Origin of the sequence: Dyadobacter sp. BHUBP1 (assembly GCF_050587785.1) — a bacterium.
Classification (GTDB): domain Bacteria; phylum Bacteroidota; class Bacteroidia; order Cytophagales; family Spirosomataceae; genus Dyadobacter.
In genome coordinates this window covers 1,036,897-1,093,913 of record NZ_JBOBIH010000001.1, presented here as the reverse complement: position 1 = coordinate 1,093,913, position 57,017 = coordinate 1,036,897, and the positions used below count along the sequence as shown (strand labels likewise).

Genomic DNA, 57,017 nt, shown 5'->3' with positions numbered 1-57,017 from the left:
CCGCGGCACCATTGCTGGTCGCCTATTCGAAGCACCGGCAGCAACCGGAACTGCTCGACAAGGCCATTTACTGGCTTTCGGAGATACCTGCGGAAGATAACCGGATCACGCGCCAGTGGGCATCGCTGGGTATGCGCGTGAAAACCGCGGCGGACTCGCAGGCATTGATCGAATGGTTTAACAACTACTGCACGCCAAAACAATGCCTGGAATGCATGGTGGGCGCAGCACTCGTAAGGGACGCCTAGCCAGGGGCGCTCAGCCAGGGGCGCTCAGCCGAGGGCGCCTAGCCTTTCACCAGGTTTACGCCCGTTAGTAGAAATACCGTTCCTACCAAAAACGGCACAATCGACTCCCATTTGGATACTGTGAGCCCCAGTACGGGCTTGTCTGACAAAAATGCGACGCACGCAAATAACAATACCGCAATACCCAGAATAGTGAGCAAAGAGCCGAAAAAACGTTTGAACTGAGCGTTTTCCATGAAATGTGTCTATGAGGAGATTAAAAGTTCGCAAAAATATCAAATATGCGCTGGCATTGGCGTGGTTAATATAAAAAATGTGCCTCACACACGGGTGAGGCCCATTTTTTCACCCTCCGCAATCATAAATGCGAAAGCGGGCTCGTACTCATTGGGAACGATACCTTCCAGGATAGCCTCACGCACGGCTTCTTTGATAATGCCCACTTCCCGCGCCGGCTTCAATCCGAACGCCTCCATAATCATTTCACCGGTAATCACCGGCTGGAAATTGCGGAGTTTGTCGCGTTCTTCGAGGTCTTTGAGTTTCTGTTCCACTAAGTCGAAGTTGCTAATGAAACGCCGCACCTTTTCCGGGTTTTTGGAGGTAATATCCGCCCGGCACAGGTTCATCAACGCCTCGATGTCCTCACCGGCTTCCACCAGTAAACGCCGCATCGCCGAATCGGTGATTTCGTCTTTGGAAAGCACTATCGGACGCAAATGCAGTCTTACCAGCTTTTTCACAAACCGCATTTTCTCGTTCAGCGGCAGTTTCATGCGACGGAAAATCACCGGTACCATCCGCGCGCCTACTTCCTCGTGGTTGTGGAACGACCAGCCGTGGCGCTTGTCGAACTTCTTGGTAGCCGGCTTGGCAATATCGTGCAAGATAGCCGCCCAGCGTAGCCAGAGGTCGTCGGACACCTGGCAGACGTTGTCGAGCACCTGTAATGTGTGGTAAAAGTTATCCTTATGCCCTTTGCCTTCAATGTGCTCCACGCCCTGTAACTCCACCAATTCAGGGAAAATAATGGCCAGCAGCCCGGCGTGGTAAAGGAGTTTGAAACCGTAGGAAGGGGTTTTGGAAAGAATGATCTTGTTCAGCTCATCAGAAATTCGTTCCATCGACACAATGCTGATGCGCTCCTTCATTTTCACGATCGCATCGAAAGTATCGGGCTCGATATCGAAGTTGAGCTGGCTTGCGAACCGGATCGCGCGCATCATGCGCAGCGGATCGTCGGAGAAAGTGATTTCGGGACCGAGCGGGGTACGGATGATCTTTTTACGGAGATCGCTCATCCCGTCGAATGGGTCGATCAACTCGCCGAATGTGCCCGCATTGAGGCTGATACCCATTGCGTTGATAGTGAAATCGCGGCGGTTCTGGTCGTCGGCCAGGGTACCGTCCTCTACCGCAGGCTTGCGGGACTCGAAACGGTAGGATTCTTTTCGAGCGCCTACAAATTCTATTTCGAGGTCGCCCTGGCGGATCTGAGCAGTACCAAAATTTTTAAAAACACTCACAAAAACATCCGGCCCCAGCCTACTGGCGACCATCTCGGCGAGCTCGATGCCGCTGCCGATGGAAACAATGTCGATGTCCTTGCTGTTCCTTTTGAGTATCAGGTCCCTGACGAACCCGCCGATTATATATGCTTCCACACCCAGCTCCTTCGCGGCGCCGGCAACTTTTTCCAGAACGGGGTATGGTGTCAATTGCTCTTTGAAATTCATGCCGCAAAGGTAGGGAATTCTTGGTCGACATGAAGCGCACCGCGATTACTGTACCAGTTGATAATCGCGAATAAGCGTATTTACTGATAGGTGGAGCCGCTTGGAGAGGTTTCTGATCATTTCAAGACTGAGTTTTCTCTTTCTACCCAATACTTCCGAAACTCGGCTTTTACTACCAATTGCATCAACCAAATCCACCTGCTTGAGCTGCATTTGCTCCATTCTTATCTTGATCGCATCGATCGGGTCCGGAGGTTCAATTGGATAGTGTTTGTCTTCATAGGCGCCTACCAATAGTGTAAGCACATCGCACTCATCGCCTTCTGGTGTACCCACGGGCGCGCCGAAGACTTCTCCTAGTCGCTTCAATGCAACCCTATACTCATCTTCCGTCTTGATTAATTTCATAGTCAAATTGAATTTGCGTCAATTTTGTCATATTCTTTATGAGAGCCGATGAAGCGGATGTAAACCATTTGCCTTTCAAAGTCAAAGTGGGCTACCAGCCTGAACGAATTACCTCGAATATTGAAAACGATCCTCCCGTTCTTCAATATACTGGCTGTTGCATATTGCCGCTTCACATCCGACGGGGATTTCCAGTCTGCTGCTAACACATCGTCGTACCAAACTTTTAACGGCTGCTCCATTTCCGGGTGGTTCTCCCAAAAATCACGAAGCGTTCCTCTCGAAAATATTCTTTTCATCTGAATGGACATGCAAAAGTACAATGTTCCCAAATATGGAACACCATTTAGACGTCAGAATATCAAAAGGTAACGTGTTGTAGAATAGACTTTTACTAAGTATTCACCATAAAAAACGCCGTCCTTGGAAACCGGTCGAACAGCTCATCCTTCAATTCCTTGCTCAGTGGAAGCGACTCCACGGCGGAGGCCATGCATTGCAGCCAGGCGACGGCATCGTCTTCGGTGATGGTGTGGGGCATATGGCGTGCGCGCATCATCGGGTGGCCGTATACTTCGGAATAGAGTTGCGGGCCACCTAGGAATTGGGTGAGGAAAAGACGCTGCTTTTCTTTGATGAGGTCTTTATCGGTCTTGAAAAGCCGGGAAATGAGCTCGTGGCTGAATACGAGGTCGTAAAATTTATCGGTAAGTTGCCGGAGCGCGGCATCACCGCCAATACGCTCGTATAAGGTCTGATGTTCCATAAATAATCAGCGGAAAACTGCTGGCCGCCGAAGGTTAAACCTCCAACGAGCCTCGACAGGTTCCCGCCGCTATTATGACAGTTATCAGTTCTCGAAACGCAAATGCTTCACGGACTCGCCTGAGCGCGCGAGTTCCGTCAATGCGTCGATACCAATTTCCAGATGATGTTTTACGTAGCTTGCCGTCACTTTCTTGTCGCTTTCCTCCGTTTTTACTCCTTCGGGTACGAGCGGGTTATCCGACACAAGCAGCAATGCACCGTGCGGAATGGAGTTTGCGAAGCCTACGATGAATATGGTTGCGGTTTCCATGTCAATCGCCATGGCGCGGACGGCCTGCAAGTATTCTTTAAAACTGGCGTCGTGCTCCCAAATGCGGCGGTTGGTGGTGTAAACGGTGCCGGTCCAGTAGTCAAGTTTGTGTTTTTTGATGGCAGCCGAAACGGTGCTTTGCAGCCGGAATGACGGTAATGCTGGAATTTCGGGTGGCATATAGTCGTCGCTGGTACCTTCGCCGCGGATAGCAGCGATCGGCAGGATCAGGTCTCCTACCTGCGTCTTCTTTAATCCGCCGCATTTGCCTAAAAACAAAACAGCCTTGGGATTAATGGCTGAAAGCAGGTCCATTACAGTTGCCGCCATAGGGCTTCCCATCCCGAAATTGATAATGGTAATGTCCTTGGCGGTCGCGGTTTGCATGGCACGGCCGGCACCCTTTACTTCCACCCCGAACTTCTCGGCAAACATGGTTACATAGTTTCCGAAGTTGGTCAGGAGAATGTAACTTCCAAACTCTTCCACAGGCGTACCCGTATAGCGCGGCAGCCAGTTTTCGACGATCTGTTCTTTGGTGGTCATGAATTCAGCAGGTTTGTTGGCGAGGCAACCCGGGGTTCATTATCTTCGTTCATGGAATCATTGAATCTTCCCGGATTTGCTTACAAAGTTAAGCAGGTTAACGGGAAACCGCATATTTTCGACATTATCCGCAGGAAATTCGTCATGCTCACCCCCGAGGAATGGGTGCGCCAGCACTTCATCCATTTGCTCATCACGCATTATGGTTATCCCAAGTCGCTGTTCGCGGTAGAGACTGGTTTACAATACAATACCCTTTCCAAACGCGCCGATATCATGGTGCTTTCCAACAATGCGCTGCCGTTCCTCCTCGTCGAATGCAAAGCACCGTTCGTAAGCGTAAACGACGCTACTTTCGCGCAGATCAGCCGTTATAATTTCACATTACAACCTCAATATCTGGCAGTTACCAACGGCATGGCGCACTATTGCTTCCAGGCCGTGAACGGGCAAATCCACTTCATGGACGATTTCCCCAAATACCGCGATTTCAATCCGTAACAACAAAAAAAACCTGCCCAAACCGGACAGGTCCTTTTAACATTCAGGTCATACAATTGCAGACGGCTGATACCAGGCAACCGCCCGCGGGTAATTATTTTGCAGCAACCAATTTCACGTCGATAGAGAAATCGTCGTGGATCATTTTGTCGCCCAGGTTATCGAAGAATGACTTCGAGTTGTATTTGATGTCGTATTTCGAACGGTCAACAACCAATTTACCAGTAGCTTCCGCACCAGTAGCAGTAGTTTTCACGGTTACAGGGAAAGTAACAGGTTTGGTAATGCCTTTGATAGTCAGGTCACCAGTTACATCGTAAACGCCGGTTGCCTTTGGAGTAGCTTTGGTTACTACGAAAGTGGCAGTGGGATATTTTTCAACGCCGAAGAAATCGTCTGACTTCAAGTGCCCGATCAGTTTGCCGTTGTATTCTTTATCAGTAAGATCTGTACAAGTGATGCTATTCAGGTCGGCAACAAATTTACCGCCAGTCAGTTTAGCGCCGTCCAACACGATTGTTCCTTCTTTCAAAGTGACTTTTCCTGTGTGTTCGCCGGTAACTTTTTTACCCAACCAGGTCAGTTCGCTTTTAGCAGGATTTACTTTCAGGCTTGTAGCCTTTTTACCATTATCTGCTGAAACAGAAGAAGATACAAACAATGCTACTGCAAGAGATGCGACAAAAAATTTAACTGATTTCATTGTAGTTTTGATTAAAAATTAAATTGATTTATGGATTTGTGTTAATTGTGTTTTAAGCTTGATTTTCATTTTCCCGCAGCTTATCGAGCAATGCACTGATCTGCTCGGCTTCTTCTTCGGAAATAATATTGAACCGGTTTTCCCAATCCTCGATAAACGGATCGAGCTCTTTGAGTAACGCCAAACCTTCCTCGGTTATCACGACATCCACAGCGCGGCGGTCGCTTTCACATGACGTCCGCTTTGCCAGATTCTTCGCCAGCAGCTTGTCAACGAGCCTGGATGTGTTGGAACTCTTGTCGAGCATGCGCTCGGTAATGTCGCTCACCTTGATCGGATTGCCTTGCTGTCCCCTCAGAATCCTTAGCACATTATATTGCTGCGGCGTAATGTCGTACTCCTTGAAAGATTCAAGCTGCTTATATTCGAGCCACTTGGTGGTATACATCAAGTTTAATGCCAACTTTTGGAAGGGGCTCCGAAATTTTTTCTGCTTTATATCAGTTTCAATAGACATAGCCAATCGCGTTAAATGCAATAATGATGTATATACATTTAATGTAGGAACATCTATTGACAAAGAAATAGTTCAGTGAGGCGAAAAATATTTAAAAAAAATTTCCGTAGCCCGCCCAAAAAGACAACAAGCAACTGATTACAAGCACATTAAATCTTATCACAACAATACCTGACGATTAATGACCATAACTTGACCACACCTGACAATCAACGACCATCACCTGAGCACACCTGACAATCAATGACCTTAACCTGACCACACGCGACCATTGATAATCACCCAACATGATCGACCTTAAGAAATCCCTGATCCTCGCCTCGAACTCCCCCAGAAGAAAACAATTACTCCACGATGCAGGCTTCGCATTCACTGTCGAAGTCCTTCCAACCGACGAAAGTTACCCAGCGGACCTTCCTGCGGAGGAGGTAGCCGGCTATATTTCACGGGAGAAGGCCGAGCAGTTCCGTGGCATTCGCCCTGGTTCGCTCGTAGTGACTGCCGATACAGTGGTAATCGCCGATCATTACATTTTAGGCAAGCCGACAGACGCCGCCGATGCCTTCCGGATGATCAAAATCCTCTCAGGCAGAAGCCATAAGGTCGTAACGGCGGTGAGTTTGTTATCGGATGGCATCATCGAAACTATATCCGACGTGGCAGAAGTTTACTTCCGCGACTTGGAAGATTGGGAAATCAACCACTATATTGAGCAATGCAAGCCCTTCGATAAGGCCGGCTCCTATGGCATTCAGGAATGGATCGGGATGGTCGGGATAGAGAAAATCGAAGGGTCGTTCTACACGATCATGGGCCTGCCGGTCCAGGTTGTTTACCGGTTATTGAAACCGCATTTTCAATAATGTCCCGCTATGTTCGCAGACAAGTCAGCCAGTATTCCGAAAGTTTGTTATGAGATATTCGTCCGTTCTTTCTGCGACTCCAATGGTGACGGCATCGGCGATTTAAACGGCATTATTTCCAAACTCGATTACCTGGCCGACCTCGGCATTGAGGCGATCTGGCTCACGCCTATCCACCCTTCGCCAAGCTACCATAAATACGATGTTATCGACTATTACGCGATCGAGCCCGAATATGGGACACTGGCCGATTTCAAGCGCCTGCTCGCGAGTGCGCATGAGCGCGGGATTGCCGTTTATCTCGACCTGATCATCAACCACACCAGCACATTGCATCCGTGGTTCAAGGAGGCACGTAAAAGCAAGGATAGTCCCTACCGCCAGTTTTACTGGTGGATGACCCAAGATCAGATCGACCATCTGGGCATTTCCGAGCGGGAAACTTCCGATGACTCCCAGGTCGTATACCCCTGGCACGAAAATCCGGGCGACGACGAAAAGTATTACGGTCTTTTCTACAAAGGCATGCCCGATCTCAATTTTCATTCGGAAGCATTGCGGGAAGAGATCGCCAAAATCGTCCGGTTCTGGCTGAACGATATCGGTGTGGACGGATTCCGTCTCGATGCTGCGCGGCACATTTACCCTGTGTGGGACAGCGAAGATAGCATCACCTTCTGGCAGTTTTTTTCGAAAATTATTGGCGAGGCCAAGCCAAACGCATTTACGGTGGGCGAAGTATGGGCCGACACGGAAGAAGTAGCCCCCTATTTCCGTAATCTGAATGCTACTTTCCATTTTGACCTCAGCTTTGCGCTTCAACGTATGCTCATAGCCCAGCGGGACGAACAGATCATCGACAAGTTACAGGCCAGCTTCAAACTATTCCAACAGTATAATCCGCTATTCGTGAATGCGATCATGCTCACCAACCACGACCAGGAGCGGATTGGTAGCGTTGTGGACCGAAACATCAAAAAGATCAAACTCGCGGCCAGCATTCTGCTCACCCTTCCGGGGCAACCGTATCTATATTATGGCGAAGAAATCGGAATGCTGGGCAAGAAACCGGATCCGTATATCCGCGAGCCATTCCTCTGGACCGATGATCCCGACGATCCCCAGCTTACCAGCTGGATCGAGCCGGAATTTACTACCCTGAAAACAGTGGCGCCCCTTTCGGAACAGACAGGCGATCCCACTTCTGTTTTCAATCATTACAAAAATCTCATACACCTGCGCAGGACCGAGCCCGCGCTGCACCAGATCCTGGCGCCTAACCTGCAACCAGTGCACTTCCACGATGAGCAGTTGCTCGGCTATTTCCGCCCGCACGTCGACCGTTCGCTCATTGTTATTCATAATCTAGGGGACGATGAAAGGGAATTTCAACTGCCGGATGACAAGTCACTGTTTACCGAAGTGCTGTTTTCGACGGACCTTTTACATGAAACTACATTGACTACGAACCGCCTGGCCCCACATTCCAGCATTATTCTGGCACCGGCGCGGAATGTCGGCCCGTTCGATAAGCAGTAGGGAAACACCGCTTCGGTTCTTTATTGCTAAATCGATGTCGGTACTGCTAATGCATTCCCTATGAAATCCGGTATTATTTCCGCTTGTCTGATCGTCCTTCTGACCTGTACTGTTATGGCGCAAAAGTCCTACCCTACCATGGGCAAGATTGTTTATGAAGATCCCGCATTCGAAAAACTGCTGTCCAAAGACGCCAAAATTGAAGTTTTGGCATCGGGATTCGATTGGTCGGAAGGGCCGGTTTGGGTAAAGGAAGGCGGTTACCTGCTGTTTTCGGATGTGCCCAGGAACAAGGTTTACAAATGGGATGAAAAAGAAGGGCTTTCGGTGTTCCTCGAACCGTCGGGCTATACCGGAAGGGGCGTTTACAGCGATGAACCTGGAAGTAACGGGCTCATCATCGACCACAAAGGTCGCCTCGTTTCCTGCGAGCACGGCGACCGCCGCATTTCCGCGATGCCGCTCAATGTGGGCGGAAAAATCACATTGGCCGATAACTTCGAAGGCAAGCGTTTCAACAGCCCGAATGATATCGTACAGCACAGCAATGGCGATTACTATTTCACCGATCCGCCATATGGCCTTATGAAGAAACACGAAGATCCGACCCGCGAGATCCCGCAATTCGGCGTGTACCGCATTAACAAGGATGGCAAAGTGACAATGCAGGTCAGCGATCTCAGTCGCCCGAATGGCCTCGCATTCTCTCCGGATGGCAAGACATTATATGTCGCGCAATCCGACCCTGAAAAGTCGATCTGGATGGCCTATCCGCTCGATGCGAACGGCAATGCAGGCAAGGGAAAACTCATTTACGACGCTACGCCTATGGGCAGGCGCGGTATGGCAGGCCTGCCCGACGGTCTCAAAATCGACAAAGATGGCAACCTGTGGTCGTCGGGACCGGGCGGAATGCTCATTATCAGTCCCGCCGGAAAGCTGCTCGGCCGCATAGAAATGGGCGAACTGACCTCCAATTGCGCCTGGGGCAACGATGGTTCTACATTATATATGACCGTCGACAGCTACGTTTGCCGCATTAAAACCAATACAAAAGGCGCAGGCTGGTAATCAGTTTTTCTTCCGGTATTCGCGAAGCGTGTTATCTACATCGCGTTTTACATTCGCCCAGTCGGATTTGCCGTTACGGTAAATGTTCGTATAGGCTTTGTACAGCATTAGTCGGTCGTCGCTGATCTTGTCGAGCTCCATAGCCATGACCTGCCGTGACGACGACTTTGCATTCCTGTATTCGTTAAGCAGGTTGTTGTACCTGTTTTCGAGGTTGTCCAACTCATACAAAACCACTTCCGCGAGCTTGTCCATATCGGCATATTGGTTCAGCAACCGCTGGTTGTAATCCGCATTGCCGCTCGCGGGTGTGGTTACGCTTCCTGCCGAACTGTTGCCGTCCACTACCCGATCATAATCCTTCCGGTAACCCGGATCCCCTGCCTGATCATTTCTTTCACCCGCGGGATCGCGGGAAGAGCGGTCCGTCGAGGTCGAGGCTGACGAAGTGCCGTGCATGCGGTCGTAGCGTCGCTGCAATGCGGCTGAGCATGAGAAAGCCAGTGCGGCAAATGCTGCCATTACCGACCATATGTAAAGTTTTTTCACCGATAATCCTGTTAGAAGTTATACCTCAGGCAGACGCTGAGATGGCGATTAAAGTAAAAGAATTTGGGAATAAATTCAAGGCTGGCACCACTGTCAGCGTAAAATGGACACATAGCCCCGGCTCTCCCATTTACTCAAAATCGAAGGCCCTGTTTTGTTTCCAGACCATTTTCTTTCTAATATTGGGGCCTCATTCAGGTTCGCCGTTCCAAACAAACTAACACACCAGTGACCCAAATCAAGCAGAACAAGATCTTCAATCCTAAAGATATCATTGCCTATTTTCTTGTCGCGGGTACCGGTGCCTTGATCCAGTTAGTTTCCAGCAGTCTCATTCAGGACTGGTTCAATATCTCCTGGAGCGACTCCATTGTCCCTTCGTACATTATCGGTTTTTTCTGGGGTTTTACACTTACCAAACTGTTCGCATTCGATGCGCGACGCAGTAATCAGACACGCCGCGAGATGGTGAAATTCCTGATGGTTTCGATGGTTTCGCTTTTCATTACCTGGGCATTCACCATCGGGTCCTCGAAACTGCTCATCGACTACCTGGGTATGGAAGTCTATAAAGTGAAGTTTTCCTTCGCCAAAAAAGAGGTGAATGTAACCGAAATGGTTTGCTACGTGATCGGGATGGGTTTCAGCTTTGTGAGCAACTACATTCTGCACAAAACCTTCACTTTCAAAAGCACCGGTTTCTACAATCGCCTGAAAATCCTGATCCGCTGATCATCACAATCTTTCCACGATTATAGCGGAAGCCCCTCCCCCGCCGTTACAAATGGCGGCGAGGCCATATTTGCCGTTATTTCTCTTCAAAACAGACAGTAATGTGGTGATAATGCGCGCACCCGACGCACCCAGCGGATGCCCGAGCGATACGGCCCCTCCGAAGACATTCACCTTCTCAATATCGAGGTCCAATGCCTGAATGTAAGCCAATGCTACCACGGCAAATGCCTCGTTTACTTCGAAATAGTCGATGTCTGAAATTTTCAAGCCCGCCTTTTTCAACACTTTTTCCGTCGCTAGCACGGGTGTGGTCGTAAACCAGGCTGGCTCCTGCTCCGCGTCGGCGTAAGCAACAATGCGGGCAATAGGTTTGAAGTTCTCCGCATTCACCACACCACTACCGGCTAGCACCAATGCCGCTCCACCGTCATTGATCGTCGAAGCATTAGCGGCCGTTACTGTTCCGTCTTTCGAAAACACTGGCTTTAAAGTAGAAATTTTGTCAAATTTGACACGTTTGTATTCTTCGTCTTCGCCCACAACTGTTGTCTCGCCTTTGGGGGATACGGTTTCAACCGGCACGATTTCATCGGCAAACGACCCATTAGCCGTAGCCTCCGCCGAACGTTGATATGAACGGATCGCGAACTCGTCCTGAGCCTCCCGCGAAATGTTGTATTTCAATGCCGTTTTATCGCCACAAACACCCATCCCGATCTGGTCGTACACGTCGGTAAGCCCGTCTTTCAGGAGCCCATCAATAATTTCGCCGTGCCCGTAACCATAGCCGTTCCGGCCTTTGGATAAATAATAAGGGATTTGGGACATATTCTCCATTCCGCCGGCCACCACAATGCGCGCATCACCCAGCTGAATGGCCTGCGCACCGAGCGACGTTGCTTTCATCCCGGAAGCACAAACTTTGTTGACCGTCGTGCAAATCACCGAAACCGGTAGTCCGGCGTAAATAGCAGCTTGCCGGGCTGGCGCCTGCCCGAGATTGGCAGAAACTACATTGCCCATCAGCACCTCATCGACCGAAGCCGGCTCGATTCCGGATTTCGCAAGCGCGCCCTGAATAGCAGTCGCACCCAATTTTGCGGCATGTACGGAAGAAAGAATACCCCCGAAACTGCCAATGGGTGTGCGGGCGGCGGAGAGAATGAAGGTGTCGGTTTGCATGATGAATGATTGAATGATTGAATGATTGAATGAGTGAATATTTTAGATAATTTGGCCAACCCTCGACCCCCAATATATAAATTATCTCACTATTCAAAACAAAACTATTCAATCATTCAGTCATTCAGTCATTCAGTCATTCAGTCATTCAGTCATTCAATCATTCAGTCATTCAGTCATTCAGTCATTCAATCATTCAAAAATCATTCAAAGCTCCTCCGAACTCTCCGGCAGGTGATCGTACTCGCCCTTCCAGGCATAATAACCGAAGATCACCAAACCGGTGCAAATGGGGATAAAAATCAGGATAATAATCGCCCACTGCAGGGTGGTGTTCGTGCGGGCGATGCCTTCGGTTGCCGCGGCGATTTTATCGGCTGCCTGCATGAAGAGGAACAGGATAATAACAGGACCCAGTGCGATCCAGAGAAGACCTAGTATTTTTTTTAAACCACTCATTTTCTATTGGTTATTTAAATGTCAAATGCTATTCTCAAATACTCAATCCATGACATTATCGTCGCGGCGATTGTCGATGTAAACGGCCCCGATGATAAATGACAATGCGGCGATGCCAATGGGATACCAAAGCCCCGAAAGCGGCGTCGAGCCCTGGAATGAGGCGATGAGCGTCGCAATGAAGGGTACCAGCCCGCCGAAAACGCCGTTCCCGATATGGTAAGGCAGCGACATCGAAGTGTACCGGATTTGAGTCGGGAAAAGCTCCACGAGGAATGCCGCTATCGGGCCGTAAACCATCGTCACGAGCACCACCTGAAAGAAAACCAGCAAGATGATAACGATATAAGAGCTCTGCGATAAAGTCACGTCTTTAATTACCGTTTGCACCGCAGGAACCTCGGCCAATACATCTTGTGTGATCACTTCGATCTTCGATTCTTTGAAAGTCATGCCGTTTGTCAGCGTTTTGGTAACGGTAGTCGTAATCAGGGAATCGGCCTTATCCGGCACCAGCCCACGCTCTACAACCGGTTCCGATTCACTCAGGAGCATGGTTTTCTGCATTTCCTTCACATTCGTGGCATCGAGGAAATATTGATAAATAGGACGGTAGCAAATCACTCCGAGCAACATCCCCGCCAGCATGATCCATTTTCGGCCTACTTTATCGCTCCAGGAACCGAAAATCACAAAAAACGGCGTCGCAAAAACGATCGCCCACAGCAAGATATACCGCGATTCGTTGAAGTCGAGTTTGCAGGTATTTTCCAAAAAAGATTGCGCATAAAACTGTCCGGTGTACCAAACGACACCCTGTCCCATAGTAGCTCCAAATAATGCTACAAGAACCATTTTGAAATTCGCTTTCTTCTGAAAACTTTCTTTCAAAGGGTTAGCGGAGACTTTTCCTTCGGCTTTAAGTTTCGAGAACACCGGCGACTCATGCATTTTCATCCGGATGTAAATCGACACCACTACGAGCAGGATCGATACCAGGAAGGGAATGCGCCAGCCCCAGTCGGCGAAGTTTTTGGCACCAAGGATATTTTTGGTCAGAACGATTACACCCAGGGAAAGAAATAGCCCTAATGTAGCGGTAGTCTGGATCCAGCTTGTAAAAAAGCCGCGTCTGCCCGCCGGCGCATGCTCGGCCACGTACGTAGCCGCGCCTCCGTACTCGCCCCCGAGCGCGAGTCCCTGCACGAGGCGGAGGATCAAAACGAGAATAGGCGCCGCATAACCTATGCTCGAATAGGAAGGAATAAGGCCAATGAGAAACGTGGAACCGCCCATCAGCACGAGCGTCAGCAGGAACGTGTATTTACGTCCAATTAAGTCGCCCAGGCGACCGAACACTAATGCGCCAAAGGGGCGAACAATAAATCCTGCGGCGAAGATTGCCAGCGTGTTGATGAGCGCCGAGGCACCGGCGTCGCTCGGAAAAAGCTGCTGGCCGATGATAACCGCCAGGCTCCCGAAAATGTAGAAATCATACCACTCAATTAAAGTACCTAATGAAGAAGCAGCGATTACCTGTGTAATGCTTTGGGTAACATTGGATTCGGTTGAACGCATGAGTTTAGGAAAGGTGAGGAATTGAACAATTTAGGTGAATAAGGCACAACCATCGTTTCAATACTCATAACGCATGCATAAAAAAGCCCCTGGAAATGATCCAGAGGCGCGTCTTAATTCGCTAACGATTATCAGAAATCGTCGTCGTCATCATCGAAGTCGTCCAGTCTTCTGAGGAGTTCGTCTCCGTCCTCGATAACTACTTCGCGATCTTCTATATCTTCATCATATTCGTCAATGACTTTTTCATCATCGATATCCTCATCAAAGTCCTCATCTTCGTCGTCATCATCTCCGTAGGGATCTTGCGCTACCGGACGGGTCTTTTTTGTGCTCCCTTGGTAGTCAGGGAAAACAGCTGGTTCTAAAATCGCCTCGCTGATATCAGCAAAGGCCAGTTCTCCACTTTCGCGTATCATGACAGTGTTCTGTTGTTAAATGGTTTCAATTTTAAACGTACGACCTAAATTATTAAAATATTCCGCTACCCTATTCTCTTTCCTGTCGAAAGATTTCATCAATAATTGACACTACAAAAATAATGATTTGGTAAAATGTAAAAACCTCTTGAAATTGCCAGAGTGAAAAAAAAATCGTCGCGTGCTGCACCGGAATGCCTGCATCGCCAGATAACGATCTGCCCATCTGACTGCAAATGAACGCACTTGACCGTACCTGAACCAGTTTCCCAATCCTAACCCTTTTTATTGAATGTTGAAAAAAATTGTTCTCATGGGACTGCTCGCCTGCGGCCTCATGTGCCGGGGACAGGCAGCCAACGCTGTTCCCGACTCTTCCCTGACGGTCAGGAAAACGACCGACTTCAAAGTAAACGGCGAAGGTACCGCCTCCAACTGGTCAGCCGCGCAATGGTTTAACCTCACCGTTCAGAAAGGCCCCAACCAGTCCACGCCCGGCAAACAGTTTCCTACCCGCGTCAAAATCCTCTATTCCGACAAGGGCATGTACTTCCTGTTCGACTGTACCGACCAGAAACTAACCTCCACCATCATGGAAGATTTCGGCACGTTGTTCAAAGAGGATGTGGTGGAAGTGTTTCTCTGGCCTGACACCTCGGTACCCATTTACCTCGAATATGAAGTTTCGCCATTGAATTATGAGCTCGCGATCCTCGTCCCGAACATCAAGGGCCGCGCACAAGGCTGGAAACCCTGGCATTATAACGAGCGCAACCGCGTACAGCACGAAACCAGTGCCCAGGGTGGACAGAAGAAGAGTATGGCAGCCGTAGAAGGCTGGAAAGCCGAGTTCTTCATTCCGTTCGCTTTGATGAACCCCATTGCCAATGCGGCACCTAAGCCGGGCGACAAATGGCGCGGCAATTTCTACCGCATCGACTACGACAGCGAAACAGCCTATTATTCCTGGCAAAAAACCGGCGGCAGCTTCCACGAATTCAACAAATTCGGCACGTTAGTGTTTGAATAACAGCATTATAATCTATCTCAATCTTTTCCTGAATCATGAAACGAACCATTCTTTCATTCATCCTTTTATTGTCGGCTATGGCAGCTTTTGCGCAGAAACCCAAAAAGGAAATACTGTACCTCGGTACCTATACGCAGAAGGGCGAGGGTATTTATGTATATGAATTCGACCGCAGCAACTATTCCTTCAAGGAGTTGCAGGTATTGACGAGCAAAACAAGCCCCTCATTCCTCGAATTCCATCCCAACAAAAAGTATCTCTACGCGGCCAATGAAGGGAATAGCACGGTATCTGCCTATGCCATTGACCAGGCTTCCGGCAAACTGACCGCATTGAATACCCAGCCTGCACAAGGCCGCGGTCCGTGCCACGTCAGCGTTGATCCAAAGGGCCGTTTCATTTACCTGTCGAACTACGGAAGCGGCGACCTGGCGGTATACAAACTGAACCCGGATGGCAGTATTGGTGCATTGGCCGATACCATTCAGGATAAAGGCCGTGCTGATCAGAAGCCGCATATGCACTCGATTATCCCTTCGACGGACGGCAAATACATTTATGCTTCCGACCTCGGCATCGACAAGATTATGGTGTATGCCGTTGATCCGAAGACCGGTAAACTTACTCCTGGCGCCGTACCTTATGCGGAGGTGAAAGCTGGCGACGGTCCACGGCACTTCGCGATCCATCCCAACGGCAACTTCGGCTATTCTGCATGCGAGCTGGCCTCTGTCGTGAATTCTTTTAAGATCGTGAAGGGTAGCGGTGCATTGGTGCCCTTCGAGCGCGTGACCATGCTGCCTTCGGATTTCACGGGTAAAAGCTACGCTGCGGATATTCATTTCTCGCCCGATGGCAAGTTTCTATACGCGTCCAACCGCGGCCACGAAAGCCTGGCCATTTACGCCGTAGACGCCAAAACCGGCAAGCTGACGATAGCGGGCCACGCGGATACCCACGGCAAGCACCCACGCAATTTCCTGATCGACGCGAAGGGTGAATTTGCGATTGTAACCAACCGCGACAACGACAATGCCGTGTTCTTCAAGCGCGACGTGGCAACCGGTCAATTGACTTATACCGGGAAAGAGATCAGCACGCCTACGCCCGTATGCGTGAAGCAACTGTTCCTCAACTAGTTCCCGAACCGACATCGCCTCTTTGAGAAATAGGCGCCAGTAGCTGAAAAAACAATATCGAATAAATTTTTCAGCGATTGGCGCTTATTTTCTAGCAACTTTTTTAATTTTAGAAATCCTAATGCTATTCTTCGTTATTATTTAAAATACACCAAAGAAAATATTATTATTTTGATGTCTGGCACAAAAATTGACTTGTACAGATTCTAAATAAGCTGACATTAGCCGATCACTCCGGACGCCCCGACAAGGTCATTGAATAAAGTTTTGGAATTACCTGATACCCAATTTAGCCACAGTTTATGATGAACGGCCAGGATGATTTGCTTCTTATTTCCCTGATCAAGCAAGGAGATAACCGGGCGCTGGATTGCCTCTTCCGGAAATACTATTACTCACTATGCCGTTTTGCCACTTACCTGAACAATCGTAAGGACCTCGCAGAAGAAATCGTAGCCGATGTGTTTTTCCGGATCTGGGAAAAACGCGACAGCCTGACGGTCGAAAAGAATGTCCGTTCCTACCTCTTCACCGCCACGCGGCACACCTGCATCAACTACATGAAGCAGGAAAAACACATTATGGAAGAGCTCAGCGACGATATTATCGAAGAAACGCCCGGTCCGGACGATGAACTGATGTATCACGAGCTCGAAACCCGCATTACCGACCTCATTAATTATCTCCCGCAAAAAAGAAAAGCGATCTTCCAGCTCAACCGCTTCGAAGGATTTACCTACAACGAAATCGCCGAAATCCTCTCCCTTTCCGCCAAAACAGTAGAAAACCAAATGGGTAAGGCTATCAAACAGCTGAAACTTCTGCAAAAAACCTATCACATTTAAAAAAAATTCTGGAAGGATGGGGGTGCCCCCATTTTTTATTTGTCCTAACGTTAGAAAGCTCTGAATTTGATGTCCGATCACACACCATGGCCCCTTATCGCCAAGTATCTGGCTGGCGAATGCAGCCCGGAAGAAAAACTGGCTATGGAATGGTGGCTTGAAGAATATGATAACCTGCTGTTGTTCCGACAGATAGAAGCAGCGTGGAAGCATGAAAAAGGACCGGAAAACGATCCGGCATTCAGCCTGGACAACGGGCTTGCGAAGCTGCACGCAAAGATGGGGGAGCAGGAAAGCCGGCCCGAAGAAGAAATTCAGGAGCGACCTCGGTATTTCAAGCTGAGCTCGTGGATGGCCGCCGCAGGGGTTTTACTTGCAACAGGGCTAGGGTATTTCCTGGTAAGCAGGCAGCATGATTCGCGAAACATCGCCCGCGCGCCCATGGAAACCCGCACCAGCGGCGCCAAAGACATTGTGAGCATAGAACTGCCCGACGGGACCCAGGTATGGCTCAACAAAAACAGTAAACTCGAATACCCTGAGGCATTCGACGGGGATGAAAGGCTGGTTTACCTGCAAGGAGAAGCGTTTTTCGAGGTAGTACCTAATCCGGAGAAACCGTTTATCGTGAAGAGTGAGAAGGTATCGACGAGGGTTTTGGGGACGTCATTCGATGTAAAAGCCTATAATGGGGACGAGACTGCATCGGTGTCGGTTGCGACCGGGAAAGTCGAGGTTAGCAAAGAAATCGATGAAGGCGAGCCGGTCCGGATTACGCAACTGACGCCCGAGCAGGAGCTCGTGATCAATACAGAAAAAGACGAAACGTATATCAATATCGTTAGCGTTGCAAACATTGCGCCATGGCATTTGGGCCAGCTTGTTTTCAGGGACAATACTTACGATGAAGTAATGCAGGCATTGCAGGAGCGTTTCGGTAAAAAGATTGTATTTAAGAGCAACATCGGCAAATGCCGTGTAATGGCTAGTTTCAATTCCAATGCATCGTTGAACGATGTGCTAAAATTGCTGAGTATGTCAAATTCTTTTGATTATGTGGTTGGTAGAGACGTCGTTACCATCACAGGCGGCACATGCCATTAGGCGTCCCGTTCCATCCTACTTTTCGAGCATCCCTGACAGAGTCCTTGAAGCCGCTGGCCGCACGCTGCGTCGTATACAAGGTGTTTTGACTATGAATTATTATGAAGTTGCTATAATAATTAAATCCCTCAAATCCTTTTAACCTCAATCTACTCAAAACAGTATGCAAAAAAAGTTACCAGACACCTACCTGAACACAGGAACGGCGCTCAGGCGAGGCTTGGCCTTGATGATGGCATGTTTGATGTTCGTACAACCGCTCTTTGCTTCCATATCACGATCCATTCAAGGAATCGAGGAAGTAAAAATCTCGCTTGACCTGAAAGACGTGACGCTCCAGAGCGCCTTTATTGCCATTGAAAAAAAGAGTGATTTTAAATTTATCACCAGTATCGAGCGGATCGACAAGAAGCGAAAGGTTTCGATCCATGCGGAGAAAAAGCCGGTAAAGGAAGTGCTGGAAACGATCCTGAATGGTACCGGACTCGGTTTCACCCAGGTCGAGAACAACATCGTGATCAGCAACAAACCGGAAAAAGTAACCGGACAGGTAATCCAGCCTGCGGCGGCAGTGAATCTCGCGAAGGAAATCAAGGGGACTGTGAAGGATAATGCAGGTTCCGGAATTCCGGGCACGAACATTCTCGTGAAAGGCACTAACCAAGGGACTACAACCGGTACGGACGGTACTTATACAATCAGCGTTCCCGACGAAAATGCCGTGCTGGTATTTTCATCGATCGGCTATGTATCACAAGAAATCACCGTAGGCAGCAAAACAACCATCGACGTCACCCTTGCGGAGGACGTAAAACAATTGGGCGAGGTGGTAGTAACGGCATTAGGTATCGAACGTAATGCAAAAACGCTTACCTATGCGACTCAGCAAATCGATGGTAAAAAGCTCACAGACGTGCGCGATGCGAACTTTGTGAACACGCTCTCCGGTAAAGTAGCCGGTGCGGTGATCACACAAGGTTCGTCGGGGCCGGGCTCCGCTACTCGCGTAGTACTTCGCGGTAACCGCTCTATTGCCGGTAACAACAATGCCCTGTTCGTGGTAGACGGCGTCCCCATCGACAATACTGCCCGCAACCAGGTAACGAGCGATTTTGGCGGAATCAACGGCAGCGATGGTGCAGCGAACATTAACCCGGACGATATCGAGTCCATGAACATCCTAAAAGGCGCCGCGGCCTCCGCATTGTACGGAAGCCGCGCGGCAAACGGGGTTATCATGATCACTACCAAAAAAGGAAAAGCGGGCAAGGTATCTGCCGATATTAATTCCGGTGTAGTAGTCGAATCCCCGTTTCTCCTTCCCAAACTTCAAAATACTTACGGGCAAGGAAGCGGCGGAAAGGAAAGTACCAATTCGAGTCAGAGCTGGGGACCTGCGATGCAGACATTTCCAGACAATATCAAGGATTTTTACCGTAAAGCCGTTTCGACCAACAACTCTATCGGTGTTTCAGCTGGTTCAGAAAAGATCCAGACCTATTTATCCTATACCAATAATTACAACCAAGGTATCCTACCGAACAACAAGCTCATGCGGCATACCTTTAACCTTCGTCTGAATACGCAGATTACCAAGCGTCTCTCCGCCGATGCCAAAATCACTTATATCAACTCCGATATCCAGAACAAACCACGTTCGGGTGAAGAGAGCTCTGTAACTATGAACTTGTACAAAGTCCCGCGCAGCGTGGATTTGAACCAATACAAAACTTTCGAGGATGCGGCGGGCAAGCCTACCTATTGGGCAAGTTCCGGTATTTATATGAACCCTTACTGGACGATCAACCGGACGTTTGATTCGGAAAAACGTAATCGCGTGATTTCATTGGGCTCGGTCAAATATGAACTGACGGACTGGCTGAATGTCCAGGGCCGTATCAGCTATGACTGGTATGCTGATCGCGTAAATCGTGGATTCTACAACAACACATTGCTTTTTGCAGGATCAGGTGGTTCGTATGCCGACTGGACAGCCGAAACTACCGAACGCAACATGGACGTGATCGTTTCGGGTAACAACAATTTGGGTAAAGACCTGCATTTAACCTACAACTTCGGTGCCGGCCAGACTTACCAGAAATACTCCCAGATAGGCGGAACGACAACGGGCCTTACAGTTCCTAACTTCTTCGACTTGTCGTTTGCTGCCGCATTAACCCAGGTAACTGCATTCAGTCAGAAAGAATTGCAATATGTATTCGGAACAGCGTCATTGTCGTACCGCGACTTCATTACCATCGACGGTTCTGTCCGCAACGACTGGTCTTCGACATTGCCTAAACCTTACTCTTACGCTTACTTCTCTTTTGGCGGTAACGTAATTCTTTCCGAAGCGTTGAAGTTACCGGAAGTGATCAGTTTCGCGAAACTACGTGGATCTTGGGCACAGGTAGGTAACGATACCGATCCTTACCGGTTGCTGCAAACCTACACATTCGCGCAAGGTGGTAACGGCGGTGGCTACATCAGCCGCAACACGACACGTCCGGCCGCGAATCTGAAACCGGAGATTTCGTCTTCGACAGAGTTAGGTCTTGATTTGCGCCTGTTCTCTGGAAAATTGGGATTGGATTTTACTTATTACAATACAAACACCGTGAACCAGTTGCTCACATTGCCGCAAGCAACACCAACCGGCTTCCAGAACCAGTTTATCAATGCGGGTAAGATCAATAATAAAGGTTTCGAGATTTCTTTGACTGCTTCTCCATTGAAAGGCAAGGCATTGACCTGGGACGCGACGCTGAACTTCGCTCGCAACGTGAACAAGATCGTGAAGCTTCACGAGACGATCAAAACAGCCAATCTGGGCGGAAACACCCGTACCACCACGGCCATTGTGCGTGAAGGCGGCTCATATGGCGATTTGCAGGCATTCGGCTGGAAAAAAGATGCAAACGGCAACTACATCGTGAATGCGAAAGGGCTTCCTGTGGCAACAGCATTCGACAATATTGTAGGTAACTTCAACCCTAAATTCACCATCGGCCTGAACAACTCGTTCTCATACAAAAACTTCGTACTGAGCTTCCTGGTAGACGGCCGTGTGGGTGGTGTAATGACTTCCGGAACCGATGGCAACCTGGCATACGACGGTACTGCGGATTATACCGAAGCGCACCGTCAGGGTGGATGGGTATTGCCAGCGGTAACCGAAACCGGCGAGCAGAACAATGTAGCAATCGACGCGCAGACTTTCTGGCAAACCGTTTCGCAAGGCCGCTACACATGGGGAGAGTTCTTTACCTACTCTACCACAAACTTCCGCCTGAGAGAAGCTACGCTTGGCTACAACATCCCAACCCCTCCAGGCATGTTCATCAAGTCACTACGTCTTTCGCTTACCGCTCGCAACCTGTTCTTCATCTATCGCGGTTATGCCAAAATGGATATTCCGGGCCTTGCAAAACGTAAACTTCCATTCGATCCGGATGTAAACCTGGGCGCAGGTAACTTTCAGGGATCAGAATACGGAGCCCTCCCTTCAACACGTACTGTTGGTTTGAATTTGAAAGTTGGATTCTAATTAAACAGCCTCTTAAAATACTGTAACATGAAATTAGCATTGAATAAATATATCAGAGCAACCACATTGAGCGTACTCACCGGCTCAGCGATGGTCGTGGCCGGCTGTACGGGCGACTTCGACGAACTGAATACCAGCCGCACAGCGCTCACCGCCATCACCGATGCGGAAATTCCTTACCTGTTCTCCCGGGCACAGCAGCAGTCGTCTTATTCCGCAGGTACATACCAGACGGCTCAGAACCTGTTCGCGGATTTGTACGCGCAATATTTTGCAACTACCACACCGAACTTCCAGTCGGACCGCTATTTCATGCACCCGACCTGGATCGACAACCACTGGAACCCGGTTTATACCCAGGTGGTACCGCAGCTGCAAATCCTGTTTGAAAAACTGGACAAATCCACATCGCAATATGCACTGGCCAACATCTGGTGGGTGTTTGCATTTCACAGGGTAACCGACTACTATGGTCCTATCCCCTATTCGGAAGCCGGCAAGGACGCTACGCCGATCAAATATGATCCGCAGGAAGAAATCTACAACGATTTTTTCAAACGTTTGACCGAGGCAACTGCATTGCTCAAAGGCAAAACAACCGACAAGCCCTACGGCACCTACGATATTGTCTATGGTGGTGATGTGAATAAATGGATCAAATTCGCGAATACGTTGCGCCTGCGTCTGGCACTTCGCATCTCGAAAGTAAATCCTGCCAAAGCAAAGACAGAAGCAGAAGCCGCAATAGCGGGAGGTCTCCTCACCGACGTTGCAGACAACGCCTACATGGCGAAAAGCTTGCTTGGTGGAGACAATAATGGCCTTGCGACCATCTCCGGATGGGGCGAGTTCCGGATGAGCGCGGCTATGGAGTCAGTACTGAAAGGTTATGACGACCCTCGCATCGGCATCTACTTTCAGCCTGCATTTCTTACCAAAACCTACGAAGGTATACGTAATGGACTGGGTCCCACAGAACTTGCCATTGCCGCGAACAGCAACGACAACAATTCCAACATTGGCGAGCGCTGGATCCGCAACACCGGCGGCGGCTCGGCGTGGGACCGCCAGCTGGCTGTAAAGCAAGATGTAATGCATACTGCTGAAGCCTACTTCCTGCTAGCGGAAGCGGCATTGAATGGCTGGAATGTAGGCAGCGGAACCGCTCAGTCATTTTATGAAAAAGGTATCCAGGCTTCGATGGAAGGCTGGGGCATTACTGGAGCGGCAGTTACTACTTATATTAACAGCACCAAAACACCTGTGGCCCCCGGCGACCAGCAACAATCCGCAGCACTTTCCAACATTCCGGTAAAATGGGGCGCCACAGAAGCTATCCAGAGAGAGCAGATTGCTACGCAGAAATGGCTGGCACTGTACCCCGACGGTATCGAAGCATGGGCGGAATTCCGCCGCACAAGAATGCCTAAGCTCTATCCGGTGGTCAACTCGGTCAACACCGACGTTCCTACCACCGCGGTAGTAAGGCGGATCCCATTCCTGTTGCAGGAGAAACAAAACAACGGAGCTGCGGTAGAGGCGGCGACTAAATTGCTCGGCGGGCCCGACAATGCGGCGACTCCGCTCTGGTGGGACAAAAACTAGCAATTCTGATGGAAAACGAGTGCCTTCCGGAATATTTTCATCGGAAGGCACTTTCAAAAAACACTCAATCGGAATAAAAAGGCATCGAAACAGGTATTGACCAAAGTTTATTTTTAAATTTTTTAATTATTAAAAAAATAATCCTACAAAACAGAGTATCGGGCCCTATAAAACGCATCCTTGCTCTGCATACTGTCTGAACCTCTTTGTCAAGCCTTTAACCAATCTATTCAGTCCCTTAACCATTATGATAAACCGCAGAGATTTAATCAAGCATCTGTCCACAGTTCCCCTCCTGGGCGGATTCCTGGGCAATGGCACCGCCGAAGCAGCCGGCTTGCTGGCCAAGGCTCCCATTCGTAACCTCGCCAAAGAACTCGGCATTCGTACTTTTATTAATGCAGCGGGTACCTACACAATGATGACTGGTTCCCTTATGCAGGACGATGTGGTGGCGACGATCCAGGGCGCGGCGAAGGAGTTTATGATGCTCGATGAGGTCCAGACCAAGGTAGGCGAGAAAATCGCCGCTATTACGCATGCCGAATCGGCTGTGGTTACTGCCGGCTGCTTCTCGGCACTGACGCTCGGCCTCGCGGGCGTGCTCACCGGCATGGATCAAAAGAAAGTGGAGGCGCTTCCGCATCTGGAAGGTACCGGAATGAAGTCCGAGGTGATCATTCAGAAGGGGCATAACATCGGGTATTCGCATGCATTGACTAACACCGGATGTAAAATCGTACAGGTTGAAACTGTGGAAGAGTTACAGAAAGCCATTAATGAAAAGACCGCGTTGATGTGGTTTCTTCATATTCAATCCGATAAAGGGCTGATCAAACACGAACAGTGGATCGAAATCGCCAAAAAGAACGGCATTCCTACCATGATCGACATGGCTGCCGATGTACCGCCAGTTGAGAACCTCTGGCGTTTCAACGACCTGGGCTTCGACCTCGTGTGTGTATCAGGCGGCAAAGCGATGCGCGGGCCGCAAAGCGCGGGTATCCTTATGGGTAAAAAGCAATATATCGATGCAGCCCGCCTCAGCATGCCGCCGCGCGGCTCAACCATCGGACGCGGCATGAAAGTGAATAAAGAAGAGATCCTCGGCATGTACGTCGCGCTCGACAATTTCGTGAAGATGGATCACAAAAAAGAATGGAAAATATGGGAGGACCGCGTCGCGACCATTGAGAACGCTGTAAAAGGCGTGAAAGGTGTCGTTACCGAAGTAACCGTCCCTGAATTAGGTAACCATACCCCCACATTGAAAGTGTCGTGGGATGCCGCCAAAGTGAGCCTGCCTGTGAAAGCATTACAGGAGAGCTTGCGCAAAGGCAACCCGTCGATTGAGGTAATGCCCGGCGAAAACAATTCGCTGACCATTACCACCTGGATGCTCAAACCGGGCGAGGAGAAGATCGTGGCATCCAGACTGAAAGAAGAACTGTCGAAAGCAGTTGTTTAAATATGTACAGTACCATTTAACTCTTCCTAAACCCAAACCTTTTTCAAGAAGTAAAATGCAACACAGGTCCATCCTTTTCACTCTTCTGGCATGTCTGCTTGGTGTGGCTTCTCATGCCCAGACGTACAGCATACTGATCAAAGGCGGCACGGTGATCGACCCGAAGAACAATATCAATCAGGTGATGGATGTCGGTATTTTCGAAGGAAAGATCAAAAAAGTGGCGAAGGATATCGATCCCAAGGAGGCCCGCCAGGTGGTGGATGCCAAAGGGATGTATGTTACACCCGGATTGATCGATATCCATGGACACGTGTTTTTCGGTACCGAGCCAAACCATTACCTCAGTAATGGTTTGGTGGCGTTACCACCCGACGGCTTCACTTTCCGCGTTGGCGTGACAACGATCGTCGACGCGGGCGGTGCCGGCTGGGATTCATTTTCCGAGTTTAAGAATAATGTAATTTTCAATTCTAAAACCCGCGTACTTTCGTTCCTGAACATCGTGGGACAAGGCATGCGCGGCGGTGCATGGGAGCAGGACACCGCCGATATGGACCCGAACCTGGCCGCTGGCGTCGCCATCAGAAACCGAAACGACATAGTCGGTTTCAAGGTGGCCCATTTCCAAGGTAAGGATTGGAAACCGGTGGATAATGCGGTGAAAGCCGGTAAATTAGCCAATATGCCCGTCATGGTGGATTTCGGAGGCAGCACTCCTCCCCTTCCCCTCGAAGAGCTGTTTATGAAGCATCTTCGCCCGGGCGACATTTATACACACGCATACACATTGCTCGAGGGCAATATCAGAGAAACCATTGTGGACGAAGCGACGCAAAAAGTGAAACCGTTCGCAATCGAAGCCCGAAAGAAAGGCATTGTATTCGATGTAGGCTATGGCGGCGCAAGCTTCAACTATTCACAGGCGATCCCGGCCATGAAAGCCGGTTTTTATCCTACTACCATTAGTACCGACCTTCATACCGGTAGCATGAACGGCTCGATGAAGGACATGCTGAGCATTATGTCGAAATTCTATAATATGGGCATGGATTTGCCGGCGATCATCAAAGCCAGCACCTGGGAGCCCGCGAAAGTGATCCACCGCGAACAGCTCGGCCACATTTCCGAAGGCGCCATCGCCGACGTAGCCGTTTTTTCAATGCGAAAAGGGAATTTCGGCTTTTATGACAAAACCGGCTACAAAGTAGAAGGCAAGGAAAAGCTGGAATGCGAACTCACTGTCATGGGCGGAAAAATAGTTTATGATTTGAATGGCATTACGACGCCGATATATTTGAAGTAGTACTTCGGCAGTCGGCTGTCGGCTATCAAACCAAAAAGCCGACTGTCAATAGCCGAAGTTCATAAACTCTCTTAGTTGAACTTTGTTTTTGAAATAGTTCTTCGGCTGCCAACCAACGAACAAAAAAAGCCGATTGCCGACAGCCGATCGCCGAAGTCCCTAAACCCCTCTTAATTGACCTATGTTTAAGAAACGCTTGAAACTGTCTGCTTCCCTCCTGATGCTGCTGGCGCTCGGGTTTACGCAGCATTCCGACCGGGATTTGCCGGTGGTTAATACCAAAAATGGTGGCTTGTTTTTGCCGGACGGATTTGAGGCTACGGTGGTAGTCGACAGCCTTCCGGGCCGCGCAAGGCACATTGCCGTGAATGATAATGGGGATATTTATGTGAAAGCACGGTTTGCGGACAAAGGCGAATCCGTTATCGCGCTCCGCGACACCAACAACGACGGACGGGCTGACGTTATCAAACGGTTCGGCGGCGCTGCGAGAGAGCGTGCCTATGGTACCGCGATGCGTATTTATAAGGGCTACCTGTATTTCAGCTCCGAACTGGTTGTGTACCGCTACAAACTCACTCCCGGCAAGCTGGTTCCCGAAAGCCCGGAAGAAGTGATATTGACCGACGATCACCCCCACGGAATGCATGAGCACATTGCGAAGCCGATCACCTTTGACGACAAGGGTTTTATGTACGTGCCTTTCGGTGCGAATTCCAATGCCTGCCAGGAGCAAAACCGTACGCCCGGCTCCAAAGGTATGGACCCGTGCCCGATCCTGGAAGACCACGGCGGCATCTGGAAATTTGATGCGAACAAAACGGGTCAGTTGCAGAAAGACGGTATCAAATTCGCTACCGGCCTGAGAAGTGTCGTGGCATTGGACTGGAATTTCCAGGACAACAATTTATATGCAGTGCAACACGGCCGCGATGACCTTTTGCGCCTTTGGCCGCAGCTCTATAATGGCTGGCAGAGTGCTATGCTGCCGTCCGAGGAGTTTTTAAGAATTAAAGAAGGTACCCACGCGGGCTGGCCCTATTGCTACTGGGACCAGATGCAAGCCAAAAAAGTACTGAACCCGGAATATGGCGGTGACGGTAAAATTGTAGGTCAATGCGACCAGTACGAGAAACCTTTGATCGGTTTTCCCGGCCACTGGGCGCCTAACGACATTCTTTTCTACCAGGGCAATCAGTTTCCTGAGCATTATAAAAATGGGTCGTTCATTGCATTCCACGGTTCTACCAACCGGGCTCCGTATCCGCAGTCGAGCTACTTTATTGGGTTTGTGCCTTTTAAGAATGGTCAGGTAGCAGGCGAATATGAGATTTTTGCAGACGGTTTTGCCGGCCTTGATCCCATCGTGAACGTAAGCGATGCGGTTTATCGCCCGATGGGTATCGCCATGGGTCCCGATGGCTCGATCTACCTCGCCGAAACCGAGAAAGGCAAGATCTGGAAAGTGACCTACAAGGGCAACAAAAAGAAATTCACGAAAACGGCGTTGGCAAAAATGGAGCAACGCAAGACAATGACCCATATCCGCACACCCGATTTTGTGAACGACAACCTGGACAAAGACAAACCCGTTGCAGGCGGAAAAGTTTACAGTGTGTATTGCAGCGCTTGCCACCAACGCAACGGTATGGGCGACTCGCAGCGTTTTCCACCGCTGGGAGGTGCCGAATGGGTTACCGGTGACAAAGAGCGGCTGATTAAGGTGTTGTTGAATGGTTTGGAAGGCCCTATCGAGGTAAAAGGACAAGCCTACAACAACGTAATGCCCCAGCACAGCTTTTTGAAAGACGAGGAAATTTCAGAGGTATTGACCCACATCCGGAGCAATTTCGGAAACAATGCAAGCCCGGTCACAACCGAAGAAGTGGCCAAAGTACGGGCGTCGATCAAGTAAAGAGATATTACGCCATTCATCTTCCAACCCCGTTTAAGCGGATATTACTCTCCGGCAATTGAGTGTTCCTTTGAAGGGGTTGGAGGAAGAATGGCGAAAGTAACTAATTCACCATTTCTGTATATTCATGTTGAAAAACAACATTATAGCCGCAAGCTTTATCATGCTTTCCGGAATAGGCCTCGCGGGGTTTTCTTCCGAGAAGAACACTTTCACACGCAACTCCCAGGAGCCCTGGAAGGCGCCGGCCTGGGCTGACACGCTGAAAAACCCCTACCACGAAGAGCCGCTCACGCTCGCACAAGGCGAAGAATTATTTACCTTATACTGCTCTTCCTGCCACGGCGAAGGCGGTTACGGCGACGGCGCGGCAGGCGGCGCATTGGGCCAGAAACCAGCCAACTTTCACGATACGCTGGTAAAAGCGCAAAGCGATGGCTCACTGTTTTGGAAGATGTCCAACGGCCGCGGTAACATGCCGCCATTCCAGGATGTGTTCACGGCCGAGCAGCGCTGGCAGCTTGTAGCGTACATCCGGCACTTGGGCAAACAAGAGTGATGTAGTACGTCGGCTTTCGGCAGTCGGCTATCAAACCTAAAAAAAAGCCGATAGCCGACAGCCGACAGCCAAGTCAAAGTCCCCTAAACCCCATAAAAAACACTATGTTACATTACAGCCGCATTATCAAATCCGGATTCACGTCGGCGCTCGCCCTGGGCATGACGTTCCATGTTTTCGGACAACAGCGGGAGGTCACAACCTCCGTCCCCAAAGCACTTCGCGACGACATTACCATTGAAGAGTACATGAAAGTAGAACCGGAAGCGGTGCGCCTGATTCAGCACCCTATAACCGGCGAAATGTATTACACCACGTTTTTCGGTGATGTGGTTAAAATCGTCATCGAGGATGGCAAACCCGTGAGCAAAAAGCTGCTATCCGTCGAAGATCACGGTATTCCACGTCTGCAAGGAGCGGCTTTCCACGGCAATACCCTCTTTCTCGCCGGAAATGTGAGCGTCAACAACAACAAAGGCAACAAAGGCCGGATGGTCCGCTACGAAATGACGAAGGGTGCCGACAAACCGGAAATGACGGTAGTTTTCAATACAGTCGAATACGGCGCTAACAAAACCACCTTCGACCACGGCTGGAACGCGTTGGAAATCAGTCCGGACGGCAAATACATTTACGTCAATACAGGCGCCCGCACCGACCACGGCGAGGTACAGGACAATGGTGGCGAATATCCCAATGCGCGTGACAACGCGCTCACTGCGAATATTTTCCGTTTCCCGATCAACTCCAAAGATCTGTTGCTGTCCACGGATCTCGCCAAGCTGAAAGCCGACGGCTACATCTTTGCGGAAGGCATCAGAAATGCCTACGACATGGCTTTCGACGCAAAAGGCAATCTTTTTGCCGTCTCCAACTCCGGCGACTACGACCATCCCGAGGACATGTTCTGGGTACGAAAGGGCCACCACTACGGTTTCCCCTGGGTAATGGGAGGTATTGAAAATCCACAGCAATTCCCTGATTTCAATCCCGACCCTGAAAAAGACCCTTTCCTGAGCAAGTTTGCATTTGCATTCCTCATGAAATATTTCCACAACGATCCCGACTTTCCGAAACGGCCTGCCGGCGTGAAGTTCTCGCCTTCGGTACAGAACATGGGCCCGGATGCCAACGAGTACCGCGACCGTAAAACCGGTGTGGTCATGGACGGCGACACCACCGGCGTTACGGTGGGCACATTCAACGCGCACTCGTCGCCACTTGGCCTTTTCTTTGATACACATAATGCATTGGGCAAAGAGTTCACCGGTGACGGCTTCGTGATCCGCTATACCGGCGGTCCGCGTAATGGTGTCGTCAACCCGAACCCGCTGCGCCGGTATGGTAAAGACCTGCTGCACCTGGAAATGGTTTATGACAAAAAGACCGACAATTACAAAACCAGAACCACCAGCATTATCAACAACTTCACAGCCCCGACTGATGCCCTCCTGGTTGGTAACACACTGTATGTCATCGAGTACGGAGGCAAGCAAGGAGGTAACAAAGCCGGCGGAAGTCTTTGGAAGATAACATTGCCTGCCAATGACAAACTGGTGAAAAAAGCCAAAAAGAAAAACTCGTAATACATCTCGTTCTACATATAACTTTAATTAATCTGTTATGAAATCTGAAAGAAGATCTCTTATCAAAAAACTTTTTGCATCGGTTGCCGGCATCGCGGGCATCGGCGCTGTATCGAAAGTGCAGGCAGCTGTACCAGCGCCGGCCCCTGAAAAAGAAGTGGGCGATGTGGAAATGTATCAGGACGTGCCTCTCTTCTCGGGCCATACCAAGTTCAATAACCTCGTTTTCGTGGCCGGTAAGGGTGCACATTTCGACGGCGATATTACTGCTCACACCAAGCACGTACTCGATGAATTGGAAAAAGAGCTGATCAAAGCAGGTTCTTCGATGGAAAAAGTACTGAAATGCTCCGTATTTCTCCATGACCTGAACGACTACAAAGCCATGAACGAAGCTTACAAAGGCCGTTTCGGCAGCAAACCACCATGCCGCACCACCGTAGCAGTATACGGCGGTGTTCCAGGCGACTCGCTCGTTGAAATCGATTGTATCGCTTACGTCTAGAATGGGGAGAATGGGAGGAGGGAGAAAGGAGGAAAGGGAGAAAGTCATCGTCCTATTTTCTTCCCTTCATCCTCCATTCTCTGTCCTCCCCTTCCTCCTTTTCCTCCCCTTCCTCCTTTCCTCCTACTTCTTAAAGTAACTATTTCACTCCTATCAATTACTTACTGCATTTTTGACAAACTTTTATTTTGGAATAATACAATTAACCAGGATTAAATTCGCTCACAAAAAATAAAGTCGGACTTATATTTTAGATTATGACGATTTAACGGTTAATTTGTTTAACTGACCCAATGAGAATTGAACAAGAAACAACGCATCGCTGAGGAGAATGAAATTCTTTTAAATCTCTGGCACCAAAGCCAGACCGGGGACAGTCTGGCGTTTTGCCAGCTAGCCGACAAACAATACCGCACACTTTTCAATTACGCCTGCAATTTCACCACTGACAGGGAGTTCATTAAAGACGCGATCCAAGACTTGATGATTCACATCTGGGAAAGGAGACAGAACATCCAAATCCAGTTCGTTACCATTTACTTCCTGCGTGCTTTGCGCAACCAGCTCATGCAGGAATTCCGGCGCCACAATGGCTCTCATCCCTTCCTCGACATCGACGAAGCTCACCAGGTTTCCGACTATCAGACAGTCGAAACCGAAATTGAAAGAAAAGAACTGCTGAACGAAAGCCAGGTCAAAGTGCGGTGCGCCATCGAAGAGCTTCCCCGTCGCCAAAAGGAGGCCGTTTTTCTCAAATATTTCGAAGGAATGGACAACGAGCAGATCGCCGACCTCATGCAGGTAAATCGGCAATCGGTCGCCAACCTTCTTTTTAAAGCGATCACCGCGCTCAAACAGCACATTCATCCGATCAGTAATCTGCTGTTCCTTTGCTTCGCGCTGCAATTCTAGCCGAATTCCCTTCGCTACTCCCGAATCCATCACCAAATTTTTGCGCGATGTTGCGCCTGCATGCAACCGGGCGTTCGTTTAATGCATCCTTCCGGTAACAACCCCTAGCCCATGCAACAAACCTCCGGCCGAACCCTCTGGATCGATTACCTCCGCTCATTTCTGACCGTCCTGGTGGTTGCTCACCACTCCTCTCTTGCCTATACCACCTTTGCGAGCTTTGACAAGGCTGCATACATCCGGTCTACTCACCCGGTGGTCGACACACAGCGCTGGATTGGACTGGACATTTTTGAAAACTTCAACGATGTGTTCTTCATGTCGCTGATGTTCCTCATTGCGGGATTATTCGTCATCAAGAGCATTCAGCGTAAAGGCCCAGGCGCATTTGTCCGCGACAGGTTCTACCGGTTATTTATTCCATTCCTGATCGGTGGTACCATTCTGAACCTTATCGCTCATTACCCTTCCTACATGCTCGCTCACGGGCGCTTGAGCCTGCTCGCATACGTGAAAGATTTCTTCATCGTCGAGCAATGGCCTGTCGGGCCACCGTGGTTTATATGGGTACTGTTCGTGTTCAATATCATATTCGCGTTTATTTACATGGCTTGCAGATCAAAATTCGGAATCACCAAAAACACGGAACCACGAAGCTACCAACCAGCCTCTCTGGTCCTTTGCGCGTTCCTGCTCACGTTTGCATTGTACGTTCCATTCGCATTCTGGCTGGGGCCTTACACATGGACCGGTTTCGGACCGTTCGATTTCCAAGTCAGCCGTGCTGCTTTGTATTTCGGCTACTTCCTGATAGGAACCTGGCTTGGGCATGTGCATTTCAACGAAACGATGTTCGGCCCTTCTGCTCCGCTCGTCCGTCGCTGGCCGCTCTGGCTTGTCGCGTGCGGACTAGTCTATACGTTACTCACCATCGCGTCGCCATACCTGACCACGCTCGTCAAAACCGGAGTATTCACTGAATTCCAGGGATACCTCATTTATTTCACGATTTACGTTTTGTCCTGCATATTCAGCTGCATTGCCTTCATGACCACATTCCGCGCGTTGGTCAAAAGGCATCACAGAGCCTGGGACTCCCTTTCCGAACATGCCTATCTCATCTACCTGCTGCACTACCCGTTTGTGCTCTGGACGCAGTATGCATTGCTTGACGCACCCTTTTCTGCGTTCGGCAAGTTTCTGATTACATTGCTTGTCGCATTTTTTGGAAGTTGGGCCGTCAGCATCCCTCTGAGGAAAATTACATGGATAGCAAAATACATTTAGAGTCCTGAAAGAAAATCACTGCTTTCTGGAACCAAGGGCACCTCGTCCAAACAAATATCCCAATGAAGTACCCGCAAATGCCAGCGCCTTCAAACCAGCATCGGACCAGAAATGTGCGTCGGCGGGCTTTTTGTATGCGGCAGCCAAACAAGTTCCAAAAATTGCAAGGCCTGAGAGGACGCCAATCAATGCGACGAATGTCTGTGTATTTCGCCCATCGCCGAAGAACCAACCCAGAAAGCCAAGGTCTGTACTTCGCATATCCTTTTCATGCCGATTTTGCTCTTTGGCAATTTCGAATTCCATCTGTCGAGCAGCAAGTTGCTTCTCCCCTAGCTCCACGTCTGTCTGCTCGGCCTTTACAATTCCCCTTTTAGCCTGAATCCTTTTAGACTCCATATTCGAAAGAGATCCGGTTCCTGATCACCGGCACAGATACCACGAACAATTCCGAAAGTTGGGTGGCAGAAAACTCTTCCCAATATTTATTGAGCATAAACCGTGGCACCAACAGATTCGCGGCAAACGTGTTAGCTTCTGCCTCCTTCGGATCGTCCGTACGGACATCACCTCGCATAAGCACTTTATAATCAGAGGATTTCGCCCATTCAGCGTGCAATATTCTATGGCCCAGCTCATGCGCGATCGTGAAAGTCTTCCTCAGGGGATATTCGTCCTTGTTCACGAATATGGTATCCTCCTCGAAATCGTAAAAACCCGATATGTTGTTAAGATCTTTCTCAAATTCGACAAAGGAGACCTTTACACCAAGAGCCTTCGCAATGTCCATCGGATTGACGGGCGGCTTCTCCAATCCAAACTGTTGTAATAGACGAATGGCCTCTCCTTTCGCTCTTTGATAGTCCGGCGTCATATAATATCTCATATCAGTTCCTCTACGTAGGTTAACAATTTATTTTCCAGATTTATCTTCGATTTGTTTCATAAAAATACAAGTAGGTCCCAGGATTATCAAATTTATGATACCCAAAAAATCAATCAATGAATATTCGGTAGATATCTGTAAACCAACGGCCAGTTGCCAAGATTTTCATCAGCCGCTCCGCATTTTTATTCGCCCTTCCCAAATTTTTCAAAAATTAATTTCCGAAAAGAGAGTATCGGCCCAATGTTCGTGCATCCTTATTAAAATTAGCCATATTATTATTTGCCCAATATGCTTCATTACCGCAATTTTCTTCCGGAGGAACTGGCCGCCGATCCATCTTTCAGACGCTGGGTGTTGTTCAATAACCCTGCCGATGGAGCCCTGTGGACCGAATGGCTCGAAGACAATCCGGACAAACAGGACCTGGTCAATCACGCCCGGAATTTCCTGGTGTCGACGGAAGCGGCATTCGATCGTATTTCGGATGAGGAAGTGGCTAATGAAATTTACAGGCTCTCGCACGCCATTGGGGAGAACCATGCCAAAAAATCATCGATATGGCTGCGTTTCAGACCCAACTGGTACCATATGGCGGCTTCGGTACTGATCCTGATGTTCGCAGGATGGTGGTACAACAAGCAAACCCTTTCCCAAAAGCAGTCCGATCAGTATAAGGTGATTCTGAGCCAGATCAAGGAGCCCTTGATCGAGACGGTGAATTCCGGGAAAGAGGCCAGGCTGGTCATCCTGGAAGACGGCAGCTCGGTGCTCCTGCAACCCGACAGCCGCATTACCTACCCGCGCCGGTTCGAGGGCCGCAAACGGGAAGTGTTCCTGAGAGGGGAAGCGTTCTTTGAAGTGGCTAAGAATCCCGACAAACCTTTCTACGTGTATGCACATACGCTTGCCACGAAAGTACTGGGAACGAGCTTCAAAGTGAGCGCATTCGACGACCAGGAGGTGAAAGTGGTTGTAAAAACGGGCAAAGTATCGGTATTCCCGATGACAAAAGAAGCGATTGCAAGCCAGCATGCCGATGACAAGCTCGGTGGAATGGTGCTGACCCCCAACCAGCAGATCACATTCGCACCCAATGAGTTACGACTCACCAGAAGCCTGATCCCAGACCCCAAGCTCCTGGAATTACCGATACAGAGACAGTCATTCGAATTCAAGGGAACGCCAATCGCCGAAGTGTTTGCGGCCTTGGAAAAATCATACGGTGTGAAGATCGTATTCGATGCGGAAGTGATGCAGAACTGTTACCTCACCGCCTCGCTCTCCGATGAGCCGCTGTTCGAGAAGATCAATCTGATTTGCAGGACGATCGGCGCACAGTATGAACAGCTCGACGCAAGTATCATCATCAACAGCAAAGGATGTTATTGAAAATACCTTTCTCTCAATACTTTATGACAAATTCACCCGTGCCTATGACCCAAAAACACTACTAATTGCTATTCTACCAAAAAGGTCGATGATGCTGCAACACCACCGACCCGATTAATCCCCCGCTTGTGTACGCTTAACAGCATCTGAATGAGGCTGCTGTGGGAATCATTATGCCGAATTTCAACCCGACAAAAATCAAAATTATGTCAAAAAGAGTACAATTTCACCATGCTTTACAGAAAATCATGCGCATTACTCTGTATCAAGCCCTGCTCTCCATCGCGTTCAGCACTTTCGTCCATGCGAACGACGTGCGTGGACAGCGTGTGCTGGAACAAAAAGTGACTTTGCGTTTAGCCAATTCCGAGATTGACAAGGCATTGGAAAAGATCGAGAATGTGACAAAGGTTAAGTTCATGTACAACCCTCAGATCTTCAACAATCAGAAAGTATCCTATAAATTTCAGGACGAATCGTTATCCGAAGTTCTCAGTAAAATTCTGACTCCGTATAAAGTCATTTACGAAGTGGTTCAGGACCGTATTATCCTGCGCCGCGAACAGGCACCTGTTGAAGAAAATACCATTAAGGCATCGCCGAAACGCAACGTTACGGGAACCGTGAAGGATGAAACCGGCGCAGGCCTCCCGGGCGTAAGCGTGCTCGTAAAAGGTACACAAAGAGGAACGTCCAGTGATGCGGAAGGTAAATTTTTCCTGGATATTCCCGACGGCGAGGTTGCAACTGCCGTTCTGGTTTTCAGTTTTGTAGGTTATACTACGCAGGAAGTTACGGTGGGCAGTCAAACCAGCGTGGACGTACAGCTGGCGCCCGAGGCCAAAGCGTTGAACGAGGTAGTTGTAACGGCTTTGGGTATTTCCAAAGAGAAAAAGGCACTTGCCTATGCAGTGACCGAGGTGAAAGGAAGCGAGTTCACACAAGCCCGTGAAAATAACGTTGCGAATGCCTTGACCGGTAAGATTGCGGGCGTTAACGCCACCGGTATGTCGACAGGCCCCGGCGGTTCCAGCCGCATTATCATCCGTGGTAACGGATCTTTGAGCGGTAACAACCAACCTTTGTATGTAATCAATGGTATGCCTATGGACAATAGCGTTCCGGGTGGTGGCAATGCTTCGGATGGTAATGGTAACAACACCGACCGCGGTGATGGTATCGGCGGTATCAACCCCGACGACATCGAGTCGATCAGCGTTTTGAAAGGCGGTCCTGCGGCTGCGCTTTACGGTGCCCGTGCTTCCAACGGTGTGATTTTGATTACCACCAAAAAAGGCCGTGCACAAAAAGGCATCGGCGTGGAATACAATGGCAACTTCTCGGTGGACAACCTTTCGATCATTCCCGACTGGCAATATGAATACGGCCAGGGTGTGGATGGTGTAAAACCGGCAGACAAGGATAAGGCGAAGAGCTCAGGCCGCTTGTCGTACGGTGCGAAAATGGATGGTACGCCGGTAATCCAGTTCGATGGTGTGGAACGTCCCTATTCGCCTCAGAAAAACAACCTGAAAAACTTCTACCGCACGGGAACCAACTACATCAACTCCCTTTCGTTTACGGGAGGTAACGAACACGTGAATTTCCGTTTCGGTCTGAACAACACCAGCTCGAACAGCATTGTCCCCAATTCTTCCTTTACCAGAAGAATCGCGAACCTGAACCTGAATGCATTTCTGGGAAAAAAGTTGAGCATTGAGACGGTTGTTCAGTACAATATCGAGAACGGCCACAACCGTCCGAAAGTTGGTTATGCTGATTACAATCCGCACTGGGCCACTTACCTGGTTGCAAACACCGTGGATATCAGAAGCCTCGCCCCGGGCTACGACGCGGTTACCGGCAAAGAGGTTGAATGGAACCCCGTACCGGCCGCACCGAATCCTTATTTCGTGATCAACAAGTTTGTCAATGAAGATCAGAAAAACCGTTTCCTCGGTCAGGCCAACATTAAATATGACATCCTCGACAACCTGTTCATTAAAGGAAGCGTAAGCCGCGATTACTACAACTTCAACTATGAGTTCGTAGTACCTACCAACAACGCCTACCAGCCGCTGGGGACCTACGAAGCGAAGAAAGTAACCTCGTCGGAAACCAACGGAATGCTGACGCTGAATTACTCCAAGGACTTCTCCGAAGACCTGAACTTCTCCGCATTGGTGGGTGGCAATATGCAAAGAAGCATTTATGACCAGACCGCCTTCAACGGTTCGGAATTCACGATTCCTGGATTTTACAGCTTCACGAACCTCGCAACATCGACCGTGGTGCCTACTTACAACAAAAGCGCCATCAACTCTATCTTCGGATCCGCCGATTTGGGTTACAAAGGCTTTGCGTACCTGACTTTGTCGGGCCGTCAGGACTGGTTCTCGGTGTTGAACAGCAAAAGCAATAGCATTTTCTACCCTGCCGTTGGTGGTTCACTGATCCTCTCCGAAGCTTTCAACCTGCCAACAGTGGTAAGCTTCGCGAAACTACGTGGTTCGTGGGCACAAGTGGGCGGCGCGAATGTACTTCCCTACCAGATCTACCAAAGCTATGCGATGGCAGTAGGTGGCCACAACGGACGTCCGGTTCAGCAGCTATCTTCGGCGGTGGTACCAAACCCCGATCTGAAACCACTTACTTCCACTACCTATGAAGCAGGTATCGAAGCGAAATTCCTGCAAAACCGTCTGGGAATCGATCTTACGCTGTATAACCGCAAGACCACTAACGACATCGTACAAAGCAATATCGCCGCGACCTCGGGTTACACTTCCGCTTTGTTGAATGTGGGTGAGCTGAGCAACAAGGGTATCGAGTTATTGCTGACAGGAACTGCGGTCAAGCAAAATAATTTCATGTGGGACATCAGCTACAACATGGCTTACAACAAAAGCGAGATCATCAAACTGGCCGATAACCTTCCTTCCCTGAGCATCGGAACGGGCGTAGGCGGTGGTTTGATCAACAACGTAGTGGGCGGTACGTATGGTGAGGTTTGGGGTTACAACAAATTGAAAGATACAAACGGGAATACCGTATTCAACACTGCCAGCGGTTACGCGGTACGTGGTAACCTCGAAAAACTGGGTAATGGTACTCCTCCGCTGACCATGGGTATCACCAACAATTTCAAATACAAGAACTTCTCGCTGAACATCCTCATCGACGGCAAGTTCGGAAGCGTAGTATATTCGAACATGTACCAGTATGCATACCGCTTCGGCTTGCCTAAGGAAACACTTCCCGGCCGTGAAACCGGCCTGACGGTAACCGGTGTAACACCCGAAGGAGCACCTTTCTCCAAAACATGGGAGAAGAAAGACATTGATACTTACTATGACAATGACAAGAACTACACGGGCATTTTCACGTTCAACAACGATTTCGTGAAACTGCGTCAGATTATCTTGAGCTACAACCTGCCTGTCGCGAAAATATTGGGAGGTAAACTGCAATCGGCTTCTGTTTCGATCGTGGGACGTAACCTTGCCTTGCTTTACAAAGACAAGCGCAACAAATATTTCGATCCTGAATCGAGCTATACAAACGGTAATGCGCAAGGGCTGGAAGCATTTGGTGTACCTAGGACCAGAAACATCGGCGTAAACCTGACAGTGAAGTTTTAATCATTCAAAATTACAGTGACGATGAACAAATTCCTGAAACTATCATATATGGCCATGGTGGCCGCCTTCATCTCCTCTTGCGACAATAATTTCGAGGAAATGAATGTAAACCCGAATGCGTCCAGGGATGTCGTGCCCGGCTTCCTGTTTACCCGGGCGCAGTTGACGACCGTGAGCAACAACTATACCGGCGGTGCTTATCTGACGATCGGACAGTCGATGCAGCATTTCGCGACTTACAAGGAAGTGCCTGCGGCAGGTGACAAGTATTTCAATTATACCTACTCAACCGGCAACTGGGCATTGTTTGGCGGCGACCCTGCGACGGCAGGAGCCGTAATCGATCTCGCCCAGGTAATCGACGCGCTGAAAACCTCGCCGGACAATGTAAACAAAATGTCGGTTTCGCGGATATGGAAGGCGTACCTCTACCACCGCCTCACTGATCTTTATGGTGACATCCCATACACGGACGCCGGAAAGGCCCTTACGGACAAAAACTTCACTCCCAAGTATGACACGCAGGCCTTTATCTATGCCGACATGCTCAAAGAGATCGAAGAATCCATTGCCGCATTCGACGCCAGTAAGCCTACCTTCGGCACTGCAGACCTGATTTACGGCGGAAATGTGACGCAATGGAAGAAGTTCGGCTATTCGCTCATGCTGCGCCTCGGTATGCACCTTACCGAAGTGGACCCTGCCATGGCTGAAACCTGGGTAAAGAAAGCGATCGCCGGCGGCGTAATCACCACTGACGCGGATCTGGCGAAGATCGACTATGTGGACGGCTCCATCACTGCGAGCCGCAATTTCATCTCCGCCGGATTAATGAGCACCGACTACGTATCTCCCGGTGGCGATAACGTAGAAGGCGGCAAGTTTGCAAAAACGCTGATCGACCATCTGAAAACCACAAGCGATCCGCGCCTGAATGTGATTTCAGTGGTATGGACCAAAGCATCCGATAAAGCCCCTTACGTGGCCGACACGGCTACCGCACTGCAAAAAGGGATGCAAAATGCCGCTTTCAACGGCCTGCCTGCCAATTTCGATCAATACTCGGAGCCTAACCCTGCGACGATCTTGAAATACAATGCACCGTTGCTCGTTATGACCCCTGCCGAAATACACCTGTTGCTCGCAGAGGCCAACCTGAGAGGTTGGTACAGCGGCGCTACCGCCGAGGCATCCTACAACGCCGCAGTTACTTCCGGTCTGAAACAATGGGCATTATTTGGCACGGCAGGTATCATCTCCGATGCTAAAATCGCCGCTTACCTGAAAGCGAACCCTTTCAATGCAACCGGAACGACAGCACAGAAAATGGAGCAGATCGGTACGCAGAAATGGGTATCCCTCCTGTTGGAAGACGAATACGAGATCTTCGCCAACTGGCGCCGCACAGGCTATCCCAAGCTGACGCCGACCAACTATCCCGGTAACCTCACCGGCGGCCAGATCCCGACCCGCTTCGTGATCCCCGATACGGAGGAGCAATACAATAAAGAGAATTTTTACGAAGCGCGTACCCGCCAGGGCGGCACCAACACGCTTTCGAGCAAAGTTTGGTGGGATAAATAAGCGGAATTTATGCGCTGTTTGCCTGTGAAGTGAATGACCGATACGGATTGCCGACCAAAATCGGCAGTCCGTATCGCTTTTTAAGCCTGAAATTTTTCGATCCGTGAATGAGGTATTTCAATGCGTTTCCTTGTCTTAACCATAATAGTTCTTTCCTAAACCAAAACCCATGATCAAAAAAGTATTCATTGCCGCCGCCCTCTTCTGTTCTGCCGGTTTTGCCGCACAGGCTCAGAAGTATTCGATCGTCATCAAAGGCGGTCATGTGATTGACCCCAAAAACAATATCAACAGCATCATGGACGTCGCGCTGAAAGGCGACACGGTAATGCTCGTTGCCCAAAACATCGACGCCAAGGAAGGTGTGCAGGTGGTGAATGCGAAAGGCCTTTTCGTGACGCCGGGCCTGATCGACATGCATTCGCACAATTTCTTCGGCACCAAAATGGACCAGACTTACAGCAACGGTCCTAACGCCCTTCCTCCCGACGGCTTCACATTCCGCACCGGCGTTACCACCGTTGTGGATGCAGGCTGCGCGGGTTGGAAATCCTTCCCTGATTTCAAGAAACAAACCATTGACGCTTCCCGCACCCGCGTGCTCTCGTTCCTGAACATCGTAGGCGAAGGTATGCGCGGCGGCACGTACGAGCAGAACGTCGAAGACATGGATGCTGCCGCTACCGCCAAAGTCGCGAAAGAATATCCTGAACATATCGTCGGTATCAAGCTTGCCCATTTCAATGGTTACAACTGGACGCCTACCGACCGCGCTGTGGAAGCCGGCAAGCTGGCCAATATTCCGGTCATGATCGATTTCGGCGGCAGCCAGCCGGTATTGCCCATTGAAGAGCTTTTCATGAAACACCTCCGCCCGGGCGACATTTTCACGCACTGCTTCGGCCAGCTTGCCAGCCGCGAGCCGATCGTGGACGTGAAAGCCGGTAAAGTGAAGCCATTCGTGTATGAAGCACGCAAAAAAGGCATCATTTTCGATGTGGGTTACGGAGGTATCAGCTTCGCATTCTCGCAGGCGATCCCGGCCATCAAAACCGGTTTTTATCCCAACACTATCAGCACGGACATCCATACCGGCAGTATGAACAATGCCATGAAGGACATGCTGAATGTGATGTCCAAATTCTTAGCCATGGGTATGGATCTGCCGGCGGTGATCAAAGCCAGCACCTGGGCTCCGGCACAAGCCATTCACCGCGAAGAGCTGGGTAATCTCTCGGTGGGTTCACGTGCGGACGTATCCGTATTGCGCGTACTCGACGGCAAGTTCCAGATGAACGACACCGGCACATTCGGTTTCTTCGATTACACCGGCGCCAAAGTACAGGGCAAGCAGAAACTCGAAGCCGAAGTGACGATCCGCGCAGGTAAGGTGGTGTACGACCTGAATGGCCTGACCAACCCTATCGTGGTTTCAAGAAGATAATCTGAACGGGAGCTCTGGATGATTTAACCAGACAGGGCCCCGATTGATATTTTACCTAATTTTACCTACTCAATATATTCCTGCCGCACATTTTCTTGTCTTATGAAACTACCAATTCTCTCTTTAACGACGATCCTGACCCTAACCCTTGGAGGCCCGCAGACCGCGAAGGCGCAGACTATGCCAAAAGAAGAACTGATTTTCCTGACCTCCGAATGGAAAGGTGAACGCTTCCCCGACGGCCGCCCGAAAATCTCCGACGACCTCGTCCGCCGCGCAAAGGACATCAATATCGAAGAAGCCTGGGTAGTGCTCAAAAACGAAGGCTATAACTGCCAGTTTGAAGGCAACTGGAAAATCGTGCACGACGACGTGGTGATCGCCGGCCGTGCACTGACGGCGCAGTTCATGCCTTCACGCCCGGATATCGAAAAGAATATCAAAGACCGCGGTGCCAAACAAGGCCGCATCGGCAATACCAACTCCTGGCCGATCGACATGCTCAGCAAAGGCGACGTATACGTAGCCGACGGTATGGGCAAAATAGTGGAAGGTACGCTGATCGGCGATAACCTGGCCAATTCTATTTTTGCCAAAACCGGCAATGGTGTGGTATTCGACGCCTCCGTGCGCGACCTCGACGGCCTCTCCAAAATCCCCGGTTTCAATGCATTCGTCCGTGATTTCGATCCTTCGTATCTCAAAGACGCGGTGGTCACCGGCATCAATACTCCTATTCGCATCGGCCGCGCGGTAGTACTTCCCGGCGATCTGGTTTTGGCCAAAAAAGAAGGGGTAATCTTCGTCCCGTCGCACATGGTCGAGAAAGTGGTGCAAACCGCCGAATTCATCGCACTGCGTGACAAATTCGGCATTCAAATGCTGAAAGAAGGCAAATACACCCCAGGCCAGATTGACAGCCAATGGACCGACGCTCTGAAAACAGACTTCCTGAAATGGCTCGACAAGAACCCGAACGAAATCCCTATGAAGCGTTCGGAGCTAGACGAATACATGAAAAAAAGAACCTGGTAAACGAGTAATCCGGCCGGGTTTTAAGCATTTCCTGTTTGGTGAAGCAGACAGGAATTTTCTTTCGCTTTTTTAAAATAGCATTTTAAATACATTTATATGAATATTTACAAGCTTATGTCCGCCGTCGCCGCGGTTTGCCTGCTGATAGCGCTCTACCTCGCTTTCACGGGGAGCCTCCCTTCGGCCGGCCCCTTCTTCATTGCATTCTTCCTGTCGCTGGCCATCAGTTTCAGGGGATATGAAAAACTAAAAGGTTTCACTTACACCACCGTGATTTTCGCGGCGGTAACCACCGCATTATACTACCCTCAGCATTTCCTCACGGTGGGCGACTTTAAACTTTCAACGCTGATCACTCCACTCATCCAGATCATCATGTTCGGGATGGGTACTTCCATGAGTTTCGGCGACTTTGTGGGGGTGGTTAAAATGCCCAAAGGGGTACTGATCGGCGTAGTGAGCCACTTTATCATCATGCCGACGATCGGTTATACACTTGCGAACATCAGCGGCTTCCCGCCTGAAATCGCTGCTGGGATCATTCTCATCGGCTGCTCACCGAACGGCATGGCTTCCAATGTGATCTCTTACCTGGCGAAAGCGAACCTGGCTCTGTCCATTACCATTACCGCCATTTCCACCATGCTCGCGCCTATCGTAACGCCGGTCCTCATGAGCATGCTCGCAGGCGCGTTCGTGAAAATCGACACGCTGCATATGATGTGGGATATCATTAAAATGGTGATCATCCCGATCGGCGCCGGGCTTATCTTCAATAAGCTGTTCAGCGGAAAAGTAAAATGGCTGGATGCCGCTATGCCATTGGTATCGATGGGCGGTATCGCGTTCATTATCGTAATCATCACGGCTGCCGGCCGCGACAGTCTGCTTTCCATCGGGCCTGCATTGCTGCTCCTCGTGTTAATCCACAATCTCTCGGGTTACACGCTCGGTTACTGGTCGGGGCGCCTGTTCCGCATGAGTGAGCGCGACTGCCGTACGATTGCCATTGAAGTAGGCATGCAAAATGGCGGTTTGGCTTCCGGTATTGCCAAGGAAATGGGTAAAATGGCCACCGTAGGCCTCGCTCCCGCAATCTTCGGACCACTGATGAACATTACCGGTTCCATCCTCGCCTCCTGGTGGCAAGGCAAACCCACCGGCGATGAAGATACTTATGTAGAAACGGGCAGAGCCCATTAAAATGAACGAGGCGCAGTTATTAGCTGCGCCTCGTTTTTTTGTCAAGTGTTGACAGGAGTTGTCATTCGCGGTCAGGTATTGTCAATTTTGTTGGATAAATTCTTAACTAATCCTGACCATTCCTGACCACCCTTGACCATTTCTGACTTCCTCCCCTTCCTCCCTTTCGACCTTCCTCCCAAAAATATCAATCCTCTTCCAGCAACAGCTGCATATAAACCAAATCCAGCCACTGGTCGAATTTATAAGCTACTTCTTTGAGGTAACCCTTCTCCACAAACCCATATTTCTTGTGAAATTCAATGCTTGCGCGGTTCGAGGCATCAATGCAGCCTATCATCGTATGCAGGCCCGACTCCTTCGCTCGTTGGATGAGGCTCCCTAGCAATTTACCACCTACGCCCATGCCACGCGACTTTTCGTCGAGGTAAATGGAATGCTCCACACTGAATTTGTATCCGATTTTCGGGCGGAAAATATTGTAGGAACCATAACCGATCACTTCGCCTTCCAGCTCTGCCACAATCACCGGCATACCGTCATAGAACATCTGTTCAAACCAGGCTTTTTGTTGTTCCATGGTCCGGGCTTCGTAATCATAAATAGCCGTGGTGTTCAGAATAGCGTGGTTGATAATTTCCAACAGCGAAGGCAGATCCTTAGGAGCGGCACTTCTGATGATCAAATCCATCAAAATAAAGCAGGTCGTTATACAGGTTTCAATATTAGGGTCAAAAATACCTTATTATTTTAAAAAATTTCACGTCTTATCCACGTTCTGTTTTACGTTTTTTTCTAATTCTTTTGAAAATCCTGAATTTCGAATAGCTTTGCCTCAACTTTAGGGGTGTCCCGACATGCGGACTGAGATCATACCCTTTGAACCTGATGCAGCTAGTACTGCCGAAGGGAAAAGCAGGTGTTACTGTGCACGTAGCTCCGTCTATTCTTTCTTCATAGGTCCATCCCTGAGTTTTTTGTATTTAAAACTGAATCAGGAATGGAAATCATCCTAAACGGTCAGACAAAGCAAATAGCCGTCACTTACACGGTAGGGCAACTCGTATCCGAGCTGTTTCCCTCCGGCAAAGGCATCGCAGTAGCCATCAACCAATCGGTAGTCCCGAAATCCGACTGGCCCACGCGCCAATTCTCCCCCAACGACCAGATTACGCTCATTACCGCCACCCAGGGCGGCTAGCATTGCATTGTCCTGTATCCACCATTTAACCAGAAAAACAGCATCATGAAGACAGAAAAAACGCCGGAAACCATCACCCGTGACCCGTTTCCGAATTCGAAGAAAATATATGTGAAAGGGCAAATCCACGACATTTCCGTGGCCATGCGCGAGATTTCACTGAACGATACGCGCATACATGGCGGCCCGCATTCAGGTCGCCTCGGAGCCAGCGAGCCCAATGAGCCGGTAACCGTGTACGACACCAGCGGCCCTTATACCGATCCCAACATTGAAATAGACGTCAAAAAAGGCCTTCCTGCATTACGTGCGGAATGGGTACGCTCGCGCGGGGACGTGGAGGAACTGGAAACGATTTCCTCTGAATACGGCCGGATGCGCCTCGCCGACGCGAAGCTCGACTATTTGCGGTTCGCACATAATGCAAAGCCGTTACGCGCCAAAGCCGGGCAGAACGTTTCTCAGCTGCATTATGCCAAAAAGGGTATTATCACGCCGGAAATGGAATACATCGCCATCCGCGAAAATCAGCGCATTGACGCGCATTTGCAGTCGCTGAATGGTAAAGCTGGCGCACTGGCGCACCAGCACGCCGGACATAGTTTTGGGGCAAATACGCCGAAAAGCCACATTACCGCCGAGTTTGTAAGACAGGAAGTAGCGGCCGGAAGAGCGGTAATCCCTTCGAATATCAACCACCCGGAGAGCGAACCGATGATTATCGGCCGGAATTTTCTGGTGAAAATCAATGCCAATATCGGCAACTCGGCCGTTTCGTCGAGCATTGAAGAAGAGGTCGAAAAAGCCGTCTGGGCATGCCGCTGGGGTGCCGACACCATTATGGACCTGTCCACCGGCAAGAACATCCACGAGACCCGCGAGTGGATCATCCGCAATACGCCGGTGCCCATTGGTACCGTACCTATTTACCAGGCTTTGGAGAAAGTAAATGGCAAAGCCGAAGACCTGACCTGGGAGCTTTTCCGCGATACGCTCATCGAGCAGGCCGAACAGGGTGTGGACTATTTCACAATTCATGCGGGCGTCCTGCTGCGCTACATACCGCTGACTGCCAAACGCATCACCGGCATTGTTTCGCGTGGCGGGTCGATCATGGCGAAATGGTGCCTGGCGCATCACAAAGAAAACTTCCTGTACACGCATTTCGAGGAGATCTGCGAAATCATGAAGGCTTACGATGTGGCATTCTCTTTGGGCGACGGCCTACGCCCCGGCAGCATTGCCGATGCTAACGATGCCGCACAGTTCGCGGAGCTCGAAACGCTGGGCGAATTGACCAAAATCGCCTGGAAGCACGATGTGCAGACGATCATCGAGGGCCCCGGCCACGTACCGATGCATTTGATCAAAGAGAATATGGAGAAGCAGTTGAAACACTGCCATGAAGCGCCATTCTACACATTAGGCCCATTGACAACCGACATCGCGCCCGGTTACGACCACATTACCTCGGCCATCGGCGCGGCCATGATCGGCTGGTTCGGCACGGCTATGCTTTGCTACGTAACCCCGAAGGAGCATTTGGGATTACCCAATAAAAAAGATGTAAAAGACGGTGTGATCACCTACAAAATCGCCGCCCATGCCGCCGACCTCGCCAAAGGCCATCCCGGCGCACAGTACCGCGACAATGCATTGAGTAAAGCCCGCTTCGAGTTCCGCTGGGAAGATCAGTTCAACCTTTCGCTGGACCCCGACACCGCACGTGAGTTTCACGATGAAACGCTTCCGGCCGAAGGGGCCAAGGTTGCGCATTTCTGTTCAATGTGCGGCCCGAACTTCTGCTCGATGAAGATCACACAGGATGTCCGCGACTATGCAGAGGAAAACGGACTGGCTACCGAAGAGGCCGTGGCGGAAGGTATGCAGCAGAAAGCGCGGGAATTTGCAGAAAAAGGCAGCGAGATTTATCTGTAATGGAGCTCATCGTCATAACTCACCCGGAAATACTGTCCGAAGAAGCCGGTATCGTCAACCGGCTCTTCGCACACGGACTTGCACGCCTGCATGTGCGCAAGCCCAAAGCCACGGAAACCGAGCTGCGAATATGGCTGGAACAGATCGATCCGCAATTCCGAGGACGCATTGCACTGCACCAGCATCATGAGCTTGCCCATGAGTTTGGCATTACCGGGTTGCATTTCACTGAGAAAAACAGGCTGACGCAGAGCGAGGAAACATTGGAAATATTGAAAAGCGATGGATTCACAATCAGCACCTCGACACATGATCCGGAAGAACTTGAAAGACTTTCGCACCGCTTTGATTATGCATTCCTGGGGCCGGTTTTTGATAGTATTTCAAAGGCTGGTTATTCGGCGAAGGTCCCTCCTGATTTCAGATTGCAAAAACATAATTACCCAAATCAAGTGATAGCCTTAGGCGGCATTGATGCTGAAAATTTAAAATCTGCACTAGAAATGGGCTTTGATGGCGCAGCGGTACTGGGCAGCATCTGGCAAAATCCCGACAATGCTGTTGCTCAGTTTGAAAATCTAAAATCATTACAATTATCTCTAAAATCATCTCAGCATCCTTCATCTCAACAATCATCATTTCAGCAGTCATCCTGCATCCCCAGGTTAAAACCCGGGGCAATAGATTTTGCATTGGAGATCGATGTATTTGAACAAAAACAAATCGGCTCAAAAGCAAAAGCAGTCCATTGCCCCGGGTTTCAACCCGGGGATCCGGAGAAAAAGGATGCAGCTGATTTTATAGACAAATTGCATTTTATCTCCAATGAAACCGGTACCATGTCGCATATCGACAGCATTCGCCTGGCTCTGGAAGCGGGCTGCCGGTGGATTCAGTTACGGGTGAAGAACCGGCCGGAGGAAGAGGTGCTGCCTATTGCCTGGGAAGCTACGCAGTTGTGTGACCGCTATGAGGCGAAGCTTATTATTAATGATTTTCCGCGCGTTGCCCTTGCCGTGGAAGCCCATGGGCTGCATCTCGGGCTCACGGACATGCCTATACCCGAGGCGCGTGCATTCGTGGGCGAGAAAATGGTGATCGGTGGCACGGCTAATACCTGGGACGATATTGTTCGCCGGATCGGTGAAGGGGCGGATTACATTGGCCTCGGGCCGTTCCGGTTTACCAATACCAAGCAAAACCTGAGTCCTATTCTGGGCATAGGTGGCTACTCCGCTTTGATGCACCAGATGCGGCAGGCCGGTCATTCCACACCCATTATCGCCATCGGTGGCATTACATCCGACGATATCCGCGGGCTTCGCGAGGCAGGCCTTTATGGTGTGGCAATGTCCGGCGCGTTGATTGCCGCGGCCGATCCGCAAAAAACATTTTACCAAATCCAACAAGCATTATGTTGACCATTGCAGATAAAACATTTCAATCCAGGCTCTTCACTGGTACTGGCAAATTCAGTTCGGCGACGGTGATGGAAGAGGCACTGCTGGCTTCCGGCTCCGAACTGGTGACAGTTGCCTTACGCCGCGTAGATGTACACGACGCGGGCGACGACGTTCTCAGCCACCTGACGCACGATCACATTCACTTGTTACCCAATACTTCCGGCGTGCGCACGGCTAAAGAAGCGGTTTTCGCCGCGCAGCTCGCGCGCGAGGCATTGGAAACCAACTGGCTAAAACTCGAAATTCACCCCGACCCGAAATACCTCATGCCGGATCCGATCGAGACTCTGAAGGCAACCGAGGAACTCACCAAACTGGGTTTTGTGATCCTGCCTTACATTCATGCCGATCCTGTGCTTTCCAAAAGGCTGGAAGAAGCAGGGGCATCAGCGGTCATGCCGCTCGGCTCGCCGATCGGCAGTAACAAAGGTTTAAAAACCATTGATTTTCTTGAAATTATCATCGAGCAGAGCAAGGTTCCGGTGGTAGTAGACGCGGGTATCGGCGCGCCGTCGGATGCCGCGAAAGCAATGGAGATCGGGGCTGACGCGGTATTGGTTAATACCGCCATTGCGGTGGCCGGGGATCCCGTCGCCATGGCGGAGGCTTTCAAACTCGCCGTGCAATCGGGAAGAATGGCCTATGAAGCCAAATTAGGATCGAAGGGGAGACTGGCAGTGGCCAGCAGCCCGTTAACCGCATTTCTGGATGAGCTTTAAAGAAGAATTTGCCCGGTATTCCTGGGATACGGTTAAGGAAACCATTTATACCAAAACCGCCGCGGATGTGGAACGGGCATTGACCGCTCCTAAAAGAACATTGGACGATTTCATGGCGCTGATTTCCCCTGTCGCTATCGCCTACCTGGAACCGATGGCCAGGTTAAGCCGGCAGCTGACCCGGAAGCGCTTTGGAAATACCATTCAAATGTACGTGCCGCTGTATTTGTCCAATGAGTGTACCAATATATGTACCTACTGCGGGTTTAGTCTGGATAATAAAGTACGCCGGCGAACCTTGACCGACAGTGAAATCCTGCGGGAAGTCGAAGTGATCAAAAATATGGGCTACGAACACGTGCTGCTTGTTACCGGCGAAGCGAACCAGACCGTGCATGTGGAGTATTTTAAAAAGGTATTGAAGCTGATCCGCCCGCATTTCGCGCAGGTATCTATGGAAGTACAGCCGCTCGACCGCGATGAATACGAGAAGCTGATCCCGCTTGGCCTGCATTCGGTACTGGTTTATCAGGAAACCTATCATCAGGAAGATTACCGGAAGCATCATCCGAAAGGTAAAAAAGCCAATTTCAATTACCGGCTCGAAACACCCGACCGGCTCGGCCAGGCAGGTATTCACAAGATGGGCTTGGGGGTATTGATCGGTTTGGAAGACTGGCGCACCGACAGTTTCTTCACCGCCCTGCATTTGAATTACCTTGAAAAAACCTACTGGCAAACGCGGTACAGCCTCTCATTCCCACGCCTGCGACCCTTCTCCGGCGGCCTGGAACCGAAGGTGGAGATGAGTGACCGGGAACTGGTACAACTGATTTGTGCCTACCGGATTTTCAACGAGGAAGTCGAACTGTCGCTCTCCACGCGTGAATCCGAGAAATTCAGGAACCATTGCATTCAATTGGGTGTAACATCCATCAGCGCCGGCTCCAAAACCAACCCGGGCGGCTACGCAGTCGAGCCGGAATCACTCGAACAATTCGAAATCTCGGACGAGCGAAGCCCTGCTGAGATCGCCCGGATGATCCGCAACGCAGGCTACGAGCCGGTTTGGAAGGATTGGGACGCTTCTTTAATTTTGAATGATTGACCGGGTCGCCGGTGCGATGACTGAATGATTGAATAAAACAAATTCAGTCATTCAGTCATTCAGTCATTCAGTCATTCAGTCATTCAATTATTATGTTCACACCCATCGAACGAAAACGCTACGCGCGCCAGATCATCATGCCGGAAATGGGGCTGGAAGGTCAGGAGAAGCTGAGTGCCGGCAAAGTGGCCGTGATAGGCGCAGGCGGGCTCGGCTGCCCGGTCCTGCAATACCTGGTGGCTGCGGGTGTAGGGGAGATCGGTATTATCGACGACGACACTGTGGACCTTACCAACCTGCACCGGCAAATACTGTATTCCGCCGATGATATTGGTAAAAACAAGGCCATTACCGCAGTCGAAAAACTCTCGGTACTCAACCCATTTGTGCACCTTACCGCCTATCCCGATCGGCTGACTGCCGAAAACGCGGCAGATTTACTTCATAGTTATGATCTTGTTATCGACGGTTCCGACAATTTCGAAACCCGTTACCTCGTCAACGATTTTTGTGTGGAATTGAACAAACCCTTTGTTTTCGGCTCTATTCTGCGTTTCGAAGGACAGGTTTCGGTGTTCAACTACCAGGGAGGGCCTACCTACCGGTGCCTTTTTCCCGACGCCGAGGAAGGCGATAATTGTGCGGAAGCGGGGGTAATGGGCGTATTACCCGGCATTATCGGCACATATATGGCCAATGAGGCGATCAAGATCATGGCAGGCATTGGCGAACCATTGTCAGGCAAATTACTGGTTATCAACACGCTTTCAAATACCCAATCCGTCTTTGAATTTTCTAGATCAGCGTCCGCGGTTCCTGCAAAGTCTCCGGAAGCAACTGTCAAACAACCTGCTGAGGGAAATACACGCGAAATGTCTTACGACGAATTCGAGGCATTGCGGGAAGCGGATCCCGGACAGATTTTGCTTGTAGATGTACGCGAATATTATGAATTTGAGGCGGATAACTTCGGCGGGGAGAATATCCCGCTCTCCGAAATCCCCGAAAGTATCCAGACATTCCCTTCGGGCAAAAAAGTCGTTTTTTACTGTACTAGCGGCAAACGAAGCTTGCAGGCAGCGAAGCTCCTGACGCAAAGCGGTTACGAAGGACAGAGTTTCTGGGCACAGCACTGGTAATTGATTATGCAAGTCAAACCGACACACCTTCTTTCCGGCGTTGTGCGGCATTTTCTGGTCATAGAAAGTGATACACAATCAGCTATGCGGATCTTTTCGGATGGCAATACAGGGGTGGTGTTCAACTACGGCGACCCGCTTTTTTATCAAAATGAAACGCATTCCGCCCCCGCACCCCTTCCTGCAAGCTTTTTATATGGCCAACTCGATACATACAGGAATGTCTGGGTGGAGGGGAAAATCCGCCTGCTTATCGCGGTCCTGTTTCCGTTCGGGGCGACAGCGTTGTTTAAAATACCTGCACCGGAACTGAGAAATCAAATTGTCGGGTGTGTAGATTGTTTTGGAACCAACGTTGAGTGGATAAGCGATCAAATTGCCGCCTCGCCTGCGATTCATGACAAAATCAGGTTAGCAGAGCATTTTTTGCTAACCCATTTACAAAATCCGGGGCAAAATAACGCACTGGTAACCAATGCCATTGACATTATCCATTCACAAAATGGCCTGATTTCGGTTGCACAGCTTACCAGGCTGACCGGCGCAGCAGAGCGCCAGCTTCAACGCAAATTTGAAGAGCAGATCGGCATTTCACCGAAACGTTACGCCGGCATTACCCGCATGCAATACGCGCTCAGAATGCTGCGAAAAAGGTCCAGCTGTTTATCATTGGCCGGCATTGCCTGCGAAGTGGGCTTCTTCGACCAGGCCCACCTGATCCGCGAAATGAAGAACCTGTCGGGACTTACGCCCGGCCAGTACCTCAGCCCGCAAAACGTCCTGGCTGCGAATTTGATCCGGCTCGTTCATTAGTTTCTGCTGCTTGTCGGGTTTGTACAATACATGCCTTGTCTGTGCATGTACTTTTGGATAAAAAAGACAGCTATGAAACCGATCAAAATCGCAACGGCCCAGTTTGAAAACAAAAGCGGCGACAAAGAGTATAACCTTGGTGTAATTCGTCAGCTCGCCGGCGATGCCTCAAAAGCAGGTGCGCAGGTCATCGCATTTCACGAATGCTCTGTTACCGGCTACACTTTCGCACGAAACCTATCACGGGAGCAACTGCTCGCAATCGCCGAACCGATTCCGGATGGCCCGAGTATTCGCGCTTTGCAAGCCATTGCGGCAGAGCATAACATTGTAGTCCTGGCCGGCCTGTTCGAGAAAGATGCGGATGATAAAATGTACAAGGCCTACGTGTGCGTTGATCAAAACGGCCTCATTGCCAAATACCGCAAGTTGCACCCTTTCATTAACCCGAACCTTACGCCGGGCGATCGATATGTGATTTTCGATTTGTTAGGGTGGAAATGCGGGATACTTATTTGCTACGATAACAACATTATAGAGAATGTAAGGGCCACGAAACTGCTGGGAGCCGACATCATTTTCATGCCGCACGTAACGATGTGTACACCTTCCACCCGCCCGGGTGCGGGGTTTGTAGATCCGGCCCTCTGGCAAAACCGAGAAGCCGACCCAACCTCTCTCCGCCAGGAATTCGACGGGCTCAAAGGCCGCGCCTGGCTCATGAAATGGCTCCCCGCACGCGCCTACGACAATGCTGTGTACGCGATATTCTCCAACCCGATCGGCATGGACGACGACCAGCTCAAAAACGGCTGCTCCATGATCCTCGACCCCTTCGGCGACATCATCGCCGAATGTCGCAAACTCGACAACGACTTCACCATCGCCACACTCACCCCGGAAAAGCTGCAACAAGCCGGTGGGCACCGTTACATACAGGCCCGCCGACCGGAATTATACCGGGATGTGATCGGGCAAGGTCACGTCTCCGAGCAACGCGTGATTTGGCTGTAAAGCCTAAACTCCTTGAGTTCGCTCAATGAATTTAGCTAAATTGATTGAATTGAGCCTCGCATTTTGGTCATTTAGCGGGCAAATGAGCCAAACGTACTTACCGGCAATTTTGAGTTTAAGCAAAATTTAATAATCTATCAATTACGTAGATTAAATAGTTTTGCTATTTTTGTAACTCTATATTCCAAAATTCTAAAATTCACGGTAATGCTTGCCAAAGTGCTCTCGCTCAAACTGCCCTCGTCACCGACCTGGTATATCGTTCCGATTGCAGCCATCCTTCTGTTACTGGGGCTTCTCCTGACAAATGGTGTCATCAGCGTCAGCACCGAACAGGTTACAGATTTCCTTACGGGCGATTTCGCATTGTATGTACTGGTAGGTCTGGCAGCACAGCTTGTGGACGGCGCGTTGGGAATGGCTTACGGCGTTACTTCCAACTCGTTTTTGCTGAGCCTTGGCGTCACGCCCGCGGTAAGCAGCGCCAGCGTGCATTTTGCCGAAATGTTCACTACCGGCGCTTCGGCGATCTCGCATTTCCGTTTTAAGAATATCAATAAAAAACTTTTCAAGAGCCTACTCATACCAGGCGTATTAGGCTCAATTACAGGTGCATATATACTGTCGGATGTCATAGACGGCAATGCCATCAAACCGTTCATCGCCTTTTACATGCTGATATTGGGCGTGATTATCATCCGTAAGGCACTGCAAAAAACTTTTATCAAAAATAAAACCAGGCGCATCAGCATGCTCGCAGCGACGGGAGGCTTTCTGGATTCAATCGGCGGTGGCGGCTGGGGACCCATCGTCACTTCTACCCTGCTCGGACAAGGCCGCGATCCCCGCTACACTATCGGGTCGGTGAATGCCGCAGAATTTGCCGTGGCATTCGCAAGCGGTATTACTTTTATGCTTTTTACAGGGGTTGACAGCTGGAAAGTCGTTCTCGGGTTGATTGTCGGCGGCGTCATGGCCGCTCCTTTCGGCGCCATACTTGTGGGTAAGATCAAACGCAAGCCGCTGATGCTCCTCGTGGGTGTACTGGTAATCGGCCTGAGCATCCGGACTATCCTACTCAGCATTTAACAGACCATTTCCCACCATATCCGACGCATTTTGCCTAGTTTTGTACAAAACAGGCACATTACCATGCTCACCGATTTCGGTTATATACTGCTCTTCATTATCGCCGCGCTGATATTGCTCGGCGTGATGCTCACCATTGCGAAATTTCTCCGCCCGCATAATCCCAACGAAGAGAAGCTGTCTACCTACGAGTCCGGCGAAGAGCCGCTGGGGAATGCCAATATCCAGTTCAATGTCCGGTTCTACGTCGTTGCATTGATTTTCGTACTGTTTGAAGTGGAGTTGCTGTTTCTTTTCCCCTGGTCGGTAGTATTTGGAAGCGAAGAGCTCATCGCGCAAACGAACGGCCAATGGGGCTGGTTTGCCATGGCAGAAATGACCGTTTTCATAGGTATCCTCATTTTCGGCCTCGCCTACGCCTGGGCCAAAGGCTACCTCGACTGGGTCCTGCCCAAGCCGCAGATTCCGGAAGTCAAATCCCCGGTTCCGGCAGATTTGTATGCTAAAGTCAACGAACGGTACAAGAAATAGTACTTCTAGTCGATCCAGTTTTCTAACTTTAGATTGTCTAGATTCTTGAAATCCTTCGTGTTGCGCGTTGCCAACGTTAGGCGATGCGCGATAGCTGTGGATCCGATCAGTAGATCAAATTCACCAGTCGGTAAGCCGGCCTGCCGCAAAGCTGCCTTTTGCCGAGCGTATTCGTCAAAGCTCTCCCCTATCAGCAATATGCGGCCGGAAAAAGCAGCACGCAACCAATTCAAATTTTGACGGTTTGCAGGACGACGGTTCATTGCGCTATTTTCCACTCCAAACATCAATTCCAAAATCGTGATTTCTGATAAGTGGCAGGAATTTAGCCCGACTGCTTCGAGCCTGTTAGCAAGACCTTCATGTCCCTTGAACAAGTGAATGCAAATATTAGTATCCAGCAAGTAGCTCATAGGTTTACCTCACGCGAGCGGTCGCTGCGTGCATTGTAGATCATCGATTCCAGCTCCTCGGCGGTCTCCTCTCCCCGCCAACTACCAATAAATTTTTTCATTGCAGCCTCTTGGTCGGTATTCCGCATCGAATAGTCGCCGTGAGTTTCCTTTACCAGCAGGCCCAGCCGCTCGGCCAGCCCTTTTAACAGAGCAAAATCAATATCGCTTTCTGTCTCAATAGTGATTGTATGTGCCATATGTCGCTTTTCAAGAAAAAACTCCGTTCCTAAGACCACGGTTCCAATTTACAGAAATCTCCGGGTTGTTCAAAAAACCACGCCTTTTGTTATCTTAGATATATAACTTTTTGATAAACAACTCCATAAATTATCGAAAGGAGTGGTTGATTTATCGAATTATATTGACAGTTACTTAAAAAATACCGATTTTTCGGGCTTAGTACCCATTCTGTCATCATCAACAAAATACTATGGAGGCTTTCACAAAGAACTTACGCGCGGGGCGTGAACGAAAAGGATTTTCCGTCGCTCAAATGGCGTCATCACTCCAAATCAGCGAAGAACAATATAACGAGCTGGAAAGCGGGCAGGTAGCTCCTTCGGTTGACATCCTTAAACAACTCTCCAAAGTCCTTAACTGCACTGTGCCTGAACTGATCACCGACCGCCCTGTGCAGCAAATCGTTCGCGACATTCCCCTTGGGCAATTTTCGCCCGAGTCGCTGAGCGAAATGGACAAGGATACCTATATTAAAATCCTCGAAAACCAGCTGCGCACGCTGCTCGCCGAGAAAAAAGGGGCCTGACCTAGTGCATTCCGCCCCATTTTTTCATATGCGGACGCGGAAAGAACACAAACCCCAATTGCAGGTAAAGCTGGTTTACCTTTAAACGGGACAGATCATCGACCGTTACATTGTCGCCCTTCCATTTACGCCTTCCAAGAACAGGCTGATGGTAGGTCAGCTTGCCGCTCAGGTACACTTTTTCGTGAATTTTGGGCAGAAAATTCATTTTGTAATCCACCCCGATACCTCCATGCAGATTGATATTGGCGGTATACAGCTTCACGGCCTGGTAAGCCGAGGGGTTGTTCAGCAACTGCTGGGCAGATACGGACGCATTGCTTTTGATATTGAGCCTGTACAACATGAAATCGGCACCTAACGGTATCGTCACGTTCCAGCGCGCATTATTTACGAGTTTGGGTCCGCCGTCGGTGCCAATGCCGAATCCGTTCAGATATGCCTTGCGCGTATCGCGGTCGGAGGTGTAGTTGGTGCTATTCATGACGATAATCCTGGCCTCAGAGAACCACCGCTCCGATTCGGTGCGACGAGCGAGCACGAGATTCCCCATAAAAGATGTGAACGGTTTTACCTGCAGACGGGCAAGCTGGTCGCGCAGGGATTTGTTGTTCGGCAGCATTCCAAGCTCCGCATAAACGGCCATTCCACTTTTG

Annotated in this window: 56 protein-coding genes and 1 riboswitch (2 of these 57 only partly in view); of the genes, 37 read left to right on the top strand and 19 right to left on the bottom strand. The window is 49.9% G+C overall.

Annotation, left to right across the window (positions count from 1 at the left end; genetic code table 11):
* On the top strand, positions 1 to 248 hold the end of the coding sequence (locus tag ACQ4MZ_RS04595; protein ID WP_430843405.1) for a DUF2851 family protein. The gene continues 1,033 nt to the left of window position 1, outside the view; the window shows 248 of its 1,281 coding nt (coding positions 1,034-1,281); the start codon falls outside the window, past its left edge; the stop codon is at positions 246 to 248.
* 38 nt (positions 249 to 286) lie between these two features.
* Here ACQ4MZ_RS04595 and ACQ4MZ_RS04590 read toward each other — a convergent pair whose 3' ends face one another.
* The 6 genes from ACQ4MZ_RS04590 to ACQ4MZ_RS04565 all read right to left on the bottom strand — a co-directional run bounded on the left by ACQ4MZ_RS04590 (position 287) and on the right by ACQ4MZ_RS04565 (position 4,016).
* Entirely contained in the window at positions 287 to 484 is a 198-nt protein-coding gene (locus ACQ4MZ_RS04590; RefSeq protein WP_015811882.1) for a hypothetical protein, read from the bottom strand.
* An 84-nt stretch (positions 485 to 568) separates the two neighbouring features.
* Positions 569 to 1,984: a CCA tRNA nucleotidyltransferase gene (locus ACQ4MZ_RS04585; protein ID WP_430843404.1), complete on the bottom strand. Its 1,416-nt coding sequence runs from the start codon at positions 1,982 to 1,984 to the stop codon at positions 569 to 571.
* Between the two features lie 45 nt (positions 1,985 to 2,029).
* Positions 2,030 to 2,392 carry a helix-turn-helix domain-containing protein gene (locus ACQ4MZ_RS04580; RefSeq protein ID WP_430843403.1) on the bottom strand — a complete coding sequence of 121 codons (363 nt, stop codon included), beginning with the start codon at positions 2,390 to 2,392 and terminating at the stop codon, positions 2,030 to 2,032.
* A 2-nt stretch (positions 2,393 to 2,394) separates the two neighbouring features.
* A complete protein-coding gene (locus ACQ4MZ_RS04575) occupies positions 2,395 to 2,691 on the bottom strand; it encodes a type II toxin-antitoxin system HigB family toxin (protein WP_430843402.1) in 297 nt (98 codons plus the stop codon).
* Between the two features lie 95 nt (positions 2,692 to 2,786).
* Positions 2,787 to 3,158 carry a globin gene (locus ACQ4MZ_RS04570; RefSeq protein ID WP_430843401.1) on the bottom strand — a complete coding sequence of 124 codons (372 nt, stop codon included), beginning with the start codon at positions 3,156 to 3,158 and terminating at the stop codon, positions 2,787 to 2,789.
* An 84-nt stretch (positions 3,159 to 3,242) separates the two neighbouring features.
* Entirely contained in the window at positions 3,243 to 4,016 is a 774-nt protein-coding gene (locus ACQ4MZ_RS04565; RefSeq protein ID WP_430843399.1) for an AMP nucleosidase, read from the bottom strand.
* A gap of 51 nt (positions 4,017 to 4,067) precedes the next feature.
* Between ACQ4MZ_RS04565 and ACQ4MZ_RS04560 the strand changes: the two genes are divergently transcribed.
* The gene (locus ACQ4MZ_RS04560; protein WP_430843397.1) at positions 4,068 to 4,517 is read left to right on the top strand and encodes a type I restriction enzyme HsdR N-terminal domain-containing protein; all 450 of its coding nucleotides are present in this window, start codon (positions 4,068 to 4,070) and stop codon (positions 4,515 to 4,517) included.
* Between the two features lie 94 nt (positions 4,518 to 4,611).
* Here ACQ4MZ_RS04560 and ACQ4MZ_RS04555 read toward each other — a convergent pair whose 3' ends face one another.
* Together ACQ4MZ_RS04555 and ACQ4MZ_RS04550 are read right to left on the bottom strand one after the other, a co-directional pair.
* Positions 4,612 to 5,220, bottom strand: coding sequence for a YceI family protein (locus ACQ4MZ_RS04555; protein WP_430843395.1), 609 nt, complete (start codon positions 5,218 to 5,220; stop codon positions 4,612 to 4,614).
* 52 nt (positions 5,221 to 5,272) lie between these two features.
* On the bottom strand, positions 5,273 to 5,737 hold the full coding sequence (locus ACQ4MZ_RS04550; protein WP_430843393.1) for a MarR family winged helix-turn-helix transcriptional regulator: 465 nt from the start codon (positions 5,735 to 5,737) through the stop codon (positions 5,273 to 5,275).
* Positions 5,738 to 6,024: 287 nt separating this feature from the next.
* On the opposite strand from ACQ4MZ_RS04550, the gene ACQ4MZ_RS04545 reads away from it, so the two are divergent.
* The 3 genes from ACQ4MZ_RS04545 to ACQ4MZ_RS04535 all read left to right on the top strand — a co-directional run bounded on the left by ACQ4MZ_RS04545 (position 6,025) and on the right by ACQ4MZ_RS04535 (position 9,210).
* The gene (locus ACQ4MZ_RS04545; protein ID WP_430843391.1) at positions 6,025 to 6,600 is read left to right on the top strand and encodes a Maf family nucleotide pyrophosphatase; all 576 of its coding nucleotides are present in this window, start codon (positions 6,025 to 6,027) and stop codon (positions 6,598 to 6,600) included.
* Positions 6,601 to 6,609: 9 nt separating this feature from the next.
* Positions 6,610 to 8,139: an alpha-amylase family glycosyl hydrolase gene (locus ACQ4MZ_RS04540; RefSeq protein WP_430843389.1), complete on the top strand. Its 1,530-nt coding sequence runs from the start codon at positions 6,610 to 6,612 to the stop codon at positions 8,137 to 8,139.
* 114 nt (positions 8,140 to 8,253) lie between these two features.
* The gene (locus tag ACQ4MZ_RS04535; protein ID WP_430843387.1) at positions 8,254 to 9,210 is read left to right on the top strand and encodes an SMP-30/gluconolactonase/LRE family protein; all 957 of its coding nucleotides are present in this window, start codon (positions 8,254 to 8,256) and stop codon (positions 9,208 to 9,210) included.
* Here ACQ4MZ_RS04535 and ACQ4MZ_RS04530 read toward each other — a convergent pair whose 3' ends face one another.
* The gene (locus tag ACQ4MZ_RS04530) at positions 9,211 to 9,759 is read right to left on the bottom strand and encodes a hypothetical protein (protein ID WP_430843385.1); all 549 of its coding nucleotides are present in this window, start codon (positions 9,757 to 9,759) and stop codon (positions 9,211 to 9,213) included.
* Between the two features lie 228 nt (positions 9,760 to 9,987).
* On the opposite strand from ACQ4MZ_RS04530, the gene ACQ4MZ_RS04525 reads away from it, so the two are divergent.
* Complete coding sequence (locus tag ACQ4MZ_RS04525) at positions 9,988 to 10,491, top strand: GtrA family protein (RefSeq protein WP_430843383.1); 504 nt, start codon at positions 9,988 to 9,990, stop codon at positions 10,489 to 10,491.
* A gap of 3 nt (positions 10,492 to 10,494) precedes the next feature.
* Here ACQ4MZ_RS04525 and ACQ4MZ_RS04520 read toward each other — a convergent pair whose 3' ends face one another.
* The 4 genes from ACQ4MZ_RS04520 to ACQ4MZ_RS04505 all read right to left on the bottom strand — a co-directional run bounded on the left by ACQ4MZ_RS04520 (position 10,495) and on the right by ACQ4MZ_RS04505 (position 14,132).
* Entirely contained in the window at positions 10,495 to 11,676 is a 1,182-nt protein-coding gene (locus tag ACQ4MZ_RS04520) for a thiolase family protein (RefSeq protein WP_430843381.1), read from the bottom strand.
* 207 nt (positions 11,677 to 11,883) lie between these two features.
* Positions 11,884 to 12,135: a DUF6814 family protein gene (locus tag ACQ4MZ_RS04515; protein ID WP_430843379.1), complete on the bottom strand. Its 252-nt coding sequence runs from the start codon at positions 12,133 to 12,135 to the stop codon at positions 11,884 to 11,886.
* Between the two features lie 42 nt (positions 12,136 to 12,177).
* Entirely contained in the window at positions 12,178 to 13,713 is a 1,536-nt protein-coding gene (locus ACQ4MZ_RS04510) for an MFS transporter (RefSeq protein WP_430843377.1), read from the bottom strand.
* Positions 13,714 to 13,844: 131 nt separating this feature from the next.
* Positions 13,845 to 14,132 (bottom strand): hypothetical protein, encoded by a 288-nt coding sequence (locus ACQ4MZ_RS04505; RefSeq protein ID WP_223403178.1) that lies wholly within the window; start codon positions 14,130 to 14,132, stop codon positions 13,845 to 13,847.
* 292 nt (positions 14,133 to 14,424) lie between these two features.
* On the opposite strand from ACQ4MZ_RS04505, the gene ACQ4MZ_RS04500 reads away from it, so the two are divergent.
* The 14 genes from ACQ4MZ_RS04500 (at position 14,425) to ACQ4MZ_RS04435 (ending at position 32,940) form a co-directional block, all read left to right on the top strand.
* Positions 14,425 to 15,162, top strand: a complete 738-nt coding sequence (locus ACQ4MZ_RS04500; protein ID WP_430843374.1) for a carbohydrate-binding family 9-like protein — start codon at positions 14,425 to 14,427, stop codon at positions 15,160 to 15,162.
* 35 nt (positions 15,163 to 15,197) lie between these two features.
* On the top strand, positions 15,198 to 16,301 hold the full coding sequence (locus tag ACQ4MZ_RS04495) for a lactonase family protein (protein ID WP_430843372.1): 1,104 nt from the start codon (positions 15,198 to 15,200) through the stop codon (positions 16,299 to 16,301).
* A gap of 302 nt (positions 16,302 to 16,603) precedes the next feature.
* Positions 16,604 to 17,146: an RNA polymerase sigma factor gene (locus tag ACQ4MZ_RS04490; RefSeq protein ID WP_430843370.1), complete on the top strand. Its 543-nt coding sequence runs from the start codon at positions 16,604 to 16,606 to the stop codon at positions 17,144 to 17,146.
* Positions 17,147 to 17,215: 69 nt separating this feature from the next.
* A complete protein-coding gene (locus tag ACQ4MZ_RS04485; protein WP_430843368.1) occupies positions 17,216 to 18,250 on the top strand; it encodes a FecR family protein in 1,035 nt (344 codons plus the stop codon).
* A gap of 163 nt (positions 18,251 to 18,413) precedes the next feature.
* Positions 18,414 to 21,797 (top strand): SusC/RagA family TonB-linked outer membrane protein, encoded by a 3,384-nt coding sequence (locus tag ACQ4MZ_RS04480; protein ID WP_430843366.1) that lies wholly within the window; start codon positions 18,414 to 18,416, stop codon positions 21,795 to 21,797.
* A gap of 27 nt (positions 21,798 to 21,824) precedes the next feature.
* Complete coding sequence (locus tag ACQ4MZ_RS04475; RefSeq protein WP_430843364.1) at positions 21,825 to 23,402, top strand: SusD/RagB family nutrient-binding outer membrane lipoprotein; 1,578 nt, start codon at positions 21,825 to 21,827, stop codon at positions 23,400 to 23,402.
* 247 nt (positions 23,403 to 23,649) lie between these two features.
* A complete protein-coding gene (locus ACQ4MZ_RS04470; RefSeq protein WP_430843362.1) occupies positions 23,650 to 24,870 on the top strand; it encodes an aminotransferase class V-fold PLP-dependent enzyme in 1,221 nt (406 codons plus the stop codon).
* 55 nt (positions 24,871 to 24,925) lie between these two features.
* A complete protein-coding gene (locus tag ACQ4MZ_RS04465; protein WP_430843360.1) occupies positions 24,926 to 26,176 on the top strand; it encodes an amidohydrolase/deacetylase family metallohydrolase in 1,251 nt (416 codons plus the stop codon).
* 181 nt (positions 26,177 to 26,357) lie between these two features.
* A complete protein-coding gene (locus ACQ4MZ_RS04460; RefSeq protein WP_430843358.1) occupies positions 26,358 to 28,091 on the top strand; it encodes a PQQ-dependent sugar dehydrogenase in 1,734 nt (577 codons plus the stop codon).
* 127 nt (positions 28,092 to 28,218) lie between these two features.
* Complete coding sequence (locus tag ACQ4MZ_RS04455) at positions 28,219 to 28,650, top strand: c-type cytochrome (RefSeq protein ID WP_430843356.1); 432 nt, start codon at positions 28,219 to 28,221, stop codon at positions 28,648 to 28,650.
* Positions 28,651 to 28,754: 104 nt separating this feature from the next.
* Positions 28,755 to 30,236, top strand: a complete 1,482-nt coding sequence (locus ACQ4MZ_RS04450; RefSeq protein WP_430843354.1) for a PQQ-dependent sugar dehydrogenase — start codon at positions 28,755 to 28,757, stop codon at positions 30,234 to 30,236.
* Positions 30,237 to 30,273: 37 nt separating this feature from the next.
* Positions 30,274 to 30,741 (top strand): RidA family protein, encoded by a 468-nt coding sequence (locus ACQ4MZ_RS04445; RefSeq protein WP_106598504.1) that lies wholly within the window; start codon positions 30,274 to 30,276, stop codon positions 30,739 to 30,741.
* A gap of 300 nt (positions 30,742 to 31,041) precedes the next feature.
* Entirely contained in the window at positions 31,042 to 31,653 is a 612-nt protein-coding gene (locus tag ACQ4MZ_RS04440) for an RNA polymerase sigma factor (RefSeq protein ID WP_430843352.1), read from the top strand.
* 111 nt (positions 31,654 to 31,764) lie between these two features.
* A complete protein-coding gene (locus tag ACQ4MZ_RS04435) occupies positions 31,765 to 32,940 on the top strand; it encodes an acyltransferase family protein (protein ID WP_430843350.1) in 1,176 nt (391 codons plus the stop codon).
* Positions 32,941 to 32,955: 15 nt separating this feature from the next.
* Here the strand turns inward: ACQ4MZ_RS04435 and ACQ4MZ_RS04430 are convergent, their stop codons facing one another.
* Positions 32,956 to 33,339, bottom strand: coding sequence for a hypothetical protein (locus ACQ4MZ_RS04430; protein ID WP_430843348.1), 384 nt, complete (start codon positions 33,337 to 33,339; stop codon positions 32,956 to 32,958).
* A complete protein-coding gene (locus ACQ4MZ_RS04425; protein WP_430843346.1) occupies positions 33,329 to 33,814 on the bottom strand; it encodes an ImmA/IrrE family metallo-endopeptidase in 486 nt (161 codons plus the stop codon). Before ACQ4MZ_RS04425 ends, ACQ4MZ_RS04430 begins: the two co-directional genes overlap by 11 nt.
* A gap of 303 nt (positions 33,815 to 34,117) precedes the next feature.
* Between ACQ4MZ_RS04425 and ACQ4MZ_RS04420 the strand changes: the two genes are divergently transcribed.
* The 6 genes from ACQ4MZ_RS04420 to ACQ4MZ_RS04395 all read left to right on the top strand — a co-directional run bounded on the left by ACQ4MZ_RS04420 (position 34,118) and on the right by ACQ4MZ_RS04395 (position 44,125).
* Complete coding sequence (locus tag ACQ4MZ_RS04420) at positions 34,118 to 35,218, top strand: FecR family protein (protein WP_430843344.1); 1,101 nt, start codon at positions 34,118 to 34,120, stop codon at positions 35,216 to 35,218.
* A 206-nt stretch (positions 35,219 to 35,424) separates the two neighbouring features.
* A complete protein-coding gene (locus tag ACQ4MZ_RS04415) occupies positions 35,425 to 38,859 on the top strand; it encodes a SusC/RagA family TonB-linked outer membrane protein (RefSeq protein WP_430843342.1) in 3,435 nt (1,144 codons plus the stop codon).
* Positions 38,860 to 38,880: 21 nt separating this feature from the next.
* The gene (locus tag ACQ4MZ_RS04410) at positions 38,881 to 40,443 is read left to right on the top strand and encodes a SusD/RagB family nutrient-binding outer membrane lipoprotein (RefSeq protein ID WP_430843340.1); all 1,563 of its coding nucleotides are present in this window, start codon (positions 38,881 to 38,883) and stop codon (positions 40,441 to 40,443) included.
* Between the two features lie 169 nt (positions 40,444 to 40,612).
* Positions 40,613 to 41,887 (top strand): amidohydrolase/deacetylase family metallohydrolase, encoded by a 1,275-nt coding sequence (locus ACQ4MZ_RS04405; protein ID WP_430843338.1) that lies wholly within the window; start codon positions 40,613 to 40,615, stop codon positions 41,885 to 41,887.
* A 102-nt stretch (positions 41,888 to 41,989) separates the two neighbouring features.
* Complete coding sequence (locus ACQ4MZ_RS04400) at positions 41,990 to 42,922, top strand: RraA family protein (RefSeq protein WP_430843336.1); 933 nt, start codon at positions 41,990 to 41,992, stop codon at positions 42,920 to 42,922.
* 96 nt (positions 42,923 to 43,018) lie between these two features.
* Positions 43,019 to 44,125, top strand: coding sequence for a bile acid:sodium symporter family protein (locus ACQ4MZ_RS04395; RefSeq protein WP_430843334.1), 1,107 nt, complete (start codon positions 43,019 to 43,021; stop codon positions 44,123 to 44,125).
* Positions 44,126 to 44,312: 187 nt separating this feature from the next.
* Here the strand turns inward: ACQ4MZ_RS04395 and ACQ4MZ_RS04390 are convergent, their stop codons facing one another.
* Complete coding sequence (locus ACQ4MZ_RS04390; RefSeq protein WP_430843332.1) at positions 44,313 to 44,816, bottom strand: GNAT family N-acetyltransferase; 504 nt, start codon at positions 44,814 to 44,816, stop codon at positions 44,313 to 44,315.
* Between the two features lie 142 nt (positions 44,817 to 44,958).
* Positions 44,959 to 45,054, top strand: a riboswitch (TPP riboswitch).
* Positions 45,055 to 45,125: 71 nt separating this feature from the next.
* Between ACQ4MZ_RS04390 and thiS the strand changes: the two genes are divergently transcribed.
* From thiS to ACQ4MZ_RS04340, 10 genes are all read left to right on the top strand, one after another.
* Positions 45,126 to 45,326 carry a sulfur carrier protein ThiS gene (gene thiS, locus ACQ4MZ_RS04385; protein ID WP_430843330.1) on the top strand — a complete coding sequence of 67 codons (201 nt, stop codon included), beginning with the start codon at positions 45,126 to 45,128 and terminating at the stop codon, positions 45,324 to 45,326.
* 45 nt (positions 45,327 to 45,371) lie between these two features.
* Complete coding sequence (gene thiC / locus ACQ4MZ_RS04380) at positions 45,372 to 47,264, top strand: phosphomethylpyrimidine synthase ThiC (protein WP_430843328.1); 1,893 nt, start codon at positions 45,372 to 45,374, stop codon at positions 47,262 to 47,264.
* Complete coding sequence (locus tag ACQ4MZ_RS04375; RefSeq protein ID WP_430843326.1) at positions 47,264 to 48,685, top strand: thiamine phosphate synthase; 1,422 nt, start codon at positions 47,264 to 47,266, stop codon at positions 48,683 to 48,685. Before thiC ends, ACQ4MZ_RS04375 begins: the two co-directional genes overlap by 1 nt.
* Positions 48,679 to 49,446, top strand: a complete 768-nt coding sequence (locus tag ACQ4MZ_RS04370; RefSeq protein ID WP_430843324.1) for a thiazole synthase — start codon at positions 48,679 to 48,681, stop codon at positions 49,444 to 49,446. The genes ACQ4MZ_RS04375 and ACQ4MZ_RS04370 overlap by 7 nt, the downstream gene beginning before the upstream one ends.
* The gene (gene thiH / locus ACQ4MZ_RS04365; RefSeq protein ID WP_430843322.1) at positions 49,436 to 50,554 is read left to right on the top strand and encodes a 2-iminoacetate synthase ThiH; all 1,119 of its coding nucleotides are present in this window, start codon (positions 49,436 to 49,438) and stop codon (positions 50,552 to 50,554) included. The genes ACQ4MZ_RS04370 and thiH overlap by 11 nt, the downstream gene beginning before the upstream one ends.
* Positions 50,555 to 50,646: 92 nt before the next feature.
* Positions 50,647 to 51,693: a molybdopterin-synthase adenylyltransferase MoeB gene (gene moeB / locus ACQ4MZ_RS04360; protein WP_430843320.1), complete on the top strand. Its 1,047-nt coding sequence runs from the start codon at positions 50,647 to 50,649 to the stop codon at positions 51,691 to 51,693.
* A 6-nt stretch (positions 51,694 to 51,699) separates the two neighbouring features.
* On the top strand, positions 51,700 to 52,506 hold the full coding sequence (locus ACQ4MZ_RS04355; RefSeq protein WP_430843318.1) for a DUF6597 domain-containing transcriptional factor: 807 nt from the start codon (positions 51,700 to 51,702) through the stop codon (positions 52,504 to 52,506).
* Between the two features lie 72 nt (positions 52,507 to 52,578).
* Entirely contained in the window at positions 52,579 to 53,520 is a 942-nt protein-coding gene (locus tag ACQ4MZ_RS04350) for a nitrilase family protein (protein ID WP_430843316.1), read from the top strand.
* 207 nt (positions 53,521 to 53,727) lie between these two features.
* Positions 53,728 to 54,609: a sulfite exporter TauE/SafE family protein gene (locus ACQ4MZ_RS04345; protein WP_430843314.1), complete on the top strand. Its 882-nt coding sequence runs from the start codon at positions 53,728 to 53,730 to the stop codon at positions 54,607 to 54,609.
* Positions 54,610 to 54,672: 63 nt separating this feature from the next.
* Positions 54,673 to 55,140: an NADH-quinone oxidoreductase subunit A gene (locus ACQ4MZ_RS04340; protein WP_430843311.1), complete on the top strand. Its 468-nt coding sequence runs from the start codon at positions 54,673 to 54,675 to the stop codon at positions 55,138 to 55,140.
* Between the two features lie 5 nt (positions 55,141 to 55,145).
* Here the strand turns inward: ACQ4MZ_RS04340 and ACQ4MZ_RS04335 are convergent, their stop codons facing one another.
* Together ACQ4MZ_RS04335 and ACQ4MZ_RS04330 are read right to left on the bottom strand one after the other, a co-directional pair.
* Entirely contained in the window at positions 55,146 to 55,553 is a 408-nt protein-coding gene (locus ACQ4MZ_RS04335) for a PIN domain-containing protein (RefSeq protein ID WP_430843309.1), read from the bottom strand.
* Positions 55,550 to 55,792 carry a hypothetical protein gene (locus tag ACQ4MZ_RS04330; RefSeq protein WP_430843307.1) on the bottom strand — a complete coding sequence of 81 codons (243 nt, stop codon included), beginning with the start codon at positions 55,790 to 55,792 and terminating at the stop codon, positions 55,550 to 55,552. The genes ACQ4MZ_RS04335 and ACQ4MZ_RS04330 overlap by 4 nt, the downstream gene beginning before the upstream one ends.
* A gap of 233 nt (positions 55,793 to 56,025) precedes the next feature.
* Here ACQ4MZ_RS04330 and ACQ4MZ_RS04325 point away from each other — a divergent pair, with 233 nt between their 5' ends.
* The gene (locus ACQ4MZ_RS04325; protein WP_430843305.1) at positions 56,026 to 56,361 is read left to right on the top strand and encodes a helix-turn-helix domain-containing protein; all 336 of its coding nucleotides are present in this window, start codon (positions 56,026 to 56,028) and stop codon (positions 56,359 to 56,361) included.
* A 1-nt stretch (position 56,362) separates the two neighbouring features.
* Here ACQ4MZ_RS04325 and ACQ4MZ_RS04320 read toward each other — a convergent pair whose 3' ends face one another.
* Positions 56,363 to 57,017, bottom strand: partial view of a hypothetical protein gene (locus ACQ4MZ_RS04320; RefSeq protein WP_430843303.1) — the 3' portion only. Its footprint extends 89 nt past the window's final position; 655 of the gene's 744 nt are visible here — the last part of the coding sequence; the start codon falls outside the window, past its right edge; its stop codon occupies positions 56,363 to 56,365.

Bases quoted from the DNA above. Each gene is read 5' to 3' on its own strand.
- thiC (WP_430843328.1), top strand. From the start codon at position 45,372: ATGAAGACAGAAAAAACGCCGGAAACCATCACCCGTGACCCGTTTCCG.
- ACQ4MZ_RS04370 (WP_430843324.1), top strand. From the start codon at position 48,679: ATGTTGACCATTGCAGATAAAACATTTCAATCCAGGCTCTTCACTGGT.
- ACQ4MZ_RS04500 (WP_430843374.1), top strand. From the start codon at position 14,425: ATGTTGAAAAAAATTGTTCTCATGGGACTGCTCGCCTGCGGCCTCATG.
- ACQ4MZ_RS04390 (WP_430843332.1), bottom strand. From the start codon at position 44,816: ATGGATTTGATCATCAGAAGTGCCGCTCCTAAGGATCTGCCTTCGCTG.
- ACQ4MZ_RS04505 (WP_223403178.1), bottom strand. From the start codon at position 14,132: ATGATACGCGAAAGTGGAGAACTGGCCTTTGCTGATATCAGCGAGGCG.
- ACQ4MZ_RS04415 (WP_430843342.1), top strand. From the start codon at position 35,425: ATGTCAAAAAGAGTACAATTTCACCATGCTTTACAGAAAATCATGCGC.
- ACQ4MZ_RS04465 (WP_430843360.1), top strand. From the start codon at position 24,926: ATGCAACACAGGTCCATCCTTTTCACTCTTCTGGCATGTCTGCTTGGT.
- ACQ4MZ_RS04335 (WP_430843309.1), bottom strand. From the start codon at position 55,553: ATGAGCTACTTGCTGGATACTAATATTTGCATTCACTTGTTCAAGGGA.
- ACQ4MZ_RS04410 (WP_430843340.1), top strand. From the start codon at position 38,881: ATGAACAAATTCCTGAAACTATCATATATGGCCATGGTGGCCGCCTTC.
- ACQ4MZ_RS04580 (WP_430843403.1), bottom strand. From the start codon at position 2,392: ATGAAATTAATCAAGACGGAAGATGAGTATAGGGTTGCATTGAAGCGA.
- ACQ4MZ_RS04450 (WP_430843354.1), top strand. From the start codon at position 28,755: ATGTTACATTACAGCCGCATTATCAAATCCGGATTCACGTCGGCGCTC.
- ACQ4MZ_RS04545 (WP_430843391.1), top strand. From the start codon at position 6,025: ATGATCGACCTTAAGAAATCCCTGATCCTCGCCTCGAACTCCCCCAGA.
- ACQ4MZ_RS04330 (WP_430843307.1), bottom strand. From the start codon at position 55,792: ATGGCACATACAATCACTATTGAGACAGAAAGCGATATTGATTTTGCT.
- ACQ4MZ_RS04400 (WP_430843336.1), top strand. From the start codon at position 41,990: ATGAAACTACCAATTCTCTCTTTAACGACGATCCTGACCCTAACCCTT.
- ACQ4MZ_RS04520 (WP_430843381.1), bottom strand. From the start codon at position 11,676: ATGCAAACCGACACCTTCATTCTCTCCGCCGCCCGCACACCCATTGGC.
- ACQ4MZ_RS04425 (WP_430843346.1), bottom strand. From the start codon at position 33,814: ATGACGCCGGACTATCAAAGAGCGAAAGGAGAGGCCATTCGTCTATTA.
- ACQ4MZ_RS04435 (WP_430843350.1), top strand. From the start codon at position 31,765: ATGCAACAAACCTCCGGCCGAACCCTCTGGATCGATTACCTCCGCTCA.
- ACQ4MZ_RS04355 (WP_430843318.1), top strand. From the start codon at position 51,700: ATGCAAGTCAAACCGACACACCTTCTTTCCGGCGTTGTGCGGCATTTT.
- ACQ4MZ_RS04345 (WP_430843314.1), top strand. From the start codon at position 53,728: ATGCTTGCCAAAGTGCTCTCGCTCAAACTGCCCTCGTCACCGACCTGG.
- ACQ4MZ_RS04585 (WP_430843404.1), bottom strand. From the start codon at position 1,984: ATGAATTTCAAAGAGCAATTGACACCATACCCCGTTCTGGAAAAAGTT.
- ACQ4MZ_RS04495 (WP_430843372.1), top strand. From the start codon at position 15,198: ATGAAACGAACCATTCTTTCATTCATCCTTTTATTGTCGGCTATGGCA.
- ACQ4MZ_RS04350 (WP_430843316.1), top strand. From the start codon at position 52,579: ATGAAACCGATCAAAATCGCAACGGCCCAGTTTGAAAACAAAAGCGGC.
- ACQ4MZ_RS04540 (WP_430843389.1), top strand. From the start codon at position 6,610: ATGTTCGCAGACAAGTCAGCCAGTATTCCGAAAGTTTGTTATGAGATA.
- ACQ4MZ_RS04460 (WP_430843358.1), top strand. From the start codon at position 26,358: ATGTTTAAGAAACGCTTGAAACTGTCTGCTTCCCTCCTGATGCTGCTG.
- ACQ4MZ_RS04325 (WP_430843305.1), top strand. From the start codon at position 56,026: ATGGAGGCTTTCACAAAGAACTTACGCGCGGGGCGTGAACGAAAAGGA.
- ACQ4MZ_RS04405 (WP_430843338.1), top strand. From the start codon at position 40,613: ATGATCAAAAAAGTATTCATTGCCGCCGCCCTCTTCTGTTCTGCCGGT.
- ACQ4MZ_RS04515 (WP_430843379.1), bottom strand. From the start codon at position 12,135: ATGAGTGGTTTAAAAAAAATACTAGGTCTTCTCTGGATCGCACTGGGT.
- ACQ4MZ_RS04340 (WP_430843311.1), top strand. From the start codon at position 54,673: ATGCTCACCGATTTCGGTTATATACTGCTCTTCATTATCGCCGCGCTG.
- moeB (WP_430843320.1), top strand. From the start codon at position 50,647: ATGTTCACACCCATCGAACGAAAACGCTACGCGCGCCAGATCATCATG.
- thiS (WP_430843330.1), top strand. From the start codon at position 45,126: ATGGAAATCATCCTAAACGGTCAGACAAAGCAAATAGCCGTCACTTAC.
- ACQ4MZ_RS04470 (WP_430843362.1), top strand. From the start codon at position 23,650: ATGATAAACCGCAGAGATTTAATCAAGCATCTGTCCACAGTTCCCCTC.
- ACQ4MZ_RS04575 (WP_430843402.1), bottom strand. From the start codon at position 2,691: ATGAAAAGAATATTTTCGAGAGGAACGCTTCGTGATTTTTGGGAGAAC.
- ACQ4MZ_RS04550 (WP_430843393.1), bottom strand. From the start codon at position 5,737: ATGTCTATTGAAACTGATATAAAGCAGAAAAAATTTCGGAGCCCCTTC.
- ACQ4MZ_RS04430 (WP_430843348.1), bottom strand. From the start codon at position 33,339: ATGGAGTCTAAAAGGATTCAGGCTAAAAGGGGAATTGTAAAGGCCGAG.
- ACQ4MZ_RS04590 (WP_015811882.1), bottom strand. From the start codon at position 484: ATGGAAAACGCTCAGTTCAAACGTTTTTTCGGCTCTTTGCTCACTATT.
- ACQ4MZ_RS04455 (WP_430843356.1), top strand. From the start codon at position 28,219: ATGTTGAAAAACAACATTATAGCCGCAAGCTTTATCATGCTTTCCGGA.
- ACQ4MZ_RS04480 (WP_430843366.1), top strand. From the start codon at position 18,414: ATGCAAAAAAAGTTACCAGACACCTACCTGAACACAGGAACGGCGCTC.
- ACQ4MZ_RS04570 (WP_430843401.1), bottom strand. From the start codon at position 3,158: ATGGAACATCAGACCTTATACGAGCGTATTGGCGGTGATGCCGCGCTC.
- ACQ4MZ_RS04510 (WP_430843377.1), bottom strand. From the start codon at position 13,713: ATGCGTTCAACCGAATCCAATGTTACCCAAAGCATTACACAGGTAATC.
- ACQ4MZ_RS04475 (WP_430843364.1), top strand. From the start codon at position 21,825: ATGAAATTAGCATTGAATAAATATATCAGAGCAACCACATTGAGCGTA.
- ACQ4MZ_RS04395 (WP_430843334.1), top strand. From the start codon at position 43,019: ATGAATATTTACAAGCTTATGTCCGCCGTCGCCGCGGTTTGCCTGCTG.
- ACQ4MZ_RS04565 (WP_430843399.1), bottom strand. From the start codon at position 4,016: ATGACCACCAAAGAACAGATCGTCGAAAACTGGCTGCCGCGCTATACG.
- ACQ4MZ_RS04375 (WP_430843326.1), top strand. From the start codon at position 47,264: ATGGAGCTCATCGTCATAACTCACCCGGAAATACTGTCCGAAGAAGCC.
- ACQ4MZ_RS04535 (WP_430843387.1), top strand. From the start codon at position 8,254: ATGGCGCAAAAGTCCTACCCTACCATGGGCAAGATTGTTTATGAAGAT.
- ACQ4MZ_RS04485 (WP_430843368.1), top strand. From the start codon at position 17,216: ATGTCCGATCACACACCATGGCCCCTTATCGCCAAGTATCTGGCTGGC.
- ACQ4MZ_RS04420 (WP_430843344.1), top strand. From the start codon at position 34,118: ATGCTTCATTACCGCAATTTTCTTCCGGAGGAACTGGCCGCCGATCCA.
- ACQ4MZ_RS04560 (WP_430843397.1), top strand. From the start codon at position 4,068: ATGGAATCATTGAATCTTCCCGGATTTGCTTACAAAGTTAAGCAGGTT.
- ACQ4MZ_RS04490 (WP_430843370.1), top strand. From the start codon at position 16,604: ATGATGAACGGCCAGGATGATTTGCTTCTTATTTCCCTGATCAAGCAA.
- thiH (WP_430843322.1), top strand. From the start codon at position 49,436: ATGAGCTTTAAAGAAGAATTTGCCCGGTATTCCTGGGATACGGTTAAG.
- ACQ4MZ_RS04445 (WP_106598504.1), top strand. From the start codon at position 30,274: ATGAAATCTGAAAGAAGATCTCTTATCAAAAAACTTTTTGCATCGGTT.
- ACQ4MZ_RS04555 (WP_430843395.1), bottom strand. From the start codon at position 5,220: ATGAAATCAGTTAAATTTTTTGTCGCATCTCTTGCAGTAGCATTGTTT.